Origin of the sequence: Pseudomonas sp. NBRC 111140, assembly GCF_001320885.1 — a bacterium.
In the GTDB taxonomy this organism is placed as follows: domain Bacteria; phylum Pseudomonadota; class Gammaproteobacteria; order Pseudomonadales; family Pseudomonadaceae; genus Aquipseudomonas; species Aquipseudomonas putida_P.
In genome coordinates, this window is record NZ_BCBQ01000028.1 from 1 (window position 1) to 57,671 (window position 57,671).

The window sequence follows — 57,671 nt, forward strand, 5'->3', positions numbered from 1 at the left end:
AAGAGCACCTGACCCAGGACTCGGCTCACAACCTCGCACTGATCCGCGAATACCTGCGCCGCGGGCTGGACGCGCACCCAGCCCGTACACCGCTGCAAGCCCAGCGCCTGATCCTGCAGCGCCTGGCCTGCGATGCCGAGATGGTGCTGGACCTGCACTGCGACTTCGAGGCAGTCGAGCACCTGTACACCACACCAGACGCCTGGCCGCAAATCGAGCCGTTGGCCCGCTACCTGGGCGCCCAGGCCAGCCTGCTGGCCACCGATTCGGGCGGGCAGTCTTTCGACGAATGCTTCAGCCTGGTCTGGTGGCAGTTGCAGCAGCGCTTCGGCAAGCGCTTCCCGATCCCGCTGGGCTGCTGCTCTGTAACCGTCGAACTGCGTGGCCAGGCCGATGTCAGCCATGACCTGGCCAGCAAGGATTGCCAGGCGATAATCGACTTTCTGACCCACGCGGGTGTTATCGAGGGCGCCAGCCCGCCTTTGCCGGCCTTGCTCAACCCCGCCACGCCGCTGGCCGCTGTCGAGCCGGTGTCGACGCCACTGGGCGGCTTGCTGGTGTATCACGCCAAACCAGGACAGCACCTGGAAGCCGGCCAGTTGATCGCAGAAATCATCGACCCCCTAAGCGACCGGGTGACCGCCATACGCAACAGCCAGCCGGGCCTGCTGTACGCCCGTAACGTGCGGCGCATGGCAACGGCTGGCATGGTCATCGCCCATGTGGCCGGCGAGCAGGTATGCCGCAGCGGCTATCTGCTGGGCAACTGATTCGGTAAAACCATTGCCCTTGGCGGGTGGTCTGTAGAAGCACGACCTTCGACGGACCACTGCCTTATGCCCGCCGCCATCGACCTTGCCAATGCCTGGTTCGCCAAACGCGGCTGGAAGCCGTTCGCTTTCCAGCGACGCGTCTGGGCAGCCGTCGAGCGCGGCCAGTCTGGCCTATTGCATGCCAGTACCGGCGCCGGCAAGACCTACGCCGTGTGGCTCGCCGCGCTTCGCGCGTTCAAGCCCCAGCCCCAAGGCAGCCAACCGGTGCCATTGCAGGTGCTGTGGGTCACGCCCATGCGGGCCTTGGCCGCTGACACTGCGCGCGCCTTGCAGGCGCCACTGGATGAACTTGAACTGCCTTGGCGCGTGGGGGTACGCAGCGGCGACACCGGCAGCGCCGAGCGCGCCCGGCAAGCGCGGCGCCTGCCAAGCGTGCTGGTCACCACACCCGAAAGCCTGACCTTGCTGCTGATCCGGGCACAGGCGCGCGAAGACTTCGCTACGCTGCGCCTGGTGGTGGTGGATGAATGGCACGAACTGCTGGGCAACAAACGCGGTGTACAACTGCAACTGGCCCTGGCCCACCTGCGCCAGTGGCACCCCGACCTGCCCACTTGGGGCCTCTCGGCCACCCTCGGCAACCTGCAACATGCGCTGGAGGTACTGCTGCCGCAAGGCGGCCTGCTGGTACAGGGCCGCCAGGACAAGGCGCTACAGGTCGATACCTTGCTGCCAACAGCCATCGAGCGCTTCCCCTGGGCGGGGCACATGGGCCTGAAGATGCTCGACCAGGTCAGCCACGAGATAGACGCCAGTGCCAGCTGCTTGGTGTTCACCAACACCCGTGCACAGGCCGAACTTTGGTACCAGGCCCTGCTTGAAGCCCGCCCCGACTGGGCCGGGCTGATTGCCTTGCACCATGCCTCACTGGCCCGAGAAACCCGCGACTGGGTCGAGCGCAGCCTCAAGCAAGGCAGCCTGAAAGCCGTGGTCTGTACTTCCAGCCTGGACCTGGGTGTGGACTTTCTGCCAGTGGAGCGGGTGTTGCAGATTGGCTCGGCCAAGGGCATTGCCCGCCTGATGCAGCGTGCCGGGCGCTCAGGGCATGCGCCGGGACGGCGCTCGCGGGTCACCCTGGTGCCTACCCACAGCCTGGAGCTGGTGGAGGCAGCGGCGGCCCGCAAGGCACTGCTTGCCGGTCACATCGAAGCCCGCTTCTCACCACGCCTGAGCATGGACGTGCTGGTCCAGCACCTGGTCAGCATGGCCCTGGGCAGTGGCTTTCGTCCCGAGCAACTGCTGGCTGAAGTGCGCAGCACCTGGGCCTTTCGCGAGTTGCGCGACAGCCAGTGGCAATGGGCGCTGGACTTCGTCTGTCATGGCGGCAACTCGCTCAGCGCCTACCCGGACTACCAGCGCGTCGAGCGCCACGCCGACGGTGTTTACCGGGTCGCCAGCGAACGTCTGGCACGACGCCATCGCATGGGTATCGGCACCATCGTCAGCGACGCCAACCTGCAACTCAAGTACTGGGGCAAGGGTAGCGCGGGCAAGACGCTTGGTAGTGTCGAGGAAGCCTTCATTGCCCGCCTGCGCCCCGGCGACGCGCTGGTGTTTGCCGGGCGGGTGCTGGAGCTGGTGCGCGTGGAAAACATGACGGCCTATGTGCGTCGCAGCACGGCGCGCAAGGCTGCGGTGGCGCGCTGGAATGGCGGGCGCATGCCGCTCTCGAGCGAATTGGCCGACGCGCTGGTCGAACAGCTCGATGCTGCAGCCCATGAACGCTTTGATGGCCCGGAGATGCGCGCAGTGCGCCCGCTGCTGGCGCTGCAGGCACGATGGTCGGCCTTGCCCACCACCGGCAAACTGCTGGCCGAGACCTTCAAGTCACGCCAGGGCTGGCATCTGTTCCTGTACCCCTTTGCCGGGCGCATGGCCAACCTGGGCCTGGCCAACCTGATTGCCTGGCGGGTCAGCCGCGTGCAACCGCTATCGGTATCGATTGCCGTCAATGACTATGGGTTCGAACTGCTCAGTCCTGCCCTGGTGGACTGGGCGAGTTACTTGCCGCTGGCGCTGAGCACCGATCACCTGCTGGAAGATGTGCTGGCCAGCCTGAATGCCGGGGAAATGGCTCTGCGGCGCTTTCGTGAGATTGCCCAGATCGCCGGGCTGGTGTTTGGCGGCTACCCAGCGGCGCAGAAGAGCACCCGGCAGATCCAGGCTTCCAGTGGGCTGTTCTATGAAGTGTTTCGCAAACACGATACAGGGAACCTGCTGCTTGGCCAGGCGCAGGATGAGGTGTTGAGCGAGGAGCTGGAGATCGAACGACTGCGTCGGCAGTTGCTGAAAATGGGTGAGTTGCGACTGGACCTGCGCGCGTTGAGGCGGCCAGGGCCGCTGGCGTTTGCGTTGTTGGTGGAAGGCATGCGCGAGACGTTGAGCACCGAGAAGCTGGCGGATCGGATTGCGCGCATGGTGGCGGAACTGGAACAAGCGGCGGGTGGAGGATGAACTACCAACCCATCGAACACTGTGGCCAGTCGCTCTGGCTGCTCCCCGACAAGGCCATCTACTGGCCTGCCCGCCGCGCCCTGCTGGTGGCCGACGTCCACATCGGCAAGGCCGCCAGCTATCGCGCCCTGCATCAACCGGTGCCACGCGGTACCACCCAGGCGACACTTGCCCGGTTGGACGCCTTGTTGGCAGCACATGACTGCGAACAGCTGATCGTTCTTGGCGACTTCCTCCATGCACGCACAGCTCGAGCACCAGCGACGCTGGCCAGGTTACAGCTGTGGCGGGAACGGCATGCACACCTGAAAATCGTGCTGATACGCGGCAATCATGATCGCAATGCCGGCGATCCGCCGGCTTCGTTGCATATTCAAACCGAGGAGGAGCCCTGGCTACTGGAACCGTTTGCGCTACGGCACGAGCCTCAGCCCCACCCAACGCACCCGGTGTTGGCGGGCCATGTGCATCCGGCGTTCGTCTTGCGCGGCAAGGCCCGGCAACGCCTGCGCCTGCCTTGCTTCCTGATCGATGCACACGTCAGCCTGCTGCCGGCATTCGGTGAGTTCACCGGGGGCTGGGAAATCACGCCAGCCGACACCAGCCGGCTATACCTGGCTGGCGCGGGACGCATCTGGCCGTTGTGACAGCACTCAGGCCACAGGGGCTGGTGGCGGTTCGTCCGGCAAGGTCGGCTCGCCCGGCTCCATGGGGGGTGTTTCACCCGGTTCCGGCGGTTGCGGGGTATCGGGGTCAGGCTGGTGGGGCACGCCCCCCGCCTGCATGGGCAGCGGGTGCGCCAGCAGTGACCAGGGCAACAACCCCACGTGATTGGGCTGCAGGCCTGCCAGCTTGGCACTGATTGCGGGATGGAGTTTCATTGGCTGCTCCTGACGAAAGCCGATGCACATCATGCGCACCGGCATTACTGCGTTGGAGTGCCAAAGGCGCGGGTAATTCCCCGCGCTTGTCGGCTCAGGTACGCGGCAAGGTGACGCCGCGCTGGCCCTGGTATTTGCCGCCACGGTCCTTGTACGACACCTCGCATTCTTCGTCGGACTGCAGGAACAGCATCTGCGCTACGCCTTCGTTGGCGTAGATCTTCGCCGGCAACGTGGTGGTGTTGGAGAACTCCAGCGTCACGTGGCCTTCCCACTCAGGCTCGAGCGGGGTGACGTTGACGATGATGCCGCAACGGGCGTACGTGCTCTTGCCCAGGCAGATGGTCAGCACGTCACGCGGAATGCGGAAATACTCGACAGTGCGCGCCAGGGCGAACGAGTTCGGCGGAATGATGCACACGTCGCTCTTGATGTCGACGAAGCTGCCGGCGTCGAAGTTTTTCGGGTCGACGGTGGCCGAGTTGATGTTGGTGAACACCTTGAATTCGTCGGCGCAGCGTACGTCGTAACCGTAGCTGGAGACCCCGAACGAAATCACTCGACTGTCCTGTTCGCCGCGCACCTGGCGCTCGACGAACGGTTCGATCATGCCGTGTTCCTGCGCCATGCGGCGAATCCACTTGTCCGATTTGATGCTCATGGCGGGGTGTCCTGAAGAGTTGCGTGTTGAAAATCGTGATGCGCATCTTACCGGTCCCGGCGCCCAGGTTAAAGTTCCATGCCTCATCCCGCGCCGGGCGGGGGCTACAGCCGCCGTCGATCCGAATTTGCGTAAAGCGCCCTCTGACCATTGGCAGGTTGCGGAAAGTGGGGTAAGGTGGCGCCACTGTGCTGCACGTGACACCGAGAATCTCTAGTTTGATGCACGATCCTGATCGGCCCATCGCTGAATTTTCTGCTCTCTTTGCGCTCAGTCCCGGGCAGGGTTTTTCCTGACCGTTATCAAATTGTCCAAGGAGACAGAAAAATGTCCAACCGTCAAAACGGTACCGTTAAGTGGTTCAACGATGAGAAAGGCTACGGCTTCATCACCCCTCAGTCGGGCGACGACCTGTTCGTGCACTTCAAAGCCATCCAAGCTGACGGCTTCAAAACCCTGAAAGAAGGCCAGGCTGTTACTTTCGTCGCTACCCGCGGCCAGAAAGGCATGCAGGCTGAAGAAGTTCAGATCGCCTAAGTCGATCTCGCTTCCTAGCTTTCAAAAAAACCCGCCTCTGGCGGGTTTTTTTATGCCTGACATAAAGGCTATGCCTGCACGTGCGGGAGCGGCCTTGTGTCGCTAAACGGCCGCTCCAACAGGAAGTGCGTCAGTCTTCGCTGATGGTAATGCTCGGCATCGCCGGTGCCGCTGCTTCCTGCAGCACGATCCGCGCGCCCACCTGGCGAGCCAGCTCCTGATAGACCATGGCAATCTGGCTTTCCGGCTCGGCGATCGCCGTCGGTTTGCCGCTGTCGGCCTGCTCGCGGATCAGCATCGACAACGGCAGCGATGCCAACAGGTCGACGCCATACTGGCTGGCCAACTTCTCGCCACCGCCTTCACCGAACAGGTGCTCGGCATGGCCGCAGTTCGAACAGATATGCACAGCCATGTTCTCGACCACACCCAGCACCGGGATATTGACCTTGCGGAACATCTCCACGCCCTTCTTGGCATCCAGCAACGCCAGGTCCTGCGGAGTGGTAACGATCACGGAACCGGCCACCGGTACCTTTTGCGCCAGGGTCAGCTGGATATCACCGGTGCCCGGCGGCATGTCGATCACCAGGTAATCCAGGTCATCCCAGGCGGTTTGGGTCACCAGTTGCAGCAGCGCGCCGGAGACCATCGGGCCACGCCATACCATCGGTGTATTGTCGTCGGTGAGGAAGGCCATGGACATGACTTCCACGCCATGGGCCTTGATCGGCACGAACCACTTCTGCTCGCGAATCTGCGGGCGGGTGCCCTCGGCGATACCGAACATCACACCCTGGCTGGGGCCGTAGATATCGGCATCGAGAATACCTACCCGCGCACCTTCGCGGGCCAGGGCCAAGGCCAGGTTGGCCGCCGTGGTCGACTTGCCCACACCGCCCTTGCCCGACGCCACAGCGATGATGTTCTTGACGTTGGCCATGGCCGGCACCTGGGCCTGGGCCTTGTGCGCAGCCACCACGCAGTCGATCGACACCTGGGCGCCGCTGACGCCCTCAAGGTTGCCGATGGCGGTTTGCAGCACCTGGGCCCAACCGTTCTTGAACAGCCCGGCGGCATAGCCCAATTGCAACTGCACGCTGACCTGCCCGCCCTGGATATCGATGGCACGCACGTAGCCGGCGCTGACCGGGTCCTGGTTCAGGTAGGGGTCGGTGTACTGGCGAAGCACGCCTTCGACGGCGGCACGGGTGACGGCACTCATGGAGACTCCCATTGGCAAACTGAATGTAAAACAGGCGCCTATCCTAACCCGTCAATCGTCAGCAGATGCGCTTGCGGGGTGAAATATCTTCGCCAGCCCTTTATAGTGGCCGATCACCCTCATTTTTACCCCGTAGCCAGATAAGTAGCCGAGCCACCATGTCCGAGCCACGTCAGATTCTCGTCACCAGCGCCCTGCCCTATGCCAATGGATCGATCCATCTAGGCCATATGCTCGAGTACATCCAGACAGACATGTGGGTCCGCTTCCAGAAAATGCGCGGCAACCAGTGTATCTACGTCTGCGCCGATGACGCCCACGGCTCCGCCATCATGCTGCGTGCCGAGAAAGAAGGCATCACACCGGAGCAGCTGATCGCCAATGTCCAGGCCGAGCACAGCAGCGACTTCGCCGACTTCCTGGTGGACTTCGACAACTTCCACTCGACCCACAGCGAAGAAAACCGCGAGCTGTCGAGCCTGATCTACACGCGCCTGCGTGAAGCCGGGCACATCGCCACCCGTTCGGTGACCCAGTACTTCGACCCGGAAAAGGGTATGTTCCTCGCCGACCGCTTCATCAAGGGCACCTGCCCCAAGTGCGCGGCCGAAGACCAGTATGGCGACAACTGCGAAAAATGCGGCGCCACCTACGCACCCACCGAACTGAAAAACCCCAAGTCGGCGATCTCCGGTGCCACACCGGTACTGCGTGACTCCCAGCACTTCTTCTTCAAGCTGCCCGACTTCCAGGCCATGCTGCAGCAGTGGACCCGCAGCGGCACCCTGCAGGACGCGGTAGCCAACAAGCTGGCCGAATGGCTGGACTCCGGCCTGCAGGAGTGGGATATCTCCCGCGATGCGCCGTACTTCGGCTTCGAAATACCGGGCGAGCCGGGCAAGTACTTCTACGTTTGGCTGGATGCGCCAATCGGCTACATGGCCAGCTTCAAGAACCTCTGTGCACGCCGCCCGGAGCTGGACTTCGACGCCTTCTGGAGCGAAGGCTCCAAGGCCGAGCTGTACCACTTCATCGGCAAGGACATCGTCAACTTCCACGCCCTGTTCTGGCCTGCCATGCTCGAAGGCGCGGGCTTTCGCAAGCCGACCGCGGTCAACGTGCACGGCTACCTGACCGTCAACGGCGCCAAGATGTCCAAGTCGCGCGGCACCTTCATCAAGGCCCGTACCTACCTTGACCACCTGCAGCCGGAATACCTGCGTTACTACTACGCAGCCAAGCTGGGCCGTGGCGTCGACGACCTGGACTTGAACCTGGAAGACTTCGTGCAGAAGGTCAACTCCGACCTGGTCGGCAAGGTGGTCAACATTGCCAGCCGCTGCGCAGGTTTCATCCACAAGGGCAACGAAGGTGTGATGGTAAGCGGTGATGCCGCGCCTGAGCTGACCGAAGCCTTCCTGACGGCCGCACCCTCCATCGCCGAAGCCTATGAAGTCCGTGATTTTGGCCGCGCCATGCGCGAAATCATGGCGCTGGCCGACCGCGCCAACGCCTGGATCGCCGACAAGGCCCCGTGGTCGCTGGCCAAACAGGAAGGCAAGCAGGATGAAGTACAGGCCATCTGCGCCCAAGGCATCAACCTGTTCCGTCAGTTGGTGATCTTCCTCAAGCCGGTGCTGCCAGTGCTGGCCGCTGACGCCGAGGCTTTCCTCAACGTTGCCCCGCTGACCTGGAGCGATCACCTGTCGCGCCTGGAAAACCACTCCCTGAACCCGTTCAAGGCCCTGATGAGCCGTATCGAGCCGGCCAAGGTCGAAGCCATGGTCGCAGCCAGCAAGGAAGACCTGCTGGCTACGCAAGCCAAGGCACCAGCGGGCAATGGCGAGCTGACCAAGGACCCGCTGTCGGCGGAGATCGAGTTCGATACCTTCGCGGCAGTCGACCTGCGCGTGGCGCTGATCGTCAAGGCCGAAGCCGTGGCAGGTGCCGACAAGTTGCTGCAACTGACCCTGGACATCGGTGACGAACGCCGCAACGTGTTCTCCGGCATCAAGTCGGCCTACCCCGACCCGTCCAAGCTGGAAGGCCGCCTGACCATGATGGTAGCCAACCTCAAGCCACGGAAGATGCGCTTTGGCGTGTCCGAGGGCATGGTCATGGCTGCCGGCCCTGGCGGTGAAGAAATCTACCTGCTGAGCCCAGACAGCGGCGCCAAGCCAGGCCAGCGCATCAAGTAACCCCTCTGCCCCGGCCCTCGTGCCGGGGCAGTTCTTTCTGTACCTCGATTGCCGGCCGTCCCTCCCGATTCCCGGCTATCTTCATCTCATGAATGACTACATCCTGGTCCTGATAAGCGCCGCGCTGGTCAATCACCTGTGCCTCCTGCAACAGCCTTTCTCCAGGCCGCATCTGCATGTACACGGGCTGGCTGGTGCGCTGTGCATCGCCTTGGGCGTGATCGGCGCACAGCTGCTGCTGCGCGGGGTACTTGCCCCGCTGCACATCCATGATCTTGCTCTGTTCCTGTTGTTGCCCTGGCTGGCACTGCTTGCCTGGGGCCTGCCCTGGCTAATGGCCAAGTGGCGCCCGGCCTGGCCCGTAGTGGGGTTACCAGCGCTGCTGTCGAGCAATGCCCTGGCGCTGGGGCTGGGCCTGCAGCAGGCAAGCGACGACAGCCCCTGGTCAGCCACGCTGCTGCAAGCCTTGCTGGCAGGAGGAGGCTTTTGGCTGGCGCTGATGGTGTTCAGTGATCTGCGCCAACGCAGTGCCCATGCCGACATCCCTGGTGTACTGCGCGGCCTGCCCATCGAATTGATCGGCGCCGGGGTAATGGCCATGGCATTTTCCGGTTTCAACGGAATGTTCGGCCAATGATCAACAGTCCCGACCCGCGGCTACGTACCAGCATGGGCCTGGTCTTGCTGGCCTGCTTGCCCGGCCTTCTGACGCTGTTATGGCTGCATGGCTGGGGCATGCTGGTGAACCTGTTGCTGTGTGCCAGTGCGGCACTCCTGTGCGAAGCGGCGCTGCTGGCGTTGCGCGGCCAATCACCCAGCACGGCGCTAAACGATGGCAGTGCACTGGTGACCGCCGTGCTGCTGGCGGCCGCCCTGCCCACGCTCGCCCCATGGTGGCTGCCGGTGATCGCGGCAAGTGCTGCCATCGGCATCGGCAAGCAGGCCTTTGGTGGGGTTGGGCGAAATCTGTTCAACCCGGCCATGGTCGGATATGCCTTTGTGCTCCTGAGTTTTCCGTTGCAGATGAACCATTGGCCAGGGCCGGCCCCGGGCTTGCTCGACAGCCTGCAGCAAGTGTTCGCCGGGGGCGATCAGGTCGATGCCTGGGCCCGGCCAACCCTGCTCGACGGCTTGCGCCACAACCGCAGCCTGACCATCGACGAGCTGTTTGCCAGCCATCCGGGCTTCGGCAGCATTGGCGGTGCAGGAAGCGAATGGGTCAACCTGGCATTCCTGCTCGGTGGCCTGTTCTTGTTGCAGCGCAAGGTAATCAGCTGGCATGCGCCGGCGGGCTTGCTGGCAGGGCTGTTCGTATTCAGTTTATTGGGCTGGAACGGTTCGGGATCGGACTCCAATGGTTCGCCCTTGCTGCACCTGTTCTCCGGTTCGACCATGCTGGCAGCCTTCTTCATTGCCACCGAGCCAGTTTCCGGCCCCAGGAACGAATGGGCCAGGCTGTGCTTCGGCCTGGGAACAGGGCTGCTCATCTACCTGATTCGTACCTGGGGCAGCTACCCGGATGGCACTGCGTTCGCCATCTTGCTGATGAACCTTGTGGCGCCGACGCTCGAGCGCCTGGCCACGCAGCGCCAGCAGGCTACCCGATGAAGCGCCTGGCACATGATGTGGGCCTGCTGTTGCTGACTGGCGTATTGGCAGTGTCTGCCACTTTCGCGTGGCGGCATTGGACCGGCCCAGCCATCACCAGCGCCGAGAAGCAACTGCAAAGCCGCCAACGCCTGGCAGTGCTGCCCGAGGGCAGTTTTGACAACCAGCCACTGGACAACCCGCTACCGAGGCCCGCCGCACAGCGGCCCAACAGCCACATCCTGGCGGCTTACCGTGCCACGCTGGCGGGCAAGCCAAGCGCTATTATCCTGGTCACGCAAACCCAAGGCTATGCCGGGCCGATTGTGCTGAGTGTTGCCATCGCCACAGACGGCCGGCTGATCGGCAGCCAGGTGGTCGAACAACAGGAAAGCCCTGGGCTGGGGGCACGCGTAGGCGACCCGCAACTGCACTGGCTGGGGCAGTTCGAAAACCGCCAATTGAACGACCACTGGGCGCTGAAGCGGGACCACGGCGACTTTGACCAATTGGCCGGCGCGACCGTGACCTCGCGGGCAGTGATCGCCGCATTGCAGGAGGCGCTGAGCTATTTTGACGAGCAGCGCAGCGTACTGCTGGAGAACGCCACGCATGAATAGATTCTGCCTGCTGGCCGTAAGCCTGGTGCCCATGCTGGGCGCCACCCGCACCCTGACCGAGGGCGCCACCATCGGATTGTGTGCGGTAGTGATGGGGGGCATGCACCAACTGTTGCTGGCACCGTTGCGTCCGCGTCTGGCCAGCTGGGCCTACGCGCTGGCCAGCCTTCTGTTGCTGGCCGCCTTGGCCTGCTGCCTGCAAATGGCACTGCTTGCCTGGTCGCTGCCTTTGGCACTGGCGCTCGGCTTCTATCCCGCCTTGTTGTGCCTGCAGTGTTTGGCCTGCGACCTCCTGCTGCCGGACCAACAGCGCTGGCGCGTACTCGCCGTGCACCTCGGCGCGGTGTTTGCCAGCTGCCTGCTGCTTGGCGCCAGCCGCCAATGGCTGGCCCATTTTGCCGACCTGCACCTGGCCAGCCTGGCCCCCGGCGCCCTGCTACTGCTCGGACTGCTGCTGGCCTTGTACAATCGCTTGCGTCCGGGCTCAGCCCACCCACGTCGTCAAGGAAAGCTCTGATTTCATGAATGCCGCCAAACGCCTGGAGATTTTTCGCAGGCTGCACGAAGACAACCCCGACCCGAAGACCGAACTGGCCTACACCACCCCGTTCGAACTGCTGGTCGCCGTGACGCTGTCCGCGCAATCCACCGACGTCGGCGTCAACAAGGCCACAGCGCGCCTGTTCCCCGTCGCCAACACCCCCGAGGCCATCTATGCCCTGGGCGTTGAAGGGCTTAGCGAGTACATCAAGACCATCGGGCTTTACAACAGCAAGGCCAAGAATGTCATAGAAGCCTGCCGGCTTCTGATCGAGCGCCACGGCAGCGAGGTACCGCAAACCCGTGAAGCGCTGGAGGCGCTGCCTGGCGTGGGCCGCAAGACCGCCAACGTGGTCCTCAACACCGCATTCCGTCAACCGACCATGGCAGTGGATACCCATATCTATCGGGTGAGTAACCGCACGGGAATTGCGCCAGGCAAAACGGTGCTGGAAGTGGAAAAGAAACTGGTCAAGTTCGTACCAAAAGATTACCTGTTAGACGCCCACCACTGGCTGATTCTGCACGGACGTTATGTGTGCCAGGCGCGCAAGCCAAGGTGCGGCAGTTGCAGGATCGAAGATTTGTGCGAGTACAAGCACAAAACCTCCGACGATTGAGCCGATAGCTAGAAACCACGCTTGACGATTGAAAAAATCTTTTTTACCAGCGTCTGCTTTCTGGTTATAAGGACGGCCAATGGCCCCTTGGCTTGGAGCGACTCATGAGTACCGACAAAGACGACCTGTCGATCGAAGATGATTTTGTTGCCGCAGACGATGACGCGGAGCCCCTGGTAGAAACCGCAAAGACCAACCTGAGCAAACGCCGCACCATCGACAACATGCTGGAAGAACGGCGCCTGCAAAAGCAGCTGGCCGATTTCGACTACGACCTGTAGGACATGCAGCCCTGGCAAAGCCTCCTGGCGGGAGGCTTCCAGGCCTGGCGATCAGCTAAGACCTTGCCGTTGCGCCAGCTCGATCAGGTCTACCAGCGAGCGCGCATTGAGCTTGAGCAATAGCCGCGACTTGTAGGTACTGACCGTCTTGTTGCTGAGGTACATGCTGTCGGCAATTTCCTTGTTCGAACGCCCCCGCGCCAGTTGCTGCAGCACCGTCATTTCACGCGCCGAAAGGCGATTGACCATATCCGCCTCGCTAGCTGCGCCCCTGCCACGTGACGCATGCAACGCCTGGTTGGGGAAATAGCTGTAACCCGACAACACGGCCTTGATGGCGCTAAGCAGCTCGGTAAGCTCCTGCTGCTTGCACACGTAACCTGCCGCCCCCGCCTGCATGCAACGCATCGAAAAATTGCCGGGGGCCTGCGACGTCAGCACGAGTACCTTACTGCCCGGGCTGAAGGTGGCCATGCGGGCGATCACCTCCAGGCCATCCAGTTTCGGTATACCGATATCCAGCACCACGATATCCGGCAGGTGTTGCCGAGTCAGCTGCAGCGCAGCCACCCCATTGTCGGTCTCCGCCACAACGTCATACCCATGCCGCTCCATCAGCATGCGTACGGCCAGGCGTATGACCGGGTGATCATCCACGATAAGCACTTTATTCATGCGATATCCATTCATTGTTATTGCTTTGGCACGCCAAGATAACCAACAGGGCGCTTGCTGGCGCGGTGATTTCCCGGCGAAACTCATGGACAGACAAAACTTACAACGCTTACAGAAATTTCCTACACATCACGACTATGACTGTAACAAGCAAATACCTTGTCACCTGGATTGAAGGTATCACCCACCTGCAAAAACGCACCAGTTGAAAACTGAGCTTAAGCCGAAGAAACGCCAGCGCAAACATGTTGAAAAAGCAAAGCAACGATGCGTAATGGCGATTATTCCGCCCTCGGAAAACACTCCTGTCTTTAGTTGAGTACTCGCGTGAGGTAAAGATGGGCGAAACCGCAGGAGACGGCCCACATGCCCCAAGCTCAACCTGTCGCCCCGCTGACGATCATTGCCATCTTCGCGGGGATTATCGAAGCCTCCGCACTTGCCACATTGCCGTTTCTTAGCGAATCCAGCCAGAAGCTCTACACCTGGTTCCTGGTAGGCTTTCCATTCTTTCTGACGGCACTGTTTTTTCTGACGCTCAACTTCAATTACAAGTCGTTCTACAGCCCTTCACCCAACAGATCCACACACGACAATACGCCAGCGCCGAACAGTGTGGCCACACCCGCCATGGCCGATGATAAACATGAAGTGGTTCAGGGCGAACCGGTCACATTCATGTTCTCCGGCCCGGACGCCTATCGTTTGATGGAGCAACAACTCTTGCATGCACTTGCCCAACCGCCCGTGCCAACGCGAACCTGGCGCTTTTACAACCTGGAAAAACGCCAGTGTGCGCAACTGTCGATCAGTGCACTTGAGGACGATGTTGCGAACCACTCCAGCTCAATGCCTTGAATATTCTTCGCGCATAAAAAAACCCCAGCCTGAGCCGGGGTTTTTATTGCACAAGCCAGCAATCAGAGCAGCGAACGGCCCTTGTTGGCAGCAATGCGCATACGCAGCGCGTTGAGCTTGATGAAGCCGGCAGCGTCCGCCTGGTTGTAGGCGCCGCCATCTTCTTCGAAGGTGGCGATGTTGGCATCGAACAGCGAATCGTCCGACTTGCGGCCAACCACGGTGACATTGCCCTTGTACAGTTTCAGGCGCACAACGCCATTCACGTTGACCTGCGAAGCGTCGATCATCTGCTGCAGCATCAGACGCTCCGGGCTCCACCAGTAGCCGGTGTAGATCAGGCTGGCGTATTTCGGCATCAGCTCATCTTTCAGGTGAGCAACTTCGCGGTCCAGCGTGATCGACTCGATGGCACGGTGGGCCTTGAGCATGATGGTGCCGCCAGGGGTTTCGTAGCAGCCACGCGACTTCATGCCGACGTAACGGTTTTCGACGATGTCCAGGCGGCCGATGCCGTTGGCACCACCAATACGGTTCAGGTCGGCCAGCACGGTGGCCGGGGATTTCTCGACGCCGTCGATGGCAACGATGTCACCGTTGCGGTAGGTCAGCTCGATGTAGGTAGCCTGGTCTGGGGCGTTTTCGGGCGAGACGCTCCAGCGCCACATCTCTTCTTCGTGCTCGGTCCAGGTATCTTCCAGGACACCGCCTTCGTAGGAGATGTGCAACAGGTTGGCGTCCATCGAGTACGGCGACTTCTTCTTGCCGTGACGCTCGATCGGGATGCCGTGCTTTTCGGCGTAGTCCATCAGTTTCTCGCGGGACAGCAGGTCCCACTCGCGCCATGGAGCGATGACCTTGACGCCTGGCTTCAGCGCATAGGCACCCAGCTCGAAACGTACCTGGTCGTTGCCTTTGCCGGTGGCGCCATGGGAAATGGCGTCAGCACCGGTTGCATTGGCGATTTCGATCAGGCGCTTGGCGATCAGCGGACGGGCGATGGAAGTACCCAGCAGGTACTCGCCTTCGTAGACGGTGTTGGCGCGGAACATCGGGAATACGAAATCACGCACGAACTCTTCGCGCAGATCGTCGATGTAGATCTCTTTAACGCCCATTGCCTGGGCCTTGGCACGGGCCGGCTCGACCTCTTCGCCCTGACCCAGGTCAGCGGTGAAGGTCACCACTTCGCAGTTATAGGTATCCTGCAGCCACTTGAGAATCACCGAAGTATCAAGGCCGCCGGAATACGCCAGTACGACCTTTTTTACGTCCGCCATGCCATCACTCCACGGGGTTGTACGGAAAGGCATCGATTCTAACGGCCTTGCGCACAAATTTACAGTGGGGCGACAGCTTCTGACGACAAAGCGACAGGAACTTTCGCAAGGGCGACGGCGCCTGTAGCAGCGATCAATTCCCGACAGGCGCGCAGATTACTTGGCAGCTGGCGCTAATGCAGTTGGTTCAGGGGCTTTTTCGGCAGGTTTCTCCACCGGTTTCACAACTACCGTAACCCGATCCAGCTCGATATTCACCCGTCGATTACGCGCCCGGTTGGCAGCACTGTTGTTCTTCACCAATGGGTATTGCTCACCATGGAAGCGCACGATGATCTGTTCTTCCGCCACGCCATGGGCTTTGAAGTAATCGGCCACCGCGAGCGCGCGCCGGCGTGACAGGTCACGGTTTGTCAGCCGGTTGCCACTGTTGTCAGAGTGGCCGTCAAGCTCGATGTGGTTCACCGTCGGGTCGGCTTTCATGTAATCCAGGATCACATCCAGCCGTGCACGCGCCGACGCATCCAGCTCGGTGCCGCCCCCCGGGAAGCCTACTTGGGTCTGGCGAACCTGGTCGAAGTTCATCGGCAGCAACTTGCCGGCACAGGCTTGGTAGTCGCTGTAGGCCTTGGCGAAGCTGACCGGCAGCACGCGCACCTCCATTGGCCTGCCGGCCTCACCGGCGTAATTGCGCACCACTGTGCTGCGCCCGTCGAGAAGACCGTTTATCAGGCGGCTGGCCTGGCCCTGGGACGAACTGAACAGCACACCGGTACGGGCCATGCGCACGCTGCCCAGGTTGATATCACCACGTCCAGGCTGCCATGGCGCCGCCGCCGCCAGCAGGCTGGCGGTACCTGCCCCCAGTACGTTGCTGTCCGAACGCAGCTGGAACACTGGCTGCTCACCTGCCCGGCGCACGAACTCTCCGCTGCCGAAACCTTCGATCGGCTGGATCAGGCGGCATTCGAACTGATCACCCTCGACCTTCCAGGCGATGTTCTCCATGCGCGTCTGGAAAGTCAGTGCGCCGGCCGGCAGGCTGGCGAACAGGGTCAACAGGGCTAGGTAACGCTGGCGCACGGGCGGCTCCACAAATTCTGACGGCTTACCTGCAGGCTATCGGACGCCGCCCGGAAAACTTGATAGCCGTGCTCGCCCCAGGGTTTTCCGGTACGATTGGGGCTTGAGTTCGACCCGCCTGGAATCCCCAATGTCCGATCGCCTGACCCTCCTGCGCCCCGACGACTGGCACATCCATCTGCGCGATGGTGCCGTCCTGCCCCACACCGTTGGCGATGTGGCGCGTACCTTCGCCCGTGCCATCATCATGCCCAACCTGGTTCCGCCGGTGCGCAATGCCGCCGAGGCTGGCGCCTACCGTGAGCGCATCCTGGCCGCCCGCCCGGCTGGCAGCCGCTTCGAGCCACTGATGGTGCTGTACCTCACCGACCGCACCAGCCCCGAGGACGTGCGTGCGGCCAAGGCCAGCGGCATCGTGTACGCGGCCAAACTGTACCCGGCCGGCGCCACCACCAATTCCGATTCAGGCGTGACCAGCATCGACAACATCTTCCCCGCCATCGAGGCGCTGGCGGAAGTCGGCATGCCACTGCTGGTGCACGGCGAAGTGACCCGCAGCGAGATCGACGTGTTCGACCGCGAAAAGCGCTTCATCGATGAGCATATGCGCCGTGTGGTCGAGCGTTTCCCAACGCTGAAAGTGGTTTTCGAACACATTACCACCAGCGATGCCGCGCAGTTCGTCACCGAGGCCCCGGCCAACGTTGGTGCGACCATCACCGCCCAGCACCTGCTTTACAACCGCAACCACATGCTGGTCGGCGGCATTCGCCCGCACTTCTACTGCCTGCCGATTCTCAAGCGCAACACCCACCAGGTGGCGTTGCTGGACGCGGCTACCAGCGGTAACCCGAAGTTCTTCCTCGGCACCGACTCGGCACCTCACGCCCGTCATGCCAAGGAAGCCGCCTGCGGGTGTGCCGGTTGCTACACCGCCTATGCGGCCATCGAGATGTACGCCGAAGCGTTCGAGCAACGTAACGCACTGGACAAGCTGGAAGGCTTCGCCAGCCTGCACGGTCCGGCCTTCTACGGCCTGCCGGCAAACACCGACACCATTACGCTGGTCCGCGAAGAATGGACAGCCCCAGACAGCCTGCCTTTTGGCGAGCAAACCGTAGTCCCGCTGCGCGCCGGTGAAAAACTGCGCTGGCGCCTGCTGGAGGAAAACGCGTGAGCGAAGACCTCTACGAAGACGACCTGGACGCCCAAGGCAGCAGTGGCTCGCGTCACCCGATGGCCGAGCGCTTCCGTGGCTACTTGCCAGTAGTGGTGGACGTTGAAACGGGTGGTTTCAACAGCGCTACCGACGCTCTGCTGGAAATTGCCGCCGTCACCATCGGCATGGACGAGAAGGGTTTCCTGTTCCCCGAGCACACCTATTTCCATCGGGTGGAACCGTTCGAGGGCGCCAATATCGAGGCGGCCGCGCTGGAATTCACCGGCATCAAGCTGGACCACCCACTGCGCATGGCGGTCAGCGAAGAAAGCGCGCTGACCGACATCTTCCGTGGCGTGCGCAAGGCGCTCAAGGCCAATGGCTGCAAACGGGCGATTCTGGTTGGCCACAACAGCAGTTTCGACCTCGGCTTCCTCAATGCGGCAGTGGCGCGCAATGACCTGAAGCGTAACCCATTCCACCCGTTCTCCAGCTTTGACACCGCCACACTGGCAGGCTTGGCGTATGGCCAGACGGTACTGGCGCGGGCTTGCCAGAGCGCCGACATCGACTTCGACGGGCGTGAAGCGCACTCGGCGCGTTACGACACCGAGAAGACGGCCGAGCTGTTCTGCGGCATCGTCAACCGCTGGAAGGAAATGGGCGGCTGGCGTGATTTCAACGATTGATCTGAAATCCAGGGGCCGCTTTGCGGCCCTTTCGCGACACAAGGCCGCTCCTACAGGGGAATGCACACTCCTGTAGGAGCGGCAAAGGGCCAGGACAGGCACTGGAAGCCTTGAAGTCCAGGCATAAAAAAACCGGCCACGAAGGCCGGTTTTTTTATGCGAGTGGCAATTACAGCTTGCCAGCGTTCTCGCTCAGGTAGGCAGCAACGCCTTCTGGCGAAGCGTTCATGCCTTTGTCGCCTTTTTTCCAGTTGGCAGGGCAAACTTCGCCGTGCTCTTCGTGGAATTGCAGAGCGTCGACCAGACGCAGCAGCTCGTCCATGTTACGGCCCAGTGGCAGGTCGTTGATGATCTGCGAGCGGACAACACCGTTGGTGTCGATCAGGAAGGCGCCACGGAAGGCCACACCGCCTTCGGACTCAACGTCGTAGGCTTTGCAGATTTCGTGGGTCATGTCGGCAGCCAGGGTGTATTTGACCTGACCGATGCCGCCGTTGTTGACCGGGGTGTTACGCCAGGCGTTGTGAGTGAAGTGCGAGTCGATCGAAACGCCGATCACTTCCACATTGCGCGCCTGGAAGTCTGGGATACGGTTGTCCAGAGCGATCAGCTCGGACGGGCAGACGAAGGTGAAGTCCAGCGGGTAGAAGAACACCAGGCCGTACTTGCCCTTGATGGCCGAGGCCAGGTTGAAGCTGTCGACGATCTCGCCATTGCCCAGCACGGCCGGAACGGTGAAATCGGGGGCTTTCTTACCAACGAGTACGCTCATTGTAATCTCCTGATGAGGGTGAAAAACCGTTTGCCGGGCCAGACGGGCCTGCCCGACATCCAACAAAGGCCGACCATCATACACGGCTTCTGATGACAGGCCGACTCCATCGACAAAGCAACCGCCGGTCGCTCAAGCACGGCCCTTCCAGAAAGTCCTTTGACAAGCATTCTCATTAACATTAAGCTCCACCCATCGACTCAACCCGCGATGGTCAGCCCTTATGTATGTGTGTCTTTGTGTCGGCGTTACCGACGGACAGATCCGCGATGCGATCTATGAAGGATGCTGCAGTTACAAGGAAGTGCGAGCCGCGACCAATGTCGCCAGCCAGTGTGGCAAATGCGCCTGCCTGGCCAAACAGGTGGTCCGCGAGACCCTGACCGAGCTTCAGGTCAGCCAGGCATCCCTGCCCTACCCTGTAGAATTTACCGCGGCCTGAACCCCCAGAATTTGAAGAACCGGACCCTGTGTCCGGTTTTTTTATGCCCGAAATTCAATAAGTTAGCGTTCCAACGCGGTTCACAAACATTCTTATTCCTATTAATTTTCACTTATTATTCAACAACTTAGGTTTGACACTCCTAAGTATCGGGCTCAAACTTCAGTGTATTGGCACACTTCTACAGGGCAGGAACCCGAAATGAAAGGCGACGTAAGCGTCATCCAGCATCTCAACAAGATCCTCGGAAACGAGCTGGTCGCGATCAACCAGTACTTCCTGCACGCACGCATGTACGAAGATTGGGGCCTGAACAAACTCGGCAAGCACGAGTACAAGGAATCCATCGACGAGATGAAGCACGCTGACAAACTGATCAAGCGTATTCTGTTCCTCGAAGGCATCCCGAACGTTCAGGACCTGGGCAAGCTGATGATTGGCGAGCACACCAAGGAAATGCTCGAGTGCGACCTGAAGCTGGAGAAGAAAGGCCTGGCCGACCTGAAAGCAGCCATCGCTCATTGCGAAACCGCCGGTGACTTCGGCTCGCGTGACATGCTCGAAGACATCCTCGAGTCCGAGGAAGAACACATCGACTGGCTGGAAACCCAGCTGGGGTTGATCGACAAGATCAGTATCGAAAACTACCTGCAGTCGCAGATGGGCGAAGAGTAATTATTCGCCGCATAAAAAAACCCGCGATCAGCGGGTTTTTTTATGCTTGCCGGAAGATCAGGCTTCAGCAGCCTTGGCCTTGGCAGCCGCTTCCTTGATCAGGGTTTGCAGCTCACCCTTTTCGAACATTTCCAGCATGATGTCGCTACCGCCAACCAGCTCGCCGGCTACCCACAGCTGCGGGAACGTCGGCCAGTTAGCGTATTTTGGCAGGTTGGCGCGGATTTCCGGGTTCTGCAGGATGTCGACGTAGGCGAACTTTTCGCCACAACCCATCACAGCCTGCGATGCCTTGGCCGAGAACCCGCACTGCGGGGCATTCGGCGAGCCTTTCATGTAAAGCAGAATGGTGTTGTTGGCAATCTGCTCTTTGATCGTATCGATGATATCCATCTAGCACCTCAGCTGAACTTTCCGACGCGGTCGTCGGCACGGTGACGCATTGTATCGGAAAGCCGAGCAGCGTGCTCGGCCTTGCCGTTGCTTACGCGGCCTCTACTTGCACGGGCACGCCATTGAGGGCAGCGTTGCCGGAAACCTGATCGCGAAAGCGCTCGTCGGTCAGGTCATTGGCACTCACGCCCGGTTGCGCCTGGGCGATCTGCATGTGCACGCCCTGACGGCCATGGCCATAGCCATGGGGCAAGCTGACGACCCCGGGCATCATGTCCTCGCAGGCCTGCACCTCCACTTCGAGTTCACCCGTTCGCGAGCGGATACGCACCCGCTGGCCGTCCTGCAGTTGGCGCTGCTGCAGGTCTTGCGGGTGCATCAACAACTGATGGCGTGGCTTGCCCTTCACCAGGCGATGGAAGTTGTGCATCCACGAGTTGTTGCTGCGCACATGGCGACGCCCGATCAGCAGCAGTTCGCCCGGCACAGGTGGCGTCATTTGCGCCAGGCGGTGCAAGTCATCCAGCAACACCTGGGGTGCCGCTTCGACAGTTTTGCTGGCAGTCGCCAGGCGTACAGCAAGGTTGCTGCGCAACGGCCCAAGGTCAAGCCCATGCGGATGGTTGCCCAGTGTTTCCAGAGAGAGCTGCCAAGGCGTTGCTTCACCATAGCGCCCTTTGCGCAGGGCCAGATCGATCATCTGCGCAGGCGCCCAGGTGGGTTTCAACTCCAGTTCGGCACGCTTGGCAAACGCCTGCGCCAGGCCGACGAAGATCTCCCAATCATGCAGTGCCCCCTCCGGCTTGGGCAGGATCGCCCGGTTGAAGCGGGTGACGTTGCGCACGGCCAGCAGGTTGAAGGTACTGTCGTAATGGTCGTTTTCCAGCGCCGAGGTGGAGGGCAGGATCAGATCGGCATGGCGGGTGGTCTCATTGATGTAGAGATCGATGCTGAGCATGAACTCCAGGCCCTCCAGTGCCGCATCCAGCTGGCGGCCGTTAGGCGTCGACAACACGGGGTTACCGGCAACTGTCACTAATGCGCGCACCTGCCCTTCGCCAGGCGTGCGTATTTCCTCGGCCAAGGCTGCCACGGGCAATTCACCGCCGTACTCGGGCAAGCCCGACACACGGCTCTGCCAGGCATTGAAATGACCACCCGAGGTGGTCGCCACCAGGTCGACGGCAGGCTCCGTACACAACGCGCCGCCTGTGCGGTCGAGGTTGCCGGTCACCAGGTTGATCAGTTGCACCAGCCAGTGGCAGAGCGTGCCGAAGGCTTGGGTCGAGACGCCCATGCGGCCGTAGCACACTGCCCGCCCGGCAGCGGCGAGGTCGCCTGCCAGCTGGCGTATGTCGGCTGCGGCAATACCACAGTGGGCGCTCACGGCCTCGGCACTGAACGGCGCAATGGCCTCGCGCACCTGCTGCAGGCCGCTGACCGGTAAGTGCGACCCCCGCGCCAGGCCTTCTTCGAACAGGGTGTTCAGCAAGCCGCACAACAGGGCTGCATCGCCACCGGGGCGAATGAACAGATGAGTGTCAGCCATTGCCGCCGTTTCGCTACGCCGTGGGTCAATCACCACCAGCCGCCCACCACGCGCCCGCAGGGCCTTCAGACGCTTTTCCACGTCCGGCACGGTCATGATGCTGCCATTGGAGGCCAGCGGGTTGCCGCCAAGAATCAGCATGAAGTCGGTATGGTCGATGTCCGGGATCGGCAGCAGCAGACCATGGCCATACATCAGGTGGCTGACCAGGTGTTGCGGCAACTGGTCCACTGACGTGGCTGAGAAACGGTTGCGGGTCTTGAGCAGGCCCAAGAAGTAGTTGCTGTGGGTCATCAAGCCGTAGTTGTGCACGCTCGGGTTGCCCTGGTAGACCGCCACGGCATTGCGCCCATGGGCTTGCTGAACCGCCCACAATTTCTCGGCAGCCAGTGCGAACGCTTCGTCCCAGCCAATCGGCTGCCAATGCTCGCCTACTCGCTTGTGTGGCTGGCGCAGGCGATCCGGATCATTCTGAATGTCCTGCAACGCCACAGCCTTGGGGCAGACATGGCCACGGCTGAACGGGTCCAGCGGGTCGCCCTTGATGGAGCTGATCAACGCCCGCCCATCGTCTTCGTGACTGACTTCGATGTTCAATCCGCAGATCGCTTCGCACAGGTGACAGGCACGGTGATGCAGGGTCTTGGTCATGGCCGCCTCTGCCTTGTTGTTGTCCAGCAGTGACTATGCGCTCACCCCCCAGCCCACAGCCAGTGCGCTTCGCCGCGTGAATCCACCGACATCAGGCGCACGATTTGCGACAGCCATTTGCCAAATTGCCAGCAAGCCGTGTACAACCTTGGTGTAGCAAATAAAAAACAGCACCGGCCAACGGGTAAAGACACCCTTTGCAACACCCTTTGCAATCAGGCCACTGTTTCCCCCCTTGGCTTCAGGCGACATTTACTTATAGTATTGCGCCTTTCCCTATTTCGTCCGCCCCGTGCGGCTTACGCCGCAGGTCACTCCCGTTGTCAAAAAAAACCATACGGTCGACCTGCATACCGTTGCAGATAAGGTAGTCAATCATGAGCGCTAGGCACTTTCTCTCCCTGCTGGACTTCACCACCGACGAATTGCTCGGGGTGATCCGCCGCGGCATCGAGCTGAAGGACTTGCGCAAACGAGGCGTGTTGTTCGAGCCGCTGAAGAACCGCGTACTGGGCATGATCTTCGAGAAGTCCTCCACCCGCACCCGCGTGTCGTTCGAAGCCGGAATGATCCAGCTTGGCGGTCAGGCTATCTTCCTGTCCCCGCGCGACACCCAGCTGGGCCGTGGCGAGCCGATCGGCGACAGTGCCATCGTGCTGTCGAGCATGCTTGACGTGGTGATGATCCGTACCCACGCCCACAGCACGCTGACCGAGTTCGCCGCCAAATCGCGCGTGCCGGTGATCAATGGCCTGTCCGACGAGTCGCACCCGTGCCAGTTGCTGGCCGACATGCAGACCTTCCTCGAGCACCGCGGCTCGATCCAGGGCAAGACCGTGACCTGGATCGGCGATGGCTTCAACATGTGCAACTCCTATATCGAAGCCGCCAGGCAGTTCGATTTCCAGCTGCGCATCGCCTGCCCCGAAGGCTACGAGCCGGATCAACGCTTCATGGCGCTGGGCGGTGACCGCGTGCAGATCATCCGTGATGTCAAGCAAGCCGTGCGCGATGCACACCTTGTGGTCACCGATGTCTGGACTTCCATGGGTCAGGAGGAGGAAACTGCACGGCGCCTGGCGCATTTCGCGCCTTACCAGGTCACTCGCGAACTGCTCGACCTGGCGGCACCCGATGTCCTCTTCATGCACTGCCTACCCGCCCACCGTGGCGAGGAAATCAGCCAGGACCTGCTCGACGACCCACGGTCGGTCGCCTGGGACGAGGCTGAAAACCGCCTGCATGCACAGAAGGCGCTTCTCGAATTCCTTGTAGAACCGGCTTACCACCACGCATGAGTCAACCCCTACTGCTCAACCTGCGCAACCTCGCCTGCGGTTATGGCGATCAGCGCATCGTCCAGAATCTCAACCTGCACCTGAACGCAGGCGACATTGGTTGCCTGCTCGGTTCGTCCGGTTGCGGGAAAACCACCACGCTGCGCGCGATTGCCGGTTTCGAACCGGTGCACGACGGCGAGATCCAGCTGGCCGGCGAAGTCATTTCCCGTGCAGGCTTCACCCTGGCCCCGGAAAAGCGTCGCATCGGCATGGTGTTTCAGGACTATGCGCTGTTCCCGCACCTGACCGTGGCGCAGAACATTGCCTTCGGCATCGCCAAGCACCCACGCCAAGCCGCCGTCATCGACGAGATGCTGGAACTGGTCAAGCTGGGCGGCCTGGGCGGGCGTTACCCGCATGAGCTTTCTGGTGGCCAGCAGCAGCGGGTCGCCCTGGCCCGTGCGCTGGCGCCTGAACCCCAGTTGTTGTTGCTGGACGAGCCGTTCTCCAACCTCGACGTGGAATTGCGCCGGCGCCTGAGCCATGAGGTTCGCGACATTCTCAAAAGCCGCGGTACCAGCGCCATCCTGGTTACCCATGACCAGGAAGAAGCCTTTGCCGTCAGCGATCAGGTTGGCGTGTTCAAGGAGGGCCGCCTGGAACAGTGGGACACGCCCTACAACCTTTACCACGAACCGCAAACGCCGTTCGTGGCCAGCTTCATTGGGCAGGGGTATTTCATCCGTGGGCAGATGAGCAGCCATGAGGCCGTCAATACCGAGCTGGGTGAACTGCGCGGCAACCGTGCCTACATCATGGCACCAGGCAGCTCGGTGGATGTGCTGCTGCGGCCCGACGATATCGTGCATGCACCCGGCAGTTCACTGCAGGCGAACATCGTCGGCAAGAGCTTCCTGGGGGCATCGACCCTGTACCGCCTGCAACTGCCTACCGGCAGCCAGCTGGAGGCTATCTTCCCTAGCCATAACGACCATCAGGTCGGCGAAGATGTGGGGATTGCGGTGAAGGCCGATCACCTGGTGCTGTTCCCGGTGCCGGGCAGTGTGGCGGCGCAATTGCCGCGGCAAGAGAATGGCGTTCGTCGGTACAGTTCGGCGACCTGATTCGAAATCTCGGGGCCGCCTTGCGGCCCAGAAATCTCAGCCCCGACCGATGCCGGCAAATTTGCCCTGGGTATGCTCGGCCAGCACCGCCGCCGCCAACTCCACTTCCAACCCACGCCGTCCAGCACTGACATGGATGGTTGCGAAGTTCTGCGCTGATTCGTCAATGAACGTACGCAGCCGTTTCTTCTGCCCCAGCGGGCTGATACCGCCTACCAGGTAACCCGTGGCCCGTTGCGCCGCCGCAGGGTCCGCCATCTCGCACTTCTTCACCCCGGCAGCATGGGCCAAGGCCTTGAGGTCCAAGGTACCTACCACAGGCACGACCGCTACCAGCAACTCCCCTTTCTCGCTGCTAGCCAGCAAGGTCTTGAACACCTGTTGCGGGTCGAGCCCGAGCTTTTCCGCCGCCTCCAGGCCATACGACGCCGACTTGGGGTCATGTTCATAACTGTGCACACGGTGCTCGGCGCGGTGCTTCTTCAACAGGTCTAGGGCGGGGGTCATGCAAGGGCTCCGGTCTGGGACGGCTCGGCGGCTACTTTAGGACAAATCCCACATCCCAGCCAGCGCACCACAATCGCGCGCCTCTACTACGGGGATTCGAAGCGGATTTTAGCGACCATATCGTGACTGGTCGTTCACTTTCGACCTTTGACATCAGCGTTTCTTGTCTATATTTTTTCGTTTCTGAATAAACACTGCACTTTTAAGGTGCATTCCTACATCTGCCCGGGGTCAATGGGGATAGACACCGGGCTTTGCTGTCGAGCGCCACGCGCCTCACAACAAAAAAAACGAGGTCATACATGACGACTGCTCTACGCCAACCCACGTTGTCCAGCCAATGCCTGGCCGAGTTCCTGGGCACTGCCCTGCTCATCTTCTTTGGCACCGGCTGCGTCGCCGCGCTCAAGGTCGCGGGCGCCAGCTTCGGGCTGTGGGAAATCAGCATCATCTGGGGCGTAGGCGTGAGCATGGCCATCTACTTCAGTGCCGGTATTTCAGGTGCGCACCTGAACCCGGCGGTGAGCATCGCCCTCACCCTGTTCGCCGGGTTCGACAAGCGCAAGCTGCCCTTCTACATGCTGGCCCAGGTGTGCGGCGCCTTCTGTGGCGCGGCGCTGGTGTACACGCTGTACAGCAACCTGTTCTTCGATTTCGAACAAGCCCACGCCATGCTGCGCGGCAGTGAAGCCAGCCTGGAGCTGGCCTCGGTGTTCTCCACCTACCCACACCCGTCCCTGTCCACCGGCCAGGCATTTGCGGTCGAAGTGGTGATCACGGCCATTTTGATGGCCGTGATCATGGCCCTGACCGACGACAACAACGGCCTGCCGCGCGGAGCCATGGCGCCGCTGCTGATCGGCCTGTTGATTGCGGTGATCGGGAGCGCCATGGGCCCATTGACCGGCTTCGCGATGAACCCGGCCCGCGATTTCGGGCCAAAACTCATGACCTTCCTGGCCGGTTGGGGCGAAATCGCCTTCACTGGCGGACGGGACATTCCGTATTTCCTGGTTCCGGTGTTCGCACCGATCCTTGGCGCCTGCCTGGGTGCCGCGACGTATCGCGGCCTGATTGCCCGCAACTTGCCAATGTCGCCTGCCGCGAACCCTGAGACAAATGACAATCGCCAGGGCGATACTCAAGTCAATTGATGCCGGCATCACGCCCAGCCCTGAACCCTTTTTTTGCAAGGCCTACGACCATGACAGACACCCAGGACAAGCACTACATCATCGCCCTGGACCAGGGCACCACCAGTTCGCGGGCGATTATCTTCGACCGTGATGCCAACGTGGTGGGCACCTCCCAGCGCGAGTTCGCCCAGCACTACCCGCAGGCGGGCTGGGTCGAGCACGACCCGATGGAGATCTTCGCCACACAGAGCGCGACCATGGTCGAGGCCTTGGCCCAGGCTGGTATCAGCCACGCCCAGGTCGCCGCGCTGGGCATTACCAACCAGCGCGAAACCACCGTGGTATGGGACAAGGAAACCGGGCGCCCGGTGTACAACGCCATTGTCTGGCAGTGCCGCCGCAGCACCGAGATCTGTGCCCAGCTCAAGCGTGACGGCCATGAAGCGTACATCCGTGAAACCACCGGCCTGGTCACCGACCCGTACTTCTCCGGTACCAAGCTGAAGTGGATCCTCGACAATGTCGAAGGCGCCCGTGAACGCGCCGAGCGTGGCGAACTGTTGTTCGGCACCATCGACACCTGGCTGATCTGGAAGTTTTCGGGTGGCAAGGTGCACGTCACCGACTACACCAACGCCTCGCGCACGCTGATGTTCAACATCCACAGCCTGCAGTGGGACGACAAACTGCTGGAAATCCTGGGCATCCCGCGGCAGATGCTGCCCGAGGTGCGCCCGTCCTCGGAAGTGTACGGCCACACCAAGAGCGGCATCGCCATCGCCGGTATCGCCGGAGACCAGCAGTCGGCACTGTTCGGCCAGATGTGCGTGGAGCCAGGCCAGGCCAAGAATACCTACGGCACCGGCTGCTTCCTGCTGATGAACACCGGCGACCAGGCGGTGAAGTCGTCCCATGGCCTGCTCACCACCATTGCCTGCGGCCCACGCGGTGAAGTGGCCTATGCGCTGGAAGGCGCGGTATTCAACGGTGGTTCCACCGTGCAATGGCTGCGTGACGAACTGAAGATCGTCAACGACGCCTTGGATACCGAGTACTTCGCCAGCAAGGTCAAGGACAGCAACGGCGTCTACCTGGTGCCAGCCTTCACCGGCCTGGGTGCCCCGTACTGGGACCCGTATGCCCGTGGTGCACTGTTCGGCCTGACTCGCGGCGTGAAGGTGGACCACATCATCCGCGCCGCGCTGGAATCGATCGCCTACCAGACCCGCGACGTGCTCGACGCCATGCAGCAGGACTGCGGCCAGCACCTGTCCGAGCTGCGCGTGGACGGCGGTGCGGTGGCCAACAACTTCCTCATGCAGTTCCAGGCAGACATCCTCGGCACCTGCGTGGAACGGCCACAGATGCGCGAAACCACGGCGCTAGGCGCCGCCTACCTGGCGGGCCTGGCCTGTGGCTTCTGGAGCGGCCTGGACGAGCTGCGCGACAAGGCGATCATCGAGCGCGAGTTCAGCCCGCAGCTGGACGAAACGCAGAAAGAGAAGCTGTATGCCGGCTGGAAGAAGGCGGTCGAGCGAACCCGTGACTGGGAAGACCACGAGGCATAACGCTTGTTGGGGCCGCCACGCGGCCCCAATCGTCTACTGGCCGTCATCCCCTTCCTACGGCATTATTGCAGAATTTGTCCGGCTGCCCCAAAGGACCGCCCATGAATCTGCCCCCTCGCCAACAACAAATCCTCGAACTGGTGCGCGATCGCGGTTACGTCAGTATCGAAGAAATGGCGCAGCTGTTCGTCGTGACACCGCAAACCATTCGCCGTGATATCAACCAGCTGGCCGAGCTCAATCTGCTACGTCGCTACCACGGTGGCGCGGCCTACGACTCGAGCATCGAGAACACTGCCTACGCCATGCGTGCCGACCAGATGCGCGACGAAAAGCAGCGCATAGCCGATGCCGTGGCTCGGCAGATTCCCGACCACGCCTCGCTGTTCATCAACATTGGTACCACCACCGAATCGATTGCCCGGGCACTGCTCAACCACAACCACCTGAAAGTCATCACCAACAACCTGCATGTGGCTGCAATTCTGGCCGCCAAGGACGATTTCGAAGTGCTGGTGGCGGGTGGCACGGTGCGCCGTGATGGTGGCGTGGTTGGCCAGGCCAGCGTCGACTTCATCAACCAGTTCAAGGTCGACTTCGCCCTGGTGGGCATCAGTGGCATCGACGAAGATGGCAGCCTACTCGATTTCGACTATCAGGAAGTGCGGGTATCCCAGGCGATCATCGCCAATGCCAGGCAAGTGATCCTTGCCGCCGACTCCAGCAAGTTCGGGCGCAACGCCATGGTGCGCCTGGGTTCGATCAGCCTGGTCGATTGCCTGGTGACCGACCAGGCGCCAACCCCCGCCCTCACTCAGTTGCTCAACCAGTACAAGATCCGCCTCGAAGTGGTTTGAGCCGAAGCGGGCTGCCAAGCGGCCCGCAATTTTCGTAAATGTTCACTTTATTGTCATCTGATCAGTTTTTTCTATAGAGACTGACTGGCGACGGGCTTTCTGTTGCGTTAGTATTTTCGGAAACGAACATAAATGTTCATATTCGATGTGAACAGCCTCAGGAGGCCTTGCCCGTGTCCCAGCCCGTTTCGTCCCAGCCCCCACTCGCCGACTGCTATGACCTCGCTGTGATCGGTGGTGGTATCAATGGCGTGGGCATCGCTGCCGACGCCGCTGGGCGCGGCCTCAAGGTGTTCCTCTGCGAAAAGGACGACCTGGCCCAGCACACCTCGTCGGCCAGCAGCAAGTTGATCCACGGTGGCCTGCGCTACCTGGAACACTACGAGTTTCGCCTGGTGCGCGAAGCACTGGCCGAGCGTGAAGTACTGCTGGCCAAGGCACCGCACATCGTCAAGCCGATGCGCTTCGTGTTGCCACATCGCCCGCACCTGCGCCCTGCGTGGATGATTCGTGCTGGCCTGTTCCTGTATGACCACCTGGGCAAGCGCAAGCGCCTGGGCGCTTCGCGCAGCCTGCGCTTTGGCCCGGGATACCCGCTCAAGCCAGCGATCAGCCGCGGTTTCGAATACGCCGACTGTGCCGTGGATGACGCCCGCCTGGTGGTGCTCAATGCCATGGCCGCCCGTGAGCACGGTGCGCACATCCACACGCGCACCCGCTGCCTGCGCGCCGAGCGCGTCGATGGCCTGTGGCAGGTTGAACTGCAGCACGCCGACGGCAGCCTGCAGACCCTTCGCGCCCGCGCCCTGGTCAACGCCGCCGGCCCATGGGTCGCCAGCTTCATCAAGGAGGACCTCAAGCTCGATGCGCCTTATGGCATTCGCCTGATCCAGGGCAGCCACATCATCGTTCCGCGCCTGTACGAGGGCGAACATGCCTACATCCTGCAGAACGAAGACCAGCGCATTGTTTTTTGCATCCCCTATCTGGAACGTTTCACCCTGATCGGCACCACCGACCGCGAATACAGTGGCGACCCTGCTCAAGTGAAAATCACCGAGGGAGAAACGGATTACCTGCTCAAGGTGGTGAACCAGCATTTCAACCATCAGATCAGCCGTGCCGATATCCTGCACACTTACTCCGGCGTTCGCCCGCTGTGCAACGACGAATCGGACAACCCTTCGGCCGTGACCCGCGACTACACCCTTGCGCTGTCCGCAGGCGATGGCCAGGCACCGTTACTGTCGGTATTCGGTGGCAAGCTCACCACCTATCGCAAGCTGGCAGAATCGGCAATGGGCGAGCTCAAGCCATTCTTCACCGAGATGCGCGGCAGCTGGACGGCTGAAAGCCCGCTACCGGGCGGCGAGAACATGACCGACGCACAGGCGCTGGTCGATGCGTTGCTGGCACGCCATCACTGGTTACCCATGGACATTGCCAAACGTTGGGCTACCACATACGGCAGCCGCGCATGGCAACTGCTGGACGGTGTTCAAGGGCCGGTGGACCTCGGCCAGGCAATCGGCGGTGGCTTGTTCACACGCGAGGTGGATTACCTGCGCAACGAAGAATGGGCGCTGACGGCCGACGATATTCTGTGGCGGCGTACCAAGCTGGGCCTGTTCACCACAGCAGCAGAGCAGCAAACCTTGAAGCAATACCTGAACGATCGCCAGGGCGTCCAGGCTGCCTGATACCACGTAGTCGCAGGGCTTCGCCAAAGGCGCTGCCCTGCGTCAGGCCTCTTTGCGCTACAGAGGCCAACGTGCATAGGCTTCTACAGTCAAACGCTTGATAAGGGCGCTTTCTTGCGTTTCCAGGAGCCGCTTCAACTCATTGCACCGGTCCAGGTACGTCTGCTCATCGAGCGCGCCGGTCTCAACTTGTGATTCGTACGTTTCCAACGTTTGGCGATGAGCATCTACCAAGGCTCTGAATCGCTCAACGTATCTCTCCCGCAGGTAATGCTGCCAGAACTCCTGTTCAGCCAACGATTGCGCCAGTTGCTCGGTGGACTCCAAAGACAGCACTTCAGCCCTGGCGATATTGATGTCTTCCACGGTCACGAAAGCATCCAGCTCATAGTGCATACGCAGCGGTTGCGCTGGCAACTGCAGAAGCCCGGCCAGCCTGACCCGGTACGCCAGGTAGGTTTCGATGTCATCGATTCTCTCCAGGTTTCTCGGATGATTCGCGTTCACCTCCCTGAGCCACACCAGTTTGCGTGCGGCGATCCTGTCCACCTGTTGCAAGCGATACAGCGAACGCCCAAGCCTCATCAAAGCTGCTTCACTCTGCCCCTGGGCGAGGCCCGCCGTCTGTCGATGAACCAGCACACGCGTTTCCATCTGGCTGAACAGCCACAGCAGCCTGTCCTCACAGGTGGCCCGCCCGCCTGCCTGCTCGAACAACAACTCGCGCAACGCGCTGTTCTGCTCGCATGCCTCGATGATGCCCCAGGCCCTCGCCCGGTAATACGCGGGGTATTTCCGATAATCCGGACCGCGTGCGAAATCACGCAAAAAGTTGAAGAAGTCATTCGAGCCTACCTCGCTGCGCAGGTTGCTCCACAACGCCTCGCGCTCTGTGCGCAACGGGCCAGTCGCGCCGACGAGCCACTCTGCCTGCTCGGCCTGCAGATCCCCATGATGACGGTAGGCAGGGTTGTGTTGAACCGTGTGCCGCGCAGCACTCGAAGGCCCCGGTTGTTCCTCCAGCAATGCCTCACTGGCTTCATCCAGTGGATTATCGTGCAGCGCCATTTGCTGCAAGCGGGCGCGCAGGCCCACAAGGTCGCGATTGACTTGCCGAATACGGTTGTCACGCAAGTCGGCGATACCGCGCCAAGGCAACTGCTCAATGCCTGCGGGCAACTGTTCAATATTTGCCGCTCGCAACCCCAACTGGCGCACGTTCAATAACCGCCTTACCTGCGGAGCATTGCCCAACGGGTTGTAATTGAGCTCTATCCTTTCCAGATTGAGCAACGCATTAAGGCGTCGGCTGTCCGCCGGGGTCATCACGATCTGGTTGTTATCCAGACGCAACAGGCGAAGTTCGGTCAAATGCTCTATACCCGGTGGTACCGATACCAGTCGGTTATTGCGCAGATCAAGCTGCCTCAACTGCGGGAAGCGCCGTAAAAAGTCAGCGTCGATGCTCTCTAGATCCATGTTACGCAACGCCAAGCGAGTAACATGCCCGAAGCTGATACCCGCAGGCAGCTCAGGCAGGCTACCCACGCGTTCGCCGTTGATTTCCAGCGCATAACTGCCATCCCCCCGGCGTCTAAGCTTGCGGCGCCAGCAACGCCGGATCGCGTTGCTCACCCGGCTGCGCCTTAGAAGGTCCAGCATGTTTGCATACCCGGCTCGCCAACCCGCCAGGGCCTCACGCAAGGCACGCCATTGCTGAAACAGCGCTTGGTAGTGTGACCACGGGTCAACCCGCTCGGTAACCAGGCTGAGCATGTACTGCTGCAGTTGCGCGTCGTCGAGCGTTGGAAAGATCTGCGAAATGCCGCGCCTGGCAGCTTGGCCACGGCTTTCTGCCCGGCCACTGAGTGGGTAGCCGAGCCGGCCATCGGCAAACCGCACAGGAGGACGCACACCACCGGAAATAGGCACCTGGCCTATTAGCCTTGATGCGAGGTCGCGGTGCATACGGGCGTGCCCCGCCAGCCGTTCGACCAGTTGCTGTTCGTTCAGCAGTGGATCGCCGAGGACGACTTTCTGCTCGTCACTCATGCACAACAGAAGCGCGTGCATCAGGCTGTCGGTAGGTGCGGCTACGGGGCGAGGATCAACCGTAAGGTCATGGATGCGATAGGCCTGCTCTTCTCGCACGATGCACATCACCTCTGTTGCCGACTCTGCACCTGCTTGTCCCAGCAAAGTGCCCTGTGCCGAGCCCACGCGAAGCTCGACGCGCAACGCTTCTGGCCAGGGCGCGAGCTCATGGACCAAACCGATGGCCAGCTTTTCAGTATCACCATTGACCGCCTGTCGTTGACGAAAACCGGCGCAGGCGCGATCCAACCGGCTGTCATGCAGGAACCAGCGGATACGCTCAGCCATGGCCAATGGAACTCGCCCGGTAGAACGCAATCGTTCGAGCACTTGATTGTCGACCTGCTTGCGTATCTCTTTCGCGCCGCGAACGGTAAGCCCCGGAAATGAACGCCGCATCAATGCGTCTTCCACTTCCTCGGCCTCTTGGGCGGCAGCCACCAGCAACTCCAATGCATCTGCCTGAATGGCTGGATGCAGGGTGTGCAGCCGATGGCGATCGAATGCATCCCGCAACCGTGCAGGCGCTGGCGCGTGCTCAACATGCAGTTGACGAAGCTGTGCCTCGTCAAAGCCCGTGCAATCCAGCACGGCGGTCGCCTGTTCCGCTGTCATGTCAAAAAAGGCCGCGGCCAGCCGACGTAGAAGTTGCAGCTCTCCCGTCCATTCCTGAGGCCGCTCCAGCGCATGGCGCCAGCCGCCGCTGCCGTTGCGTTCGAGTAACGGTCGATATGCCTGCTCGCGCTTCGGGTGACGAATTACCAAGTCCTTGCCATCCTGCGAGCGCGCCATCTGATAAGTGCCTTCGTGAAACTGCACTTGAGAACGCCCCAGGTGCCCCTCACTTTGCGCCATGGACAAGCCGGGAGGTTGCTCCACCCGGTATGCCGCCATGTCAGAGGAGCAGAGTTTCAATTGCCCGCCATCGAGCATCACTGGGACCAACGCTCGCACCTGCGCCGCCGCGACGCCCACCGCCGCACCCACCGCCAGGTTTTCCGCGACCGCAAACACATGCCCCAAGGCAGCCTCACGGTCTCCGAGCTGCCAATCCTGATAGCCTTCGTAGACCTCGTCGGCAATCTGAAGCGCAGCAATCCCCAACATCACCTCGCCCAGTACGGGTACGAACAACCCGGCCAGGCCTAGCAGAGTCAAGCCGGCATTTTCATAGCCGGCGAGCCGCCGGCGGCGAGCGGCGGCATCTTCGTCTCCGGTAGGCACCGCCAACACCCTGGCATCGTCGAAGATCTTGTCAATGCGCTGGGCCCGCAGATGAGCGAACAGCGGTTTGTCCAAAGGAAAATGACGACCGTCGAGTGCCAGTGCGGCTCCTTTCGCGGTCTGGGCCTGAAGGCGTTCAAGCACGGCGCTGAAAGCCATACGCTCGCGCTCGCCAATGAACCGCATGAAAAACTTGGCAAACCGTGTTTCGCGCAAGCGCAGCCCTAAATCCTGGTAGAGCGCGGCCCAGGAAGCATGCTGGCGAACGGGTCGAGCAGCGTCGCCCGGTATCCAGACGATCAGCCCCGAAGGGGCGCCACCGCCATGTTCACGGCACTCGACCACCACCACACCCTGGATGCATTTGCCAAGCAAGAACAGTTGCCTGCAGGTAAGCACTGTGGTGTCGGCTGGTACGATCGGCGTGGGCGCGACAACCCTCAGCATCTGCAGGTAGCTGCGCTCATCGATGTCTGCTTTCAAAAAAGCGATGCGCACCGCCGCATCCAATGCCGTGCGCTGCGCCTCTTCAAACACAACCTCGACAGCACGCCGAGCATGGCCCGGCGTGCCGCCCGCCTCGTCAGCGGGTAACAGATGCTCTCGCAACAACCCTTGGTAGTGGCCGCCCAGGTCCAACTTACGGCAGAGCTTGGCGAACGACACGAACGAAATGGGCATCACGGCGCCTGACGCCGACTCCACCTGCCGGCGGATAACCGGCCTGGCCACGATTTCATCCTCAGCGAAATTGTGCATCGCTGCAGCCAGCAACGGCACCGCGTTCGTGCGCACCGTCCGTACCGAAGGTGGCATAGGGAAACTGCTCGGATAGAACCTGCGCTCCACAGTGCACAGCTGCGTCGAGCGCACATCGATATGGCGGTTGTGCTCCTTGTGCAAGGCCACTTCGAGGCGCGGAGCGGCAAATTTGGCCAAGCAAGGAATAGCGCTCAACAACCGATCCAACTGGTCGACACTTTGCTGCTGGCGGCTCAAAGCAAGGTTGAGCTCCTTCAGCGCATCGGCTGGCGCCTGCTTGAACCAATCGGGCAACTGCCTGGCGATCAGTGCCTCTACCGAGTCGGGTGGCAGGTCGTGCTTGGGGGAATCGCTCATGGACTGCCTCTCTATTTTGAGAAGCAGACAAGAAAGCTGAAAGAAGCCGTCATCCGGTGTTAATTAAATAGTACGCAGCTTGCGCCCCGTCGATTCGTTCGGATTACCGAACGACTGCATACCCATTCATTCGGGGATTCGGACGCAAATTCTGTTACATGACCACCGCTAAACTATTGATTGCCAGGTTCTGCGGGACGTTATGATCGAAATCAGGGCTTGGCACGACTCATGCTCTACACTTGGTAGCCGAGTGCAAACGCTTCTTTCTGTATTCGTTGAACGAAAGAGTCCGCCAACGGCTCCATAAAAAAAACAAACACGTCGAGGAAAATTTGATGCGTATCGTTCGTCAATTGCTGGGCGCCGCCATTGCGGCCGCTGTGATCGCTTCGCCGGCCATGGCCGAGGAGCTGACCGGCACCCTGAAGAAGATCAAGGATTCGGGCACCATCACCCTGGGCCACCGCGACTCCTCCATCCCGTTTTCCTACCTGGCCGGCAAGCCCGAGCCCGTGGGTTATTCGCATGACATCCAACTGGCTGTCGTCGATGCCCTGAAGAAGCAACTGGGGACCGACATCAAGGTCAAGTACAACCTGGTCACCTCCCAGACCCGCATCCCACTGGTGCAGAATGGCACCGTCGACCTCGAGTGCGGCTCCACCACCAACAACGTCGAGCGCCAGCAGCAAGTCGGCTTCTCGGTCGGTATCTTCGAAGTCGGTACCCGCCTGTTGACCAAGGTCAAGGACGGTCAGCCTGCATACAAAGACTTCCCGGACCTGGCTGGCAAAAACGTGGTGACCACCGCCGGCACCACCTCCGAACGCATCCTCAAGGCGATGAACGCCGACAAGCAGATGAAGATGAACGTGATTTCCGCCAAGGACCACGGTGAAGCCTTCAACATGCTCGAAAGCGGCCGCGCCGTGGCCTTCATGATGGACGACGCCCTGCTCGCCGGCGAAATGGCCAAGGCGCGCAAACCGTCGGACTGGGTCATTACCGGCACCCCACAGTCGTATGAAATCTACGGCTGCATGGTGCGCAAGGAAGACGCAGCCTTCAAGAAAGCGGTGGATGACGCCATTGTCGGTTACTTCAAGTCGGGCGAAGTCAACAAGAGCTACGAGAAGTGGTTCATGCAGCCGATCCCGCCAAAAGGCCTGAACCTGCAGTTCCAGATGAGCGACGAGCTGAAAAAACTGATCGCCGAGCCAACCGACAAGGCCGCGGACGAGAAGAAGTCCTGATCCTCAGCAATTAGTGGCCTGGTGCTCAAGCGCACGAATCAATCCTGCAGGCCACTCATTAGTGTCTAACCTTTCATCCGAGGGCGCGTGCCGCCCTTGGATGCTCGAAGGTGCCCGTGAAACAACCGTCTGAGGGGAAATCCCGATGAATTACAACTGGGACTGGGGCGTGTTCTTCAAGTCCACCGGCGTGGGCAGCGAAACCTATCTGGACTGGTACATCACCGGCCTGGGCTGGACCATCGCCATCGCCATCACCGCCTGGATCATCGCGCTGCTGCTGGGGTCGGTCCTCGGTGTCATGCGTACCGTGCCGAACCGCCTGGTATCGGGCATCGCCACCGCCTATGTGGAACTGTTCCGCAACGTGCCACTGCTGGTGCAGCTGTTCATCTGGTACTTCCTGGTACCAGACTTGCTGCCCGAAGGCTTGCAGGAGTGGTTCAAGCAGGACCTCAACCCGACCACCTCGGCACTGATCAGCGTGGTCATCTGCCTGGGCCTGTTCACCGCAGCCCGTGTCTGCGAGCAAGTACGTACCGGTATTCAGGCGCTACCCAAAGGCCAGGAAGCCGCTGCCCGCGCCATGGGTTTCAGCCTCCCGCAGATCTACAACAACGTGCTGCTGCCGCAGGCTTACCGCATCATCATTCCGCCGCTCACCTCCGAGTTTCTCAACGTCTTCAAGAACTCCTCGGTGGCGTCGCTGATCGGCCTGATGGAACTGCTGGCGCAGACCAAGCAAACCGCCGAATTCTCCGCCAACCTGTTCGAGGCGTTCACCTTGGCCACGCTGATCTACTTCACCCTGAACATGGGCCTGATGCTGCTCATGCGCATGGTCGAGAAAAAAGTCGCCGTGCCCGGCCTGATCTCCGTGGGGGGCAAGTAAATGGATATGGATTTCAGCGAAATCATCCCTGCCCTGCCTGCCCTGTGGGACGGCATGGTCATGACCCTGCAGCTGATGGTCATGGGTGTTGTCGGCGGTATCGCACTGGGCACCATCCTGGCACTGATGCGCCTGTCCTCGAGCAAACTGCTGTCACGTCTGGCAGGTGCGTACGTCAACTACTTCCGCTCGATCCCGCTGCTGCTGGTGATCACCTGGTTCTACCTGGCCGTGCCGTTCGTGCTGCGCTGGATTACCGGCGAAGACACGCCGGTCGGTGCGTTCACCTCCTGCGTGGTCGCTTTCATGATGTTCGAGGCCGCGTACTTCTGCGAAATCGTCCGTGCCGGCGTGCAGTCGATCTCCAAGGGCCAGATGGGCGCCGCGCAAGCACTGGGCATGAACTACGCGCAGACCATGCGCCTGATCATCCTGCCCCAGGCGTTCCGCAAGATGACCCCACTGCTGCTGCAGCAGAGCATCATCCTGTTCCAGGACACCTCGCTGGTCTACACCGTGGGCCTGGTGGACTTCCTCAACTCGGCACGTTCCAACGGCGACATCATCGGGCGCTCACATGAGTTCCTGATCTTCGCCGGCGTCGTCTACTTCATCATCAGCTTCTCCGCTTCGTGGCTGGTCAAGCGCCTGCAAAAAAGGATCACCGTATGATTTCCATCAAGAACGTCAACAAGTGGTACGGCGACTTCCAGGTACTGACCGACTGCAGCACCGAGGTCAAGAAAGGTGAAGTGGTGGTGGTCTGCGGCCCGTCGGGCTCGGGCAAGTCCACCTTGATCAAGTGCGTCAACGCGCTGGAGCCGTTCCAGAAGGGCGATATCGTGGTCGATGGCACCTCGATCGCCGACCCGAAGACCAACCTGCCCAAGCTGCGCTCGCGCGTTGGCATGGTGTTCCAGCACTTCGAGCTGTTCCCGCACCTGACCATCACCGAAAACCTGACCATCGCCCAGCGCAAGGTCCTGGGCCGCAGCGAGGCTGAAGCCACCAAGAAGGGCCTGGCCCTGCTCGACCGTGTAGGCCTCAGCGCCCATGCCAAGAAGCACCCAGGCCAGCTCTCCGGCGGCCAGCAGCAGCGCGTTGCAATCGCCCGCGCCCTGGCCATGGACCCGATCGTCATGCTGTTCGACGAACCCACCTCGGCACTGGACCCGGAAATGGTCAGCGAGGTATTGGACGTGATGGTGCAACTGGCCCACGAAGGCATGACCATGATGTGCGTGACCCACGAAATGGGCTTTGCCCGCAAGGTCGCCAACCGGGTCATCTTCATGGACAAGGGCAGCATCATCGAAGACTGCACCAAGGAAGAGTTCTTCGGTGACCAAAGCGCCCGCGACCAGCGCACCCAGCACTTCCTCAGCAAGATCCTGCAGCACTGATTCGGCCACAGCGTTCGCTGCCACGGGACCCACCGGGCAGCGGATGCTGGTCGTGACAAGGCCACTGTGATGAAATGCGACCCCTCGCTACTGCTCCCTGCCAAGCCTGCCGTGAATTCCCGCCTGATTCGTCAATTGCTGTTGCCGCCCCTGATCATCCTGCTGATGGTCGGCCTGGGCCTGGCCGGCTACCTGATAAGCGAAAACAACGGCATCCGCACGCTCAGCGAAAACGGCGAACGCCAATTGGAGCTGCACGCGCGCACGGTCGAAAGCGAGATCAGCAAGTACACCTACCTGCCGAGCCTGCTGGAGCTGGAAGACAGTGTCTCGCACCTGCTCACCGACCCGGATGGCGGCTCGCGCCAGACGGTCAACGAATACCTTGAGGGCCTGAACCGGCGCAGCCGCAGCCGGGCCATCTTCGTCCTCGACACCAACGGCCGGGTACAGGCGACCAGCAACTGGCGTGATGCCGACTCGTTCCTGGGTGAAGACCTGTCATTCCGCGCCTACTTCCAGACCGCTGTGCGCGGCGAGCCAGGGCGCTTCTACGGCATTGGCAGTACCACTGGTGAAGCCGGCTACTATCTGGCCCATGGCCTGGAAGAACACGGCAAGATCATTGGCGTGGCAGTGATCAAGGTGCGCCTGGACACCCTCGAAGAACGCTGGCAACGTGCCCGCCTGGAGGCGTTCGTCAGCGACGAGAACGGCATCATCATCCTCTCCAGCGACCCAGCCCGGCGCTTGAAATCGGTGCGCCCGCTGACCCCGCAAATCAAGGAACGGCTGGCGCGCAGCCTGCAGTACTACTGGTGGCCGCTGAACGAGTTGCAGCCACTGGCCCGGGAAACCCTGGCCGATGGCGTGGAAAAACTGACCTTCCCGGCCAATAGCGAAACCGCCCAGGGCAAGCCGCACGAAGTCGCCTACCTGGCACAGACCCGGCGGCTGGCCGACACGCCCTGGCATTTCACCCTGCTGACCCCGCTGCAAGACCTGCGTCGCGAGTCCATGGTGCAGGGCATACTGGTGGGCGTGGCCTTCGCCTTGCTGGCGATCCTCGGCATCGCCTGGAACGAGCGGCGCAAAGTGATCGCCACCCGCCTGGCAGCCCGCGAGGCGCTGGAAGAAGCCAACAGCCAACTGGAGCGGCGAATTGCCGAGCGCACCGCCGACCTGCGCGCCAGCAACGAACGCCTGAAAGGGCAGATTCGCGAGCGCCGGCATGCCGAGCAGACCTTGCGCCACGCCCAGGATGAGCTGGTGCAGGCAGGCAAACTGGCCGCCATCGGGCAAATGTCCACCAGCATTGCCCACGAGCTGAATCAGCCACTGGCGGCGCTGCGCACCTTGTCTGGCAATACCGTGCGCTTCCTCGAACGCGGGGCGCTGGAAACCGCCAGTGCCAACCTGCGCACCATGAACGACCTGATCGACCGCATGGGCCGCATCACCGCCAGCCTGCGCTCGTTCGCCCGGCGCGGCGACGACAGCGGCCAGGCTTCACTGGCCAAGGCGGTGGAGGCTACCTTGCAGGTGCTGGCCAACCGCATCAGCGCCTGCCACCTGCAACTGCACCACCAGTTCGAGGACCAGCAACTGGCCATCGACCAAACTCGCCTGGAGCAGATTCTGGTCAACCTGATCGGCAACGCCCTCGATGCCATGGCCGCGCAACCGCTCCCCGAGCTGTGGCTCGAAGGCGAGCTGCAAGGCGACAAGTACCGTTTGCAGGTGCGCGACAACGGCCACGGTATCGACGCCGAGGCGCGCAAGCACCTGTTCGAACCTTTCTTCACCACCAAACCGGGCGAACATGGCCTGGGCCTGGGCCTGACCCTGTCGGCGAGCCTTGCCGCCGCCGCCAAGGGCAGCCTGAACGTCGAGCACCCCGCCACCGGCGGCACGGCCTTCGTCCTGGCCCTGCCCCTGGTTTCTCCCCCTAGCGAATCGGCAGAGCATCCATGAACCAAGCGCCACTTACCGTCCTGATCGTCGAAGACGACCCGCATGTGCTGCTCGGCTGCCAACAGGCACTGGCCCTCGAGGACATCGCCTGCGAAGGCGTGGGCAGCGCCGAACAGGCACTGGAGCGCATCGGCGACGATTTCGCCGGCATTGTCGTCAGCGATATCCGCCTGCCGGGCATCGATGGCCTGGAGTTGCTCAATCGCCTCAAGGCCCGTGACCGCAGCCTGCCGGTGGTGCTGATTACCGGCCATGGCGATATCGACATGGCCGTCGGCGCCATGCGCAACGGTGCCTACGACTTCATGGAAAAACCGTTCTCCCCCGAGCGGCTGGTCGACGTGGTGCGCCGCGCATTGGAGCAACGTGGGCTGTCGCGCGAAGTAGTGGCCCTGCGCCGCCAACTGGCCGAACAGAGCAGCCTGGAGGGGCGCATCATTGGCCGCTCGCCGGCCATGGAGCACTTGCGCGAATTGATCGCCAACGTTGCCGATACTTCAGCCAACGTACTGATCGAAGGTGAAACCGGCACCGGCAAAGAGCTGGTCGCGCGTTGCCTGCACGACTTCAGCCGCCGCCAGGGTCAGCCGTTCGTGGCGCTGAACTGTGGCGGCCTGCCGGAAAACCTGTTCGAAAGCGAGATTTTCGGCCACGAGGCCAACGCCTTCACCGGTGCCGGCAAACGCCGCATCGGCAAGATCGAACATGCCAATGGCGGTACGCTGTTCCTCGATGAAGTGGAAAGCATGCCGATCAACCTGCAGATCAAGCTGCTGCGCGTGCTGCAGGAGCGCACCCTGGAGCGACTGGGCTCGAACCAGAGCATCCCGGTGGACTGCCGGGTGATCGCGGCGACCAAAGCCGACCTCGATACCCTGGGCCAGAGTGGCCAGTTCCGCAGCGACCTGTACTACCGGCTGAACGTGGTAACCCTCGAACTGCCTCCGCTGCGTGAACGCCGTGAGGACATCCTGCAATTGTTCGAACACTTCCTGCAGCAGTCGGCCCTGCGCTTCGACCGGGAAACACCGACACTGGACAGCCAGACACTATCGCGTCTGATGGCCCATGACTGGCCGGGCAACGTGCGCGAGTTGCGCAACGTGGCCGAACGCTACGCCCTCGGCCTGCCAGCGTTCAAGAAAGGCCCCAGTGGTGGTGCCAGCCAAGGCCTGGGCTTTGCCGAGGCGGTGGAAGCATTCGAACGCAACCTGCTCAGCGATGCGCTGCAACGCACCGGCGGCAACCTGAGCCAGGCCAGCCAAGAGCTGGGCATGGCCAAGACCACGCTATTCGACAAAGTGAAAAAATACGGCCTCGGCTGAGTTCAACCCAAACTGGAAAGACAACGTGGACCTGGTATTCAAAGCTGCCCTGGGCGCTGGTGTGGTGCTACTGCTGGCGGTGCTGTCGAAAACGCGCAACTACTACATCGCCGGGCTGGTGCCGCTGTTCCCCACCTTCGCCCTGATCGCCCATTACATCGTCGGCAAGGGGCGCAGCATTGCCGACCTGAAGACCACCATTGCCTTTGGCATGTGGTCGATCATTCCGTACTTCGTGTACCTGGCGACCCTGTATGTGCTGGTCGATCGCCTACGCCTGGAAGCATCGCTGGCGTTGGCCACGGTGGCCTGGCTGATGGCCGCTACCGTGCTGGTGACCGTGTGGGTGCGGCTGCACTGAGCCTGCAACCTACCTTTGGTTCACAACCCGGCGATGTGCGTGACATCCTGCCGGTGCGCCTGCAGGTAGGGCAACACCGCCCCCAGCAGCGGCGCCTTGAAGGGTTCCTGGAAGCGGTGCGCCAAGCCCGGTATCAGGCGCAACTGGCTGCCCTGGATATGCGCCGCCAGGTGTACGCCGTGCATCACCGGCAATAACGGGTCGGCTGTGCCGTGTACCACCAGGGTCGGCACCCGCAGCTGGTTGAGCAACTCGACGCGACTCGGCTCGGCCAGAATCGCCATGATCTGGCGCTTGGCCCCGTCAGGATTGAACGCCCGGTCGTAAGCCACGGCAGCCTGGTGCAGCAACACCGCGCGGTCATCCCGTACCTCGGGGCTGCCCAGGGCCGCCAGCAGGTCGGCCTGCTGCTCGATGGCCACCTCGCGGTTCGGCGCGCTGCGCCGGGCCAGCAGTTGCACCAGCGCCGGATCCGGTGCCGGCAGCCCCGCCGCCCCTGAACTGGACATGACCAACGTCAGGCTGCGCACACGCTCGGGCGCCATCGCCGCCAGGTGCTGGGCAATCATGCCGCCCATGCTCACGCCCAGTACATGAAACTGGTGCACACCCAAGGCGTCCATCAGGCGCAGGCCGTCATCTGCCATATCCGTCAGCGTGTAGGGCGCCGCCACCGGCAAGCCCAGCTTGTAGCGCAACAACTCGACCGTCAGGTTGGCCGAAGGTGGCATCTGGTTCCAGCGTGACAGGCCGACATCGCGGTTGTCATAGCGAATCACCCGAAAGCCCTGGCGGCACAATGCCTCGACCACATCGTCCGGCCAATGAATCAACTGCCCGCCCAGGCCCATGACCAGCAGCAAGGCCGGATCACGCGGTGAACCGACGCTCTGGTACACCAGGCTGACCGCGCCCAGTTCGGCACGCTGCACCGCTACATGTGCATCACAACGCTGTTCGGCGAAACTCGCAGGTACGCTGAACAGGAAGAAAAGAAAAAGCCAAAAAGCCCGCATGAAAGAAACACCAGAATGCAGATCCCCAGTAAAGCGCGAGTCTGATGAATTCTGTTCGGGCGCGCTGCCACAGTTCGGTGACAGTTTCATGACGCCCGCCAGACGGTGCGGCCGATCGCCCAGTCGACAGGCGCAGCAACATGAGAGAAACTCAACTCATTCCCTGTTTCCTCAAATCCACACCCCGGAGTCAGCTGTGCTGGAGATCCGTCACCTGAAAACCCTTCATGCCCTGCGCGAAGCCGACAGCCTGGTGGAGGCCGCCGAGCGCCTGCACCTGACCCAGTCGGCACTGTCGCACCAGTTCAAGGAGCTGGAAGAGCGCCTGGGCCTGCCCATTTTCGTACGCAAGACCAAGCCGATTCGCTTCACCAGCGCCGGGCTGCGCCTGCTGCAACTGGCCGATGCCACCCTGCCGCTGCTGCGCGGCGCCGAGCGTGACATCGCGCGGCTGGCCGGTGGCACTGCCGGGCGCCTGCACATGGCCATCGAATGCCACAGCTGCTTCCAGTGGCTGATGCCGACCATCGACCAGTTCCGCGATGCTTGGCCGGAAGTGGAGCTGGACCTGGCCTCCGGTTTCGCCTTTGCCCCGTTGCCGGCCCTAGCGCGCGGCGATCTTGACCTGGTGGTGACCTCCGACCCGGTGGACCTGGCAGGCATCACTTATGTGCCGCTGTTCACCTACGAGGCGATGCTGGCGGTGGCCAACCAGCACCCGCTGGCGAGCAAGCCATACATGGTGCCGCAAGATCTGCTCGACCAGACGTTGATCACCTACCCGGTGGAACGCGACCGCCTGGACATCTTCACCCGCTTCCTGGAACCGGCCGATATCGAGCCAGCCGCCGTGCGTACCTCGGAGCTGACGGTAATGATGATGCAGCTGGTGGCCAGCGGCCGTGGGGTGTGCGGCATGCCGCATTGGGCGCTGCACGAGTACAGTTCGCGCGGCTATGTGAAGGGCAAGCGCCTGGGCGAAAAAGGCCTGTTTGCCACGCTTTATGCCGCCGTGCGCACCGACATGCTCGATGCGCCGTACATGCGCGACTTCTTGCTGACGGCCAAGGACACCTCGTTCGCCACCCTCGATGGCGTCAGCGCGGTGCGTTGAGTACCTGACGGTACAGCGGCAGGATCAGGTCGCGGGTCAGGGGCGCCAGGGGCATGACGGGCGCCTGATCGGCGGCCAGCCACACCACCTCCTCGATTTCTGCAGCCGGAACCACGGCTGCGGCGCTGTCGACACGGAACAGTTCGGCCTGCACTTCAAAACCTGGCTCGTTGGCGGCTGGCGCGCTGAACTGGCCCAGGTGCACGACCTGGGCCGGGTCGATGTGCAGGCCCAGTTCCTCGTGCAACTCGCGCACCAGAGCCTGCACCGGCGTTTCACCGGCATCGATCTTGCCACCGGGCTGCATGAAGGCCTCGGTGCCACGCTTGCGTACCAGCAGGGTACGGCCCAGAGGGTCGATCAGCAGGGCGGCGGCGATGCGGATGGTGTTGGGCATGGGGTGGGCTCGCTGGAAACTATGGCCGGGGAGGATCCCATGGGGCCCTTGGCCTGACAAGGCCAGTCATTCCTGTACCGGCCGCTTCGCAACACAGGTTCTTGCTGGCCTGGCAGACGAACGGCCCCTTGCCAACCCGCCACACACCCGCCATAACCAACAGATGAACCTGCCCGCCAAATACCACCCGGTGCTCGAGCTGTTCCACCCTGCCGTATGCACCTGGTTTCGTCGCCATTTCGCCACGGTCACCGATGCCCAGGCACAGGCTTGGCCGCTGATTCATGCGGGCCAATCGACGCTGCTGGCTGCACCGACCGGCTCGGGCAAGACGCTAAGTGCCTTCCTGGCCGTGCTGGACGAACTGTTCCGCCAAGGCCTGGAGCACCAGGGCGAACTGCCAGCACAGACCCAAGTCGTCTACGTATCACCGCTCAAAGCCCTGTCCAATGACATTCGCCTGAACCTGCAGGCCCCGCTCGAAGGCATCAGCCAGGCCCTCGCGGAGCAAGGCCTGAACGCGCCACGCATCACCACGGCGGTGCGCACCGGCGACACGCCGCAGAAGGAACGCGCCGCCATGCGCAAGCTGGCCCCGCACATCCTGGTGACCACCCCCGAATCGCTTTACGTGTTGATGGGCTCGGCGTCTGGCCGCGAAGGCCTGGCCAACGTGCACACGGTAATCGTCGACGAAATCCACGCCCTGGCTGGCAACAAACGCGGCGCCCACCTGGCACTTACCCTGGAGCGCCTGCAGGCCTTGTGCCGCCAGCCACTGCGGCGTATCGGCCTGTCCGCCACGCAACGCCCGGTAGAACGGGTGGCGCAGTTTCTGGTCGGTAGCGGGCGCCCCTGCGCCATTGTCGATGTCGGCCATGCGCGCAAGCGCGACCTGGCCATCGAAGTGCCGCCGGTACCGCTGGGTGCGGTGATGGCCACCGATGTCTGGGGCCTGGTCTACGACCGCCTGGCCACCCTTGCCCGTGAACATCGCACCACACTGGTATTTGTCAATACCCGGCGCCTGGCAGAGCGCATCACCCGCCACCTCAGCGACCGGTTGGGCAAAGAAGCGGTTGCCGCGCACCATGGTAGCTTGTCCAAAGAACTGCGCCTGGATGCGGAGCAGCGGCTCAAGCGCGGCCAGCTTCAGGTGCTGGTCGCGACCGCATCGCTGGAGCTGGGCATTGATATCGGCGATGTCGACCTGGTCTGCCAGATCGCCTCGCCGGGCTCGATTGCCGCCCTCCTGCAACGGGTTGGCCGCGCCGGCCACCAGGTCGATGGTGTGCCCAAGGGGCGCTTGTTCCCCACCTCTCGCGATGACTTGATCGAATGCGTTGCCCTGCTCGACAGCGTGCGCCAGGGCGACCTGGACGAACTGCACATCCCCCGTGCACCGCTGGATGTGCTGGCCCAGCAGATCGTCGCCGAAGCCAGCAACCAGGCCTGGCACGAACAGGCACTGCTGGATTGCCTGCGTCAGGCCACGCCTTATGCCGAGCTTGACCAGGACCACTATCAAGCCCTGCTACGCATGCTCGCCGAAGGCTACAACGGCCGCCTGGGAGTACGCAGCGCCTACCTGCACCGCGATGCGGTCAGCGGTACCTTGCGTGGCCGGCGTGGCAGCCAGCTGACGGCGCTGACCAGCGGCGGCACTATCCCCGACAACGCCGACTACACCGTGTTGCTGGAACCGCAGGCGCTGAACATCGGCAGCGTCAATGAAGACTTTGCCGTGGAGAGCATTGCCGGCGATATCTTTCAGCTGGGCAATGCCTCCTACCGCATTCTGCGCGTCGAACCGGGTCGGGTAAGAGTGGAGGATGCCCATGGCCTGCCACCTACCATTCCGTTCTGGCTGGGCGAAGCGCCGGGGCGCAGTGACGAGCTGTCTGCCGCCGTGGCCCGCCTGCAGGCGCGGATCGACCAGCGACTGGCACAGGCCGGCAGCGACATGGCCGAGGTACTGACATGGTTGCAGGCTACCTTCGAACTGGGCGAGGACAGCGCCGGGCAGTTGCTCGACTACCTGGCCCGCACCCGCGAAGTGCTTGGCGCCCTGCCCTCGCAGGACACCCTGGTAATGGAGCGTTTTTTCGATGAGTCCGGCGGGACCCAACTGATCATCCATTCACCATACGGCAGCCGCATCAACCGCGCCTGGGGCCTGGCCCTGCGCAAGCGCTTTTGCCGCACCTTCAACTTCGAGCTGCAGGCAGCCGCCAGCGAAGACGCCATCGTGCTGTCGCTGTCCACCAGCCACAGCTTCGAACTGGACGAAGTGTGGCGCTACCTCAATAGCCGCAGCGCCGAGCCTATCCTCATCCAGGCCCTGCTGGACGCGCCGCTGTTTGGCGTGCGCTGGCGCTGGAACGCGGGTGTCGCCATGGCCCTGCCACGCTTCGTGGGCGGGCGCAAAGTGGCACCACAGATCCAGCGAATGAAGAGTGAAGACCTGGTTGCCGCGGTGTTCCCCGACCAGATCGCCTGCCTGGAAAACATCCCCGGCGAGCGGCAGATTCCCGACCACCCGCTGGTCGAGCAAACCCTCGACGACTGCCTGCACGAGGCGATGGACAGCGAAGGCTGGCTAGCCTTGTTACGGCGCATGGAAAGCGGCGAAGTGCGCTTGCTGTGCTGCGACCTGCCCGCCCCTTCGCCCCTCGCTTCAGCCATTCTCAACGCGCGGCCGTATGCTTTTCTGGACGATGCCCCCCTGGAAGAACGCCGCACCCAGGCGGTGCTCAACCGGCGCTGGAACGATGTACACAGTGGCGATGACCTGGGCGCGCTGGACGCGGATGCCATTGCTGCCGTAGCGGCCGAGGCCTGGCCACAGCCGGGCAATAGCGATGAAATGCACGAAGCGTTGATGAGCCTGGGCGCCATCAGCCAAGCCGAGGTCGCGGCCAACCCCAGCTGGGACCTGCTGCTAAGGCAACTGGCCAAGGCCGGGCGCGCCTTGCGCCTAGCCGATGACAACCTCTGGCTGGCCCGCGAGCGGCTGAACCTGCTGCTGGCACTGTACCCGGCAGCACACCTGGAGCCAGCGCTCGAACTGCTCGCTGGCTTTGATCAGCCCATCGACCCGGACAGTGCACTGAGCGAGCTGCTGCGCGCCCGCCTGAGCGGCCATGGCCCGCAGACCCAGGCACAGATCGCTGCGCCATTGGGCAAATCGGCAATCGATATCGAGCACGCGTTGGCCCGCCTGGAAGCTGAAGGCTACGTGCTGCGCGGGTATTTCAGCCCCGGCGCAACTGACCTGCAATGGTGCGAGCGCCATTTGCTGGCGCGCATCCACCGCTACACGGTCAAACGCCTGCGTCGCGAGATCGAACCGGTCAGCCTGCAGGACTTCATGCGTTTTCTGTTCGACTGGCAGCACCTGGCGCCTGACGAGCGCCTGCGTGGCCCGCAGGCGGTGGCCCAAGTGCTGGGCCAGTTGCAGGGGTTCCCCTGCGCCGCCGGCGCCTGGGAGGCGGAGCTGCTGCCAGCGCGCATCGACGGCTACAGCCCGCATTGGCTCGACGATGCCTGCCGCAGCGGGCAGTTTGCCTGGAGCAGGTTGGCGGCAACGGTAGCAAGCAGCACGCTGGCCAGTACGCCATTGGTACTGCTGCCGCGCGACCAACTGAATACCTGGCGCAGTCTGGCGCCCGTGCCTGCAGTCGATACCCTCGGCCTGCGCGCGCAACGTGTACACGAAACACTGAAAAGCCAGGGTGCGCTGTTCTTCGATGAACTGGCGCAGGAGGCACGCCTGCTGCCCAGCGAGCTGGAAACTGCGCTGCAAGAGTTGGTGGGGTCAGGCCTGGTCGGTGCGGACAGTTTCACCGGCCTGCGCAGCCTGATCACGCCTGCGGCCAAGCGCAGGTCACGCAACGGCCGCCGTGGACATCCGCCGCTTTCCAGCAGCATGGCGCATGCCGGGCGTTGGGCACTGCTGCGCCGCAGCGAGACACCACCGGATCACGAACAGCGCCTGGAGCACATTGCCCGCACCCTGCTGCACCGCTATGGCGTTATCTGCTGGCGGCTGCTGGAGCGCGAGAGTGATGTACTGCCGCCGTGGCGTGAGCTGCTGCGCTGCTATCACCGGCTGGAGGCGCGGGGCGAGGTCCGTGGCGGGCGCTTCATTGCCGGGCTGGCTGGTGAACAGTTCGCCCTGCCGGAGGCGGTGGGGTTGCTGCGGCAGGTCAGGCGACGTGAACCAGACGCAGCGCTGCAGGTAATCAGTGCCGGCGACCCGCTGAACCTTGTCGGCTCGCTGCTGCCCGGAGCGAAAGTGCCAGCGGTGAGTGGTAACCGCCTGCTGTATCGCGACGGGGTACCGGTGGCGGTTCAGGTAACCGGGCGTTGTTCATTTCTGGTCGACGCACCCGCACAAGAGCAGGACAACTGGCGGCAGATACTGCTGCGCGAAACACGCCCAAAGAGGTAAGTGCCAGACCAGGGACCTTGCGCGAATGATTTTCGCTACCCCGATTTTAATTTGCAGCGCCTGACAACTTGGCTATGGTCGGGGTTTGCCCCCAGGCCCTGAGCCTGACCGCGCCATCGCAAGGACCCTGTATGAGCCTGTCACTTCTCAGTCGCTATGCCTTCTTCGCCGCCTGTGTGTTGTTCACCCTGGCGAGCCTGCCTTTCACCCACCATGAATGGTTGTGGCCGTTCACCCTGACCACCGGCATCCTCAGCTTGATCGGCGTGTTCGACCTGCTGCAGCAGCGCCATGCGGTACGTCGCAACTATCCGATCCTGGGCAACATCCGCTATCTGGTCGAGGCCATTCGCCCGGAAATCCGTCAGTACCTGTTGGAGTCCGACAGCGACGCCCTGCCGTTCTCGCGCGCCCAGCGTTCGCTGGTGTATGCCCGGGCTAAAAACGAAGCCTCGGACAAACCGTTCGGCACGCTGATCGACGTCTATGAGTCCGGCTTCGAGTTCATCGGCCACTCCATGCGCCCGGCGCCGTTGGCCGACCCGGCCAGCTTCCGCGTCATCGTCGGCGGGCCACAGTGCAGCCAGCCGTATTCAGCGTCGATCTTCAATATTTCGGCCATGAGCTTCGGCTCGCTCAGCGCCAATGCCATCCGCGCGCTCAACCAAGGCGCCAAGCTGGGCAATTTCCACCATGACACCGGCGAGGGCAGCATCAGCCCGTACCACCGCGAGCACGGTGGCGACCTGGTGTGGGAGCTGGGCAGCGGCTACTTCGGCTGCCGCACCCCGGACGGGCGCTTCGACCCCGAGCGCTTCGCAGCCCAGGCACGCACCCCACAGGTGCGCATGATCGAAATCAAGATGAGCCAGGGCGCCAAACCCGGCCACGGCGGCATCCTGCCCAAACACAAGGTCACCCAGGAAATTGCCGAAACCCGTGGCGTGCTGATGGGTGAGGACTGCATTTCGCCGTCACGCCACAGCGCGTTCTCCACCCCGATCGAGATGATGCAGTTCATCGCCCAACTGCGTGAACTGTCCGGCGGCAAGCCAGTGGGCTTCAAGTTCTGCCTGGGCCACCCGTGGGAGTTCATGGGCATTGCCAAGGCCATGCTGGAAACCGGCATTCTGCCCGACTTCATCGTCGTCGATGGCAAGGAAGGTGGCACCGGCGCGGCGCCCGTGGAGTTCACCGACCATATCGGCGTGCCGCTGCGTGAAGGCCTGCTGTTCGTGCACAACACCCTGGTCGGCCTGAACCTGCGTGACAAAATCAAACTGGGTGCCAGCGGCAAGATCGTCAGCGCCTTCGACATCGCCAGCGTGCTGGCCATTGGCGCCGACTGGGCCAACTCGGCACGTGGCTTCATGTTCGCCATTGGCTGCATTCAGTCGCAAAGCTGCCACACCAACAAATGCCCGACCGGCGTGGCCACGCAAGACCCGCTGCGCCAGCGCGCCCTGGTGGTGCCGGACAAGGCGCAGCGGGTGCTGAACTTCCACCACAATACCTTGCGTGCCTTGGCTGAAATGCTCGCGGCGGCAGGCCTGGAGCATCCGGCGCAATTGGAAGCCAAGCACCTGGTTCGGCGCATCTCGGCTACCGAAATCAAGCTGTTCTCGCAGATGCATGTGTTCTTGAAACCAGGTGAGTTGCTGACCGGCGAGGTGAATGGGCAGTTCTATTCGCGGATGTGGCAACTGGCGCGGGCGGACAGCTTTGAGCCACACAGCGAAGTGGCGGCCTGATAGGGCCATGGGGCCGCTTTGCGGCCCCAGCTACTTCAAATCAGGAAGCGGTACTCGCTACACCTTGTACTTCTTTGGGTGCCAGACGGAACGCGTAATACAACACCGTCAGCAGCACCAGGAACGCCGGGCCGATGTACAGGGCCACACGGGTATCCTCGAAGTAGGCCATCAAGCCGACCACCAGCACCAGGAAGGCCAGTGCCAGGTACGAGCTCAGCGGCCACAGCCACATGCGGTACTTCAGCGCCTTGCGTTCGGCGGTAGTCAGGCCAGCACGGAACTTCAGCTGTGCCAGCAGGATCATCACCCAGGTCCAGATCGCACCGAAGGTGGCGATCGAAGTCACCCAGACGAAGACCTTTTCCGGCACCAGGTAGTTGGCCAGCACGCCCAGCAGCAACGCGCCGATCGACAGCAGCAGGGCATTACGTGGCACGCCATTCTTCGACGTACGGGCGAAGGCCGCCGGGGCCTGGCCATTCTGCGCCAGGCTGTAGAGCATGCGCCCGGTACTGAAGATACCGCCGTTGCACGACGACAGCGCCGCAGTGATGACCACGAAGTTGATGATGCCGGCAGCGGTCTTGATCCCGAGGCGCTCGAAGGTCATGACGAACGGGCTGCCTTGGCTGCCGATTTCGTTCCATGGGTAGATCGACAGGATCACGAACAACGCACCGACGTAGAACAGCAGGATGCGCCAGAACACCGAGCCGATGGCCTGCGGAATGGTCTTTTGCGGGTTGCGTGCTTCACCAGCGGTCAAGCCGATCATTTCCACGCCCAGGTAGGCGAACATCACCATCTGCAACGACATCAGCACGCCAGTCACGCCATTGGGCATGAAGCCGCCATTGCTCCACAGATTGGAGATACCGACGGCCACACCGTCGTTGCCGAAACCGAAGGCGATGACGCCAATGCCGCCGATGACCATGGCAATGATGGTGACGATCTTGATCAGGGCGAACCAGAACTCGAATTCACCGAAGGCCTTCACCGCCACCAGGTTGACCGCGCCCATGCTGCCTAGCGCCGCCAGGGCCCAGATCCAGCGTGGTACGTCGGGGAACCAGATGCCCATGTAGATGGCCACCGCGGTGATTTCGGCAACGCAGGTCACCAACCACAGGAACCAGTAGTTCCAACCGGTGAGGAAGCCCGCCAACGGGCCGAGGTAGTCCTGTGCATAACGGCTGAAGGAGCCGGCGACAGGGTTGTGCACGGCCATTTCACCCAGGGCGCGCATGATCACCAGGATGGCCAGGCCGCCGATGATGTAGGAGAACATGATGGCTGGGCCGGCCATTTCGATAGCCTTGGCCGAACCGAGGAAAAGACCGACACCGATACAGGCGCCCAGCGCCATCAGGCGGATGTGCCGTTCGCCCAGTTCGCGCTTGAGCGGGCCGCCTTCAGTGGCCTGGCCGTGGGCAGAGTGGTTGCCGACTGGCATAGCAATACAACCTCATTTTGTTATTGGATTTGACCTTCGTGCAGCACCGACCATGCCGATAGGCGTGATGTTGGCTTGCCAGGCTGGCCTCGTGGGCCGGCCCGTGTGCCGGAGTAGAGCGCCCGGCAAGGCGAAGGGGGCGAGCAGTATAGGAAGACCCTTGTAGGGATTTTCGCTGTATATACAGGAATAATCAGCAAGTTCTCTCGAGCCTGGGTGCACTGGCTTGCCTGCGATCAGGCGTCCAGCGGCCGCAAAACCTCCGCGGCACCATAGCAACATCGCCGTACGTAGAAACCCACACCAAAGCCGTATAGCCCTACGCCGCTTTTCTCCACCTCCTACAAATTTTTCACCTCACCCGCTCAACGTCTAAGCTTCAGACAAGCAAGACGAAAACACCTGGCCGGATAGAAGACTATGGGCGCACTGTGGCAATCGGAACCAAGCAGAACGGAAGCACCCGAGATACCTCCGGCCGAGACGCCACAACCCAAGTCCCCCCGTCAGCGTCGGCTATGGTGGCGGCTGATCATCCTTATCCTGCTGGTGGCACTGGTAGCCATCGGTGTGGCCGCGTATGACGAATTCCGTACCTCCGAACTGCAATCGCGCGAGTTCAGCAAACTGGCCGGTACGCTGACCTACTCGCTGCAGCCCGGCCCCAGCGATGCCATCATCTACCCAGGTGATGGGCCGTTCGACAAACGCCTTGGCTATAGCGCCCTGGGCGAATTCCTGCCGCGCCTGCTCAAGCGCGACTACCTGATCAGCGAACAGGTGAAGTTCTCACCGGCATTGATGAACTACGTCGATCATGGGCTGTTCGCCCCCTATATCGAGAAGATCCAGGCCGGCCTGTCGATCACCGACTGCCGCGGCGACACGCTGTACCAGTACAACTACCCACAGCACCTGTACCCGGATTTTACAGCGATCCCGCCGGTGATGGTGAACAGCCTGCTGTTCATCGAAAACCGCGACCTGCTGGACACCCAAGACCCACGTAACAACCCGGCCGTGGACTGGCCACGCTTCGCCAAGGCCGCCTACAGCCAGGTGGCCAAGTACCTGGCCCTGCCCGGCCAGTCTGCCGGTGGCAGCACCCTGGCCACACAGCTGGAGAAGTATCGCCACTCACCCGATGGCCTGACGGTGTCGGGCGCGGAAAAGATCCGCCAGATGGTTTCTGCCAGCGTGCGTGCCTACCAGGGCGGCCCTGACACCACCGAGGCACGTCAACGCATCGTGCGCGACTACCTCAACAGCGTGCCGCTGTCGGCGGTGCCTGGGCATGGTGAAGTACATGGCATGGCCGAAGGCCTGCGGGTGTGGTACGGCGCCGACTTCGACCAGGTCAACCAGGCCCTGAACGCCACCGCCACCGACCCCGAAAGCATGGCCGCGCGCGGGTTGGCCCTGCGCCAGGTGCTGTCGCTGATGATTGCCCAGCGCCGTCCCTCGCATTACTTGTCCAAAGGCCGGGTCGAGCTGGCAGAGCTGACCGACGCGCACATTCGCGTGCTCGCCGCCAACAAAATCATCGAGCAACCACTGGCCGATGCCGCACTGGCCAGCAAGGCGGTGTACCGCGACTGGGTAGCGCAACCGACCATCGTGCCGATCGTTACCAACAAGGGCATCAGCCTGGCGCGCAACCGCCTGGCAGCCATGCTCAACCGCCCGCTGTACGACCTCGACCGCCTCGACGTGTCGGCCACCAGTACCTTGCAGGCTGACCTGCAGTTGCAGGTCAGCCAGTACCTGAAAAACCTTGCCGACCCAGCGTTTGCCGCGCAGATGGGCCTGATCGGCGAGCGCCTGCTCACCGCCAAGACCACCGACCAGGTGAGCTACAGCTTCACCTTGTTCGAGCGCACCGCCGATGGCTCCCGGGTGCGGGTGCAGACCGACAGCACCAACCAGCCCTTCGACATCAACGAAGGCAGCAAGTTGGAACTGGGCTCCACCGCCAAGTTGCGGGTACTGACCACCTACCTGGAAATCATCGCCGAGCTGCACGACAAATACGCCGGCAAACCTGCCGCCGAGTTGAAGAAGGTCGACGTGGCCGAACTCGACCGCATCACTCAATGGTCGCTGGAATGGCTGGCGCAGAACAGCAAGAACCAAAGCCTGGATGCCATGCTCGACGCCGCGCTTGAGCGCAAATACTCCGCCAACACCGGTGAAGCTTTCTTCACAGGCGGCGGCATGCACGTGTTCAACAACTTCCGCAAGGAAGACAACAACCGCAACCCGACACTCAAGGATGCGCTGCGCGAATCGATCAACCTGCCGTTCATCCGCCTGATGCGCGACCTGGTGCGTTACGTGACCTACCAGCAGCCGTACAACCGTGTGCCGCTGCTCAAGGACGACGCAGACCCACGCCGCCAAGAATACCTGGCTCGCTTCGCCGACAAGGAAGGCACCAACTACCTGATGCGTTTCTGGAAGAAGTACCAGCGCAAAACCTCGCAGCAGCGCCTGGACACCTTCCTCGACAGCATGCGCGTGACCCCGCAGCGGTTGGCGGCGGTGCACCGCTACCTGTTCCCCGAGGCCGGCCAGGAAACGTTCAACGCCTTCGTGCGCGCCCACCTGAAGGGTGACAAGATCGTGCTGGGCAAGCTGACCGACGGCCGCCTGTCAGAGATGTACGAGGCTTACGGCCCAGGCAAGTATGACTTGCCCGACCAGGGTTACATCGCCAAGGTCCACCCGCTGGACTTGTGGCTGCTCGGCTACCTGCTGAAGAGCCCAAGCTCGACCTTGACCGAAATGATCAACGCCAGCCGTTTCGAACGCCAGGAGGTGTATGGCTGGCTGTTCAAGAGCCGCTACCAGGGCGCCCGTGACAGCCGTATCCGCACCATGGTCGAGATTGAAGCCTTCCTCGATATTCACCAGCGCTGGAAGCGCGTGGGCTATCCATTCGACCACCTGGTGCCCTCGCTGGCCACCGCCATCGGCAGTTCGGGCGACCGCCCCGCCGCGCTCTCCGAACTGGTCGGGATCATCCAGAACGACGGCATTCGCCTGCCAACCCTGCGCATAGACACCCTGCACTTCGCGGCCAACACACCTTACGAGACCAAGCTGGTCACCGACCCGGACCGGGGCGTGCGGATTCTGCCGGTTGAAGTGGCGCGTGCGCTCAAAGGCGCCATGTCGCAGGTGGTCGATGCAGGTACCGCGCGGCGTATTTCCGGCAGTTTCAAGCTGCAGGACGGCACGCCACTGGTGATGGGCGGCAAGACCGGTACTGGCGACAACCGCATCGAGAGCTTTGGTGCCGGCGGTCGGCTGATCGGCTCGCGCTCGTTGAACCGTACTGCCACTTTCGTGTTCTTCCTGGGCGACAACCACTTCGGCACATTGACCGCCTTCGTACCTGGGCGCTCGGCGGAGGCCTTCAAATTTACCTCGGCACTGCCGGTGCAGGTGCTCAAGGGCATGGCACCGATACTGATGCCGTACCTGCAGCCGGGCAATCCGAACGAATGCAAGCCACCGCAGGTTGCCATGCACACGCAACCGCCGACAGGGAACATATCGACGAACTAGATGATAATCATCTGCATTCAGGGGCTTGTCTTTAGATATATCTTGAGTAATATCTTACGATATATCGCAAACGACGGAGCCCCATCCTTATGCGCGAACACACCCCCCATGACCCCTTCGAGCGGCGCCCTGGCCGTGGTGAGCGCGGCCCACGCGTTTTCGCCCCCGGTGACCTCAAGCTGCTGATGCTGGACCTGCTGGCCGAACAGCCCGGCCACGGTTACGACTTGATCCGCCAGATCGAAAACCTGTTCGACGGCAGCTACAGCCCAAGCCCAGGGGTTATTTACCCAACGCTGAACTTTCTTGAAGAAGCCGAGCTGATCAGCGGCCAAGTGCAAGGTAGCAAGCGCCTCTACGCCATCACCGATGCCGGCCGCAGCGCCCTGGTCGAACAGGCTGTCGCCTTGGATGGCGTGCGCATGCGCATCGAAGTCAGCAAACGCGCCCTGCGCGGTCACGACCGCCCGCCAGAGATCCATGAAGCGGTCGGCAACCTGCGCCACGCACTGCATATGCACAGCGGTCGCTGGACACCGGAAGAAATCGAACGGGTCCGCGACTTGCTCAACCATACCGCCAAGGCCATCGCCTCCGGGCCGGCCGAACCTGTCAGGGAGACTGCCCATGAGTGACACCATTCACCGCGTCAACCACGAGATCCGCCAGCGTCGCCTGCAAGTATTGCGGGTCACCGAGCTGACCCCACGCATGCGCCGCATCACCCTGGGTGGTGCCGAACTGCAAGGCTTCACCAGCGTGGGCAGCGACGACCATATCAAGTTGTTGTTTGCCGAAACGCCGGAGCAACAACAGGCCATCGACGCCCGTAATCTGGGTCGGGACGGTGGCGCGCGACCAACCATGCGCGAATACACGCCACGGCGCATCGACCTGGTGACCAACGAGCTGGACATCGACTTCGTGCTGCACGGCGACGGCCCTGCCTCTACCTGGGCGGCACAGGCGGCGCCTGGGCAAACCCTGAGCATCGCCGGGCCACGGGCGTCACTGGTGGTGCCGGATATTTTCGACAGCTACCTGTTGATCGGTGATGAAACCGCCATCCCGGCGATTGGTCGCCGCCTGGAGGAATTGCCGGCGGGCCGCCAGGTGCTGGCGGTGATCCAGATCGAAGACGAGCAGGAGCGCCAGCCGTTGCCGAGCAAGGCACAGGTCGAAGTCATCTGGGTGCGCCGCCAGCAGGAAGACTTGCTGGCCCTGGTGCGGAACCTGACCTTGCCGCAAGGCCGGTTGTATGGCTGGGTGGCGTTGGAAAAGGCCCTGACCCGCCAGGCCAAGGTGCTGCTGCTGGAGAAAGGGGTGCCGGAAGATGCGCTGAAAGCTGCGGCCTACTGGCGTGCCGACGGGACTGCGGACGACGAGTAATGGTTATCGCCTGCTACGGCCTCTTCGCGGGTTCACCCG

Annotated in this window: 49 protein-coding genes; 35 read left to right on the plus strand and 14 right to left on the minus strand. The window is 62.0% G+C overall.

Features of this window, described 5'->3' with window-relative positions:
* The 3 genes from APH42_RS11505 to pdeM all read left to right on the plus strand — a co-directional run.
* On the plus strand, positions 1-770 hold a 770-nt coding region (locus tag APH42_RS11505), incomplete at its 5' end, for a succinylglutamate desuccinylase/aspartoacylase family protein (protein ID WP_060493322.1).
* 66 nt (positions 771-836) lie between these two features.
* Complete coding sequence (locus tag APH42_RS11510) at positions 837-3,287, plus strand: ligase-associated DNA damage response DEXH box helicase (protein WP_060493323.1); 2,451 nt, start codon at positions 837-839, stop codon at positions 3,285-3,287.
* Complete coding sequence (gene pdeM / locus APH42_RS11515) at positions 3,284-3,934, plus strand: ligase-associated DNA damage response endonuclease PdeM (protein ID WP_060493324.1); 651 nt, start codon at positions 3,284-3,286, stop codon at positions 3,932-3,934. The genes APH42_RS11510 and pdeM overlap by 4 nt, the downstream gene beginning before the upstream one ends.
* A gap of 6 nt (positions 3,935-3,940) precedes the next feature.
* Here pdeM and APH42_RS11520 read toward each other — a convergent pair whose 3' ends face one another.
* Both APH42_RS11520 and dcd read right to left on the minus strand, forming a co-directional pair.
* Positions 3,941-4,168, minus strand: a complete 228-nt coding sequence (locus tag APH42_RS11520) for a hypothetical protein (protein ID WP_003254918.1) — start codon at positions 4,166-4,168, stop codon at positions 3,941-3,943.
* 94 nt (positions 4,169-4,262) lie between these two features.
* Positions 4,263-4,829: a dCTP deaminase gene (gene dcd, locus APH42_RS11525; protein WP_003258001.1), complete on the minus strand. Its 567-nt coding sequence runs from the start codon at positions 4,827-4,829 to the stop codon at positions 4,263-4,265.
* 327 nt (positions 4,830-5,156) lie between these two features.
* On the opposite strand from dcd, the gene APH42_RS11530 reads away from it, so the two are divergent.
* Positions 5,157-5,366, plus strand: coding sequence for a cold-shock protein (locus APH42_RS11530; protein WP_012273869.1), 210 nt, complete (start codon positions 5,157-5,159; stop codon positions 5,364-5,366).
* 130 nt (positions 5,367-5,496) lie between these two features.
* On the opposite strand, the gene apbC is transcribed toward APH42_RS11530, so the two are convergent.
* Positions 5,497-6,591, minus strand: coding sequence for an iron-sulfur cluster carrier protein ApbC (gene apbC, locus APH42_RS11535; RefSeq protein ID WP_060493325.1), 1,095 nt, complete (start codon positions 6,589-6,591; stop codon positions 5,497-5,499).
* 158 nt (positions 6,592-6,749) lie between these two features.
* Here apbC and metG point away from each other — a divergent pair, with 158 nt between their 5' ends.
* From metG to APH42_RS30140, 7 genes are all read left to right on the plus strand, one after another.
* The gene (gene metG, locus APH42_RS11540; protein ID WP_060493326.1) at positions 6,750-8,789 is read left to right on the plus strand and encodes a methionine--tRNA ligase; all 2,040 of its coding nucleotides are present in this window, start codon (positions 6,750-6,752) and stop codon (positions 8,787-8,789) included.
* Positions 8,790-8,877: 88 nt separating this feature from the next.
* Positions 8,878-9,426, plus strand: coding sequence for an Rnf-Nqr domain containing protein (locus APH42_RS11545; protein ID WP_012273872.1), 549 nt, complete (start codon positions 8,878-8,880; stop codon positions 9,424-9,426).
* Positions 9,423-10,397 (plus strand): RnfABCDGE type electron transport complex subunit D, encoded by a 975-nt coding sequence (locus APH42_RS11550; protein WP_060493327.1) that lies wholly within the window; start codon positions 9,423-9,425, stop codon positions 10,395-10,397. The genes APH42_RS11545 and APH42_RS11550 overlap by 4 nt, the downstream gene beginning before the upstream one ends.
* Complete coding sequence (locus APH42_RS11555; RefSeq protein ID WP_060493328.1) at positions 10,394-10,996, plus strand: RnfABCDGE type electron transport complex subunit G; 603 nt, start codon at positions 10,394-10,396, stop codon at positions 10,994-10,996. Before APH42_RS11550 ends, APH42_RS11555 begins: the two co-directional genes overlap by 4 nt.
* The gene (locus APH42_RS11560) at positions 10,989-11,513 is read left to right on the plus strand and encodes a hypothetical protein (protein ID WP_060493329.1); all 525 of its coding nucleotides are present in this window, start codon (positions 10,989-10,991) and stop codon (positions 11,511-11,513) included. The genes APH42_RS11555 and APH42_RS11560 overlap by 8 nt, the downstream gene beginning before the upstream one ends.
* A 4-nt stretch (positions 11,514-11,517) precedes the next feature.
* Positions 11,518-12,156 carry an endonuclease III gene (gene nth / locus APH42_RS11565; RefSeq protein WP_012273876.1) on the plus strand — a complete coding sequence of 213 codons (639 nt, stop codon included), beginning with the start codon at positions 11,518-11,520 and terminating at the stop codon, positions 12,154-12,156.
* Positions 12,157-12,260: 104 nt separating this feature from the next.
* Positions 12,261-12,437 carry a PA3496 family putative envelope integrity protein gene (locus APH42_RS30140; protein WP_177336849.1) on the plus strand — a complete coding sequence of 59 codons (177 nt, stop codon included), beginning with the start codon at positions 12,261-12,263 and terminating at the stop codon, positions 12,435-12,437.
* Positions 12,438-12,488: 51 nt separating this feature from the next.
* On the opposite strand, the gene APH42_RS11570 is transcribed toward APH42_RS30140, so the two are convergent.
* A complete protein-coding gene (locus APH42_RS11570) occupies positions 12,489-13,112 on the minus strand; it encodes a response regulator transcription factor (RefSeq protein ID WP_012273878.1) in 624 nt (207 codons plus the stop codon).
* A gap of 366 nt (positions 13,113-13,478) precedes the next feature.
* Here APH42_RS11570 and APH42_RS11575 point away from each other — a divergent pair, with 366 nt between their 5' ends.
* Complete coding sequence (locus tag APH42_RS11575) at positions 13,479-13,970, plus strand: hypothetical protein (protein WP_060493330.1); 492 nt, start codon at positions 13,479-13,481, stop codon at positions 13,968-13,970.
* Positions 13,971-14,032: 62 nt separating this feature from the next.
* Here APH42_RS11575 and APH42_RS11580 read toward each other — a convergent pair whose 3' ends face one another.
* Positions 14,033-15,250, minus strand: a complete 1,218-nt coding sequence (locus APH42_RS11580; protein WP_060493331.1) for an argininosuccinate synthase — start codon at positions 15,248-15,250, stop codon at positions 14,033-14,035.
* Between the two features lie 156 nt (positions 15,251-15,406).
* Positions 15,407-16,333, minus strand: a complete 927-nt coding sequence (locus APH42_RS11585) for an OmpA family protein (RefSeq protein ID WP_060493332.1) — start codon at positions 16,331-16,333, stop codon at positions 15,407-15,409.
* Positions 16,334-16,463: 130 nt separating this feature from the next.
* Here APH42_RS11585 and pyrC point away from each other — a divergent pair, with 130 nt between their 5' ends.
* Positions 16,464-17,510 carry a dihydroorotase gene (pyrC, locus tag APH42_RS11590; RefSeq protein ID WP_012273882.1) on the plus strand — a complete coding sequence of 349 codons (1,047 nt, stop codon included), beginning with the start codon at positions 16,464-16,466 and terminating at the stop codon, positions 17,508-17,510.
* Positions 17,511-17,569: 59 nt separating this feature from the next.
* A complete protein-coding gene (gene rnt, locus APH42_RS11595) occupies positions 17,570-18,181 on the plus strand; it encodes a ribonuclease T (protein ID WP_225917480.1) in 612 nt (203 codons plus the stop codon).
* Between the two features lie 169 nt (positions 18,182-18,350).
* Here the strand turns inward: rnt and APH42_RS11600 are convergent, their stop codons facing one another.
* Positions 18,351-18,953: a peroxiredoxin gene (locus APH42_RS11600; protein ID WP_012273884.1), complete on the minus strand. Its 603-nt coding sequence runs from the start codon at positions 18,951-18,953 to the stop codon at positions 18,351-18,353.
* A gap of 223 nt (positions 18,954-19,176) precedes the next feature.
* On the opposite strand from APH42_RS11600, the gene APH42_RS11605 reads away from it, so the two are divergent.
* Together APH42_RS11605 and bfr are read left to right on the plus strand one after the other, a co-directional pair.
* The gene (locus tag APH42_RS11605; RefSeq protein WP_012273885.1) at positions 19,177-19,395 is read left to right on the plus strand and encodes a bacterioferritin-associated ferredoxin; all 219 of its coding nucleotides are present in this window, start codon (positions 19,177-19,179) and stop codon (positions 19,393-19,395) included.
* 201 nt (positions 19,396-19,596) lie between these two features.
* Positions 19,597-20,070 carry a bacterioferritin gene (gene bfr, locus APH42_RS11610; protein WP_012273886.1) on the plus strand — a complete coding sequence of 158 codons (474 nt, stop codon included), beginning with the start codon at positions 19,597-19,599 and terminating at the stop codon, positions 20,068-20,070.
* Between the two features lie 57 nt (positions 20,071-20,127).
* On the opposite strand, the gene grxD is transcribed toward bfr, so the two are convergent.
* Both grxD and APH42_RS11620 read right to left on the minus strand, forming a co-directional pair.
* Positions 20,128-20,463, minus strand: a complete 336-nt coding sequence (gene grxD, locus APH42_RS11615; protein WP_012273887.1) for a Grx4 family monothiol glutaredoxin — start codon at positions 20,461-20,463, stop codon at positions 20,128-20,130.
* A 91-nt stretch (positions 20,464-20,554) separates the two neighbouring features.
* Complete coding sequence (locus APH42_RS11620; protein WP_060493333.1) at positions 20,555-22,663, minus strand: molybdopterin-dependent oxidoreductase; 2,109 nt, start codon at positions 22,661-22,663, stop codon at positions 20,555-20,557.
* 377 nt (positions 22,664-23,040) lie between these two features.
* Here APH42_RS11620 and argF point away from each other — a divergent pair, with 377 nt between their 5' ends.
* Positions 23,041-23,961: an ornithine carbamoyltransferase gene (argF, locus tag APH42_RS11625; protein ID WP_012273889.1), complete on the plus strand. Its 921-nt coding sequence runs from the start codon at positions 23,041-23,043 to the stop codon at positions 23,959-23,961.
* A complete protein-coding gene (locus APH42_RS11630) occupies positions 23,958-25,067 on the plus strand; it encodes an ABC transporter ATP-binding protein (protein ID WP_060493334.1) in 1,110 nt (369 codons plus the stop codon). Before argF ends, APH42_RS11630 begins: the two co-directional genes overlap by 4 nt.
* A gap of 36 nt (positions 25,068-25,103) precedes the next feature.
* Here APH42_RS11630 and ybaK read toward each other — a convergent pair whose 3' ends face one another.
* On the minus strand, positions 25,104-25,574 hold the full coding sequence (ybaK, locus tag APH42_RS11635; RefSeq protein WP_012273891.1) for a Cys-tRNA(Pro) deacylase: 471 nt from the start codon (positions 25,572-25,574) through the stop codon (positions 25,104-25,106).
* 302 nt (positions 25,575-25,876) lie between these two features.
* Between ybaK and APH42_RS11640 the strand changes: the two genes are divergently transcribed.
* The 4 genes from APH42_RS11640 (at position 25,877) to glpD (ending at position 30,835) form a co-directional block, all read left to right on the plus strand.
* Positions 25,877-26,728: an MIP/aquaporin family protein gene (locus APH42_RS11640; RefSeq protein ID WP_012273892.1), complete on the plus strand. Its 852-nt coding sequence runs from the start codon at positions 25,877-25,879 to the stop codon at positions 26,726-26,728.
* Between the two features lie 50 nt (positions 26,729-26,778).
* On the plus strand, positions 26,779-28,278 hold the full coding sequence (glpK, locus tag APH42_RS11645) for a glycerol kinase GlpK (protein WP_012273893.1): 1,500 nt from the start codon (positions 26,779-26,781) through the stop codon (positions 28,276-28,278).
* Between the two features lie 101 nt (positions 28,279-28,379).
* On the plus strand, positions 28,380-29,135 hold the full coding sequence (glpR, locus tag APH42_RS11650) for a DNA-binding transcriptional repressor GlpR (protein ID WP_012273894.1): 756 nt from the start codon (positions 28,380-28,382) through the stop codon (positions 29,133-29,135).
* Between the two features lie 173 nt (positions 29,136-29,308).
* Entirely contained in the window at positions 29,309-30,835 is a 1,527-nt protein-coding gene (gene glpD, locus APH42_RS11655) for a glycerol-3-phosphate dehydrogenase (RefSeq protein ID WP_060493335.1), read from the plus strand.
* A gap of 57 nt (positions 30,836-30,892) precedes the next feature.
* Here glpD and APH42_RS11660 read toward each other — a convergent pair whose 3' ends face one another.
* Positions 30,893-35,272 carry an NEL-type E3 ubiquitin ligase domain-containing protein gene (locus APH42_RS11660; RefSeq protein ID WP_060493336.1) on the minus strand — a complete coding sequence of 1,460 codons (4,380 nt, stop codon included), beginning with the start codon at positions 35,270-35,272 and terminating at the stop codon, positions 30,893-30,895.
* A 338-nt stretch (positions 35,273-35,610) separates the two neighbouring features.
* Here APH42_RS11660 and APH42_RS11665 point away from each other — a divergent pair, with 338 nt between their 5' ends.
* The 7 genes from APH42_RS11665 to APH42_RS11695 all read left to right on the plus strand — a co-directional run bounded on the left by APH42_RS11665 (position 35,611) and on the right by APH42_RS11695 (position 42,483).
* Entirely contained in the window at positions 35,611-36,528 is a 918-nt protein-coding gene (locus APH42_RS11665; protein ID WP_012273897.1) for a glutamate/aspartate ABC transporter substrate-binding protein, read from the plus strand.
* Between the two features lie 145 nt (positions 36,529-36,673).
* Positions 36,674-37,420 (plus strand): amino acid ABC transporter permease, encoded by a 747-nt coding sequence (locus APH42_RS11670; RefSeq protein ID WP_012051388.1) that lies wholly within the window; start codon positions 36,674-36,676, stop codon positions 37,418-37,420.
* A complete protein-coding gene (locus APH42_RS11675) occupies positions 37,421-38,092 on the plus strand; it encodes an amino acid ABC transporter permease (protein ID WP_012273898.1) in 672 nt (223 codons plus the stop codon). It begins immediately after the preceding gene.
* Positions 38,089-38,823 (plus strand): amino acid ABC transporter ATP-binding protein, encoded by a 735-nt coding sequence (locus tag APH42_RS11680; RefSeq protein WP_012273899.1) that lies wholly within the window; start codon positions 38,089-38,091, stop codon positions 38,821-38,823. Before APH42_RS11675 ends, APH42_RS11680 begins: the two co-directional genes overlap by 4 nt.
* A 69-nt stretch (positions 38,824-38,892) precedes the next feature.
* Positions 38,893-40,797, plus strand: coding sequence for an ATP-binding protein (locus APH42_RS11685; RefSeq protein ID WP_012273900.1), 1,905 nt, complete (start codon positions 38,893-38,895; stop codon positions 40,795-40,797).
* On the plus strand, positions 40,794-42,122 hold the full coding sequence (locus APH42_RS11690) for a sigma-54 dependent transcriptional regulator (protein WP_012273901.1): 1,329 nt from the start codon (positions 40,794-40,796) through the stop codon (positions 42,120-42,122). The genes APH42_RS11685 and APH42_RS11690 overlap by 4 nt, the downstream gene beginning before the upstream one ends.
* Before the next feature lie 25 nt (positions 42,123-42,147).
* Positions 42,148-42,483: a GlpM family protein gene (locus APH42_RS11695; RefSeq protein ID WP_012273902.1), complete on the plus strand. Its 336-nt coding sequence runs from the start codon at positions 42,148-42,150 to the stop codon at positions 42,481-42,483.
* Positions 42,484-42,503: 20 nt separating this feature from the next.
* Here the strand turns inward: APH42_RS11695 and APH42_RS11700 are convergent, their stop codons facing one another.
* On the minus strand, positions 42,504-43,499 hold the full coding sequence (locus APH42_RS11700; RefSeq protein ID WP_012273903.1) for an alpha/beta fold hydrolase: 996 nt from the start codon (positions 43,497-43,499) through the stop codon (positions 42,504-42,506).
* A 196-nt stretch (positions 43,500-43,695) separates the two neighbouring features.
* Between APH42_RS11700 and metR the strand changes: the two genes are divergently transcribed.
* Positions 43,696-44,613, plus strand: a complete 918-nt coding sequence (gene metR / locus APH42_RS11705) for a transcriptional regulator MetR (RefSeq protein WP_012273904.1) — start codon at positions 43,696-43,698, stop codon at positions 44,611-44,613.
* On the opposite strand, the gene APH42_RS11710 is transcribed toward metR, so the two are convergent.
* Positions 44,597-45,010 (minus strand): NUDIX domain-containing protein, encoded by a 414-nt coding sequence (locus APH42_RS11710; RefSeq protein WP_012273905.1) that lies wholly within the window; start codon positions 45,008-45,010, stop codon positions 44,597-44,599. The two genes, metR and APH42_RS11710, sit on opposite strands and share 17 nt — an antisense overlap.
* Before the next feature lie 163 nt (positions 45,011-45,173).
* Here APH42_RS11710 and APH42_RS11715 point away from each other — a divergent pair, with 163 nt between their 5' ends.
* Positions 45,174-49,463 (plus strand): DEAD/DEAH box helicase, encoded by a 4,290-nt coding sequence (locus APH42_RS11715; RefSeq protein ID WP_060493337.1) that lies wholly within the window; start codon positions 45,174-45,176, stop codon positions 49,461-49,463.
* 131 nt (positions 49,464-49,594) lie between these two features.
* Complete coding sequence (locus tag APH42_RS11720) at positions 49,595-51,214, plus strand: FMN-binding glutamate synthase family protein (protein WP_060493338.1); 1,620 nt, start codon at positions 49,595-49,597, stop codon at positions 51,212-51,214.
* Positions 51,215-51,254: 40 nt separating this feature from the next.
* Here the strand turns inward: APH42_RS11720 and APH42_RS11725 are convergent, their stop codons facing one another.
* Entirely contained in the window at positions 51,255-52,673 is a 1,419-nt protein-coding gene (locus APH42_RS11725; RefSeq protein ID WP_012273908.1) for an amino acid permease, read from the minus strand.
* A 420-nt stretch (positions 52,674-53,093) separates the two neighbouring features.
* On the opposite strand from APH42_RS11725, the gene APH42_RS11730 reads away from it, so the two are divergent.
* From APH42_RS11730 to APH42_RS11740, 3 genes are all read left to right on the plus strand, one after another.
* Positions 53,094-56,243, plus strand: coding sequence for a transglycosylase domain-containing protein (locus APH42_RS11730; RefSeq protein ID WP_060493339.1), 3,150 nt, complete (start codon positions 53,094-53,096; stop codon positions 56,241-56,243).
* 89 nt (positions 56,244-56,332) lie between these two features.
* The gene (locus APH42_RS11735; protein ID WP_012273910.1) at positions 56,333-56,878 is read left to right on the plus strand and encodes a PadR family transcriptional regulator; all 546 of its coding nucleotides are present in this window, start codon (positions 56,333-56,335) and stop codon (positions 56,876-56,878) included.
* Positions 56,871-57,632 (plus strand): siderophore-interacting protein, encoded by a 762-nt coding sequence (locus APH42_RS11740; RefSeq protein WP_012273911.1) that lies wholly within the window; start codon positions 56,871-56,873, stop codon positions 57,630-57,632. The genes APH42_RS11735 and APH42_RS11740 overlap by 8 nt, the downstream gene beginning before the upstream one ends.
* Positions 57,633-57,671: the final 39 nt, after the last annotated feature.

Excerpts from the sequence above, each read along its gene's own strand:
- APH42_RS11510 (WP_060493323.1), top strand. The coding sequence starts at position 837 with ATGCCCGCCGCCATCGACCTTGCCAATGCCTGGTTCGCCAAACGCGGC.
- pdeM (WP_060493324.1), top strand. The coding sequence starts at position 3,284 with ATGAACTACCAACCCATCGAACACTGTGGCCAGTCGCTCTGGCTGCTC.
- APH42_RS11520 (WP_003254918.1), bottom strand. The coding sequence starts at position 4,168 with ATGAAACTCCATCCCGCAATCAGTGCCAAGCTGGCAGGCCTGCAGCCC.
- dcd (WP_003258001.1), bottom strand. The coding sequence starts at position 4,829 with ATGAGCATCAAATCGGACAAGTGGATTCGCCGCATGGCGCAGGAACAC.
- APH42_RS11530 (WP_012273869.1), top strand. The coding sequence starts at position 5,157 with ATGTCCAACCGTCAAAACGGTACCGTTAAGTGGTTCAACGATGAGAAA.
- apbC (WP_060493325.1), bottom strand. The coding sequence starts at position 6,591 with ATGAGTGCCGTCACCCGTGCCGCCGTCGAAGGCGTGCTTCGCCAGTAC.
- metG (WP_060493326.1), top strand. The coding sequence starts at position 6,750 with ATGTCCGAGCCACGTCAGATTCTCGTCACCAGCGCCCTGCCCTATGCC.
- APH42_RS11545 (WP_012273872.1), top strand. The coding sequence starts at position 8,878 with ATGAATGACTACATCCTGGTCCTGATAAGCGCCGCGCTGGTCAATCAC.
- APH42_RS11550 (WP_060493327.1), top strand. The coding sequence starts at position 9,423 with ATGATCAACAGTCCCGACCCGCGGCTACGTACCAGCATGGGCCTGGTC.
- APH42_RS11555 (WP_060493328.1), top strand. The coding sequence starts at position 10,394 with ATGAAGCGCCTGGCACATGATGTGGGCCTGCTGTTGCTGACTGGCGTA.
- APH42_RS11560 (WP_060493329.1), top strand. The coding sequence starts at position 10,989 with ATGAATAGATTCTGCCTGCTGGCCGTAAGCCTGGTGCCCATGCTGGGC.
- nth (WP_012273876.1), top strand. The coding sequence starts at position 11,518 with ATGAATGCCGCCAAACGCCTGGAGATTTTTCGCAGGCTGCACGAAGAC.
- APH42_RS30140 (WP_177336849.1), top strand. The coding sequence starts at position 12,261 with ATGAGTACCGACAAAGACGACCTGTCGATCGAAGATGATTTTGTTGCC.
- APH42_RS11570 (WP_012273878.1), bottom strand. The coding sequence starts at position 13,112 with ATGAATAAAGTGCTTATCGTGGATGATCACCCGGTCATACGCCTGGCC.
- APH42_RS11575 (WP_060493330.1), top strand. The coding sequence starts at position 13,479 with ATGCCCCAAGCTCAACCTGTCGCCCCGCTGACGATCATTGCCATCTTC.
- APH42_RS11580 (WP_060493331.1), bottom strand. The coding sequence starts at position 15,250 with ATGGCGGACGTAAAAAAGGTCGTACTGGCGTATTCCGGCGGCCTTGAT.
- pyrC (WP_012273882.1), top strand. The coding sequence starts at position 16,464 with ATGTCCGATCGCCTGACCCTCCTGCGCCCCGACGACTGGCACATCCAT.
- rnt (WP_225917480.1), top strand. The coding sequence starts at position 17,570 with ATGGCCGAGCGCTTCCGTGGCTACTTGCCAGTAGTGGTGGACGTTGAA.
- APH42_RS11600 (WP_012273884.1), bottom strand. The coding sequence starts at position 18,953 with ATGAGCGTACTCGTTGGTAAGAAAGCCCCCGATTTCACCGTTCCGGCC.
- APH42_RS11605 (WP_012273885.1), top strand. The coding sequence starts at position 19,177 with ATGTATGTGTGTCTTTGTGTCGGCGTTACCGACGGACAGATCCGCGAT.
- bfr (WP_012273886.1), top strand. The coding sequence starts at position 19,597 with ATGAAAGGCGACGTAAGCGTCATCCAGCATCTCAACAAGATCCTCGGA.
- grxD (WP_012273887.1), bottom strand. The coding sequence starts at position 20,463 with ATGGATATCATCGATACGATCAAAGAGCAGATTGCCAACAACACCATT.
- APH42_RS11620 (WP_060493333.1), bottom strand. The coding sequence starts at position 22,663 with ATGACCAAGACCCTGCATCACCGTGCCTGTCACCTGTGCGAAGCGATC.
- argF (WP_012273889.1), top strand. The coding sequence starts at position 23,041 with ATGAGCGCTAGGCACTTTCTCTCCCTGCTGGACTTCACCACCGACGAA.
- APH42_RS11630 (WP_060493334.1), top strand. The coding sequence starts at position 23,958 with ATGAGTCAACCCCTACTGCTCAACCTGCGCAACCTCGCCTGCGGTTAT.
- ybaK (WP_012273891.1), bottom strand. The coding sequence starts at position 25,574 with ATGACCCCCGCCCTAGACCTGTTGAAGAAGCACCGCGCCGAGCACCGT.
- APH42_RS11640 (WP_012273892.1), top strand. The coding sequence starts at position 25,877 with ATGACGACTGCTCTACGCCAACCCACGTTGTCCAGCCAATGCCTGGCC.
- glpK (WP_012273893.1), top strand. The coding sequence starts at position 26,779 with ATGACAGACACCCAGGACAAGCACTACATCATCGCCCTGGACCAGGGC.
- glpR (WP_012273894.1), top strand. The coding sequence starts at position 28,380 with ATGAATCTGCCCCCTCGCCAACAACAAATCCTCGAACTGGTGCGCGAT.
- APH42_RS11660 (WP_060493336.1), bottom strand. The coding sequence starts at position 35,272 with ATGAGCGATTCCCCCAAGCACGACCTGCCACCCGACTCGGTAGAGGCA.
- APH42_RS11665 (WP_012273897.1), top strand. The coding sequence starts at position 35,611 with ATGCGTATCGTTCGTCAATTGCTGGGCGCCGCCATTGCGGCCGCTGTG.
- APH42_RS11670 (WP_012051388.1), top strand. The coding sequence starts at position 36,674 with ATGAATTACAACTGGGACTGGGGCGTGTTCTTCAAGTCCACCGGCGTG.
- APH42_RS11675 (WP_012273898.1), top strand. The coding sequence starts at position 37,421 with ATGGATATGGATTTCAGCGAAATCATCCCTGCCCTGCCTGCCCTGTGG.
- APH42_RS11680 (WP_012273899.1), top strand. The coding sequence starts at position 38,089 with ATGATTTCCATCAAGAACGTCAACAAGTGGTACGGCGACTTCCAGGTA.
- APH42_RS11685 (WP_012273900.1), top strand. The coding sequence starts at position 38,893 with ATGAAATGCGACCCCTCGCTACTGCTCCCTGCCAAGCCTGCCGTGAAT.
- APH42_RS11690 (WP_012273901.1), top strand. The coding sequence starts at position 40,794 with ATGAACCAAGCGCCACTTACCGTCCTGATCGTCGAAGACGACCCGCAT.
- APH42_RS11700 (WP_012273903.1), bottom strand. The coding sequence starts at position 43,499 with ATGCGGGCTTTTTGGCTTTTTCTTTTCTTCCTGTTCAGCGTACCTGCG.
- APH42_RS11710 (WP_012273905.1), bottom strand. The coding sequence starts at position 45,010 with ATGCCCAACACCATCCGCATCGCCGCCGCCCTGCTGATCGACCCTCTG.
- APH42_RS11715 (WP_060493337.1), top strand. The coding sequence starts at position 45,174 with ATGAACCTGCCCGCCAAATACCACCCGGTGCTCGAGCTGTTCCACCCT.
- APH42_RS11720 (WP_060493338.1), top strand. The coding sequence starts at position 49,595 with ATGAGCCTGTCACTTCTCAGTCGCTATGCCTTCTTCGCCGCCTGTGTG.
- APH42_RS11725 (WP_012273908.1), bottom strand. The coding sequence starts at position 52,673 with ATGCCAGTCGGCAACCACTCTGCCCACGGCCAGGCCACTGAAGGCGGC.
- APH42_RS11730 (WP_060493339.1), top strand. The coding sequence starts at position 53,094 with ATGGGCGCACTGTGGCAATCGGAACCAAGCAGAACGGAAGCACCCGAG.
- APH42_RS11735 (WP_012273910.1), top strand. The coding sequence starts at position 56,333 with ATGCGCGAACACACCCCCCATGACCCCTTCGAGCGGCGCCCTGGCCGT.
- APH42_RS11740 (WP_012273911.1), top strand. The coding sequence starts at position 56,871 with ATGAGTGACACCATTCACCGCGTCAACCACGAGATCCGCCAGCGTCGC.